Origin of the sequence: Pantoea sp. V106_11, assembly GCF_029967885.1 — a bacterium.
In the GTDB taxonomy this organism is placed as follows: Bacteria; Pseudomonadota; Gammaproteobacteria; order Enterobacterales; family Enterobacteriaceae; genus Pantoea; species Pantoea ananatis.
Genome location: NZ_JASCAK010000026.1, coordinates 115344 through 173014 on the forward strand (window position 1 = coordinate 115344; position 57671 = coordinate 173014).

General features: G+C 51.9%; 43 protein-coding genes and 1 tRNA gene (1 of these 44 only partly in view). 30 read left to right on the plus strand and 14 right to left on the minus strand.

What is annotated here, in order from left to right:
• Positions 1 to 257 precede the first annotated feature (257 nt).
• Positions 258 to 875 carry a superoxide dismutase [Mn] gene (gene sodA / locus QLG08_RS09615; RefSeq protein ID WP_014607023.1) on the plus strand — a complete coding sequence of 206 codons (618 nt, stop codon included), beginning with the start codon at positions 258 to 260 and terminating at the stop codon, positions 873 to 875.
• Between the two features lie 314 nt (positions 876 to 1189).
• Positions 1190 to 2152: a VirK/YbjX family protein gene (locus QLG08_RS09620; RefSeq protein WP_022623756.1), complete on the plus strand. Its 963-nt coding sequence runs from the start codon at positions 1190 to 1192 to the stop codon at positions 2150 to 2152.
• A 7-nt stretch (positions 2153 to 2159) separates the two neighbouring features.
• Here QLG08_RS09620 and QLG08_RS09625 read toward each other — a convergent pair whose 3' ends face one another.
• From QLG08_RS09625 to QLG08_RS09645, 5 genes are all read right to left on the minus strand, one after another.
• Positions 2160 to 2522 (minus strand): YibL family ribosome-associated protein, encoded by a 363-nt coding sequence (locus QLG08_RS09625; RefSeq protein ID WP_014607021.1) that lies wholly within the window; start codon positions 2520 to 2522, stop codon positions 2160 to 2162.
• 102 nt (positions 2523 to 2624) lie between these two features.
• Positions 2625 to 3227 (minus strand): mannitol operon repressor MtlR, encoded by a 603-nt coding sequence (gene mtlR / locus QLG08_RS09630; protein ID WP_014594981.1) that lies wholly within the window; start codon positions 3225 to 3227, stop codon positions 2625 to 2627.
• 7 nt (positions 3228 to 3234) lie between these two features.
• Entirely contained in the window at positions 3235 to 4383 is a 1149-nt protein-coding gene (mtlD, locus tag QLG08_RS09635; protein ID WP_019106242.1) for a mannitol-1-phosphate 5-dehydrogenase, read from the minus strand.
• A 93-nt stretch (positions 4384 to 4476) separates the two neighbouring features.
• Positions 4477 to 6411, minus strand: a complete 1935-nt coding sequence (locus QLG08_RS09640) for a PTS mannitol transporter subunit IICBA (RefSeq protein WP_014607019.1) — start codon at positions 6409 to 6411, stop codon at positions 4477 to 4479.
• A 435-nt stretch (positions 6412 to 6846) separates the two neighbouring features.
• Positions 6847 to 7563 (minus strand): DUF3053 domain-containing protein, encoded by a 717-nt coding sequence (locus tag QLG08_RS09645; protein WP_019106243.1) that lies wholly within the window; start codon positions 7561 to 7563, stop codon positions 6847 to 6849.
• Between the two features lie 1017 nt (positions 7564 to 8580).
• On the opposite strand from QLG08_RS09645, the gene QLG08_RS09650 reads away from it, so the two are divergent.
• Positions 8581 to 8874: an HTH-type transcriptional regulator gene (locus QLG08_RS09650; protein ID WP_014607017.1), complete on the plus strand. Its 294-nt coding sequence runs from the start codon at positions 8581 to 8583 to the stop codon at positions 8872 to 8874.
• Positions 8875 to 8988: 114 nt separating this feature from the next.
• Here QLG08_RS09650 and tnaB read toward each other — a convergent pair whose 3' ends face one another.
• The 3 genes from tnaB to QLG08_RS09665 all read right to left on the minus strand — a co-directional run bounded on the left by tnaB (position 8989) and on the right by QLG08_RS09665 (position 13179).
• Entirely contained in the window at positions 8989 to 10236 is a 1248-nt protein-coding gene (tnaB, locus tag QLG08_RS09655; protein ID WP_014594984.1) for a low affinity tryptophan permease TnaB, read from the minus strand.
• 112 nt (positions 10237 to 10348) lie between these two features.
• Positions 10349 to 11767: a tryptophanase gene (tnaA, locus tag QLG08_RS09660; protein WP_029569321.1), complete on the minus strand. Its 1419-nt coding sequence runs from the start codon at positions 11765 to 11767 to the stop codon at positions 10349 to 10351.
• 818 nt (positions 11768 to 12585) lie between these two features.
• Positions 12586 to 13179 carry an HD domain-containing protein gene (locus QLG08_RS09665; RefSeq protein ID WP_013024024.1) on the minus strand — a complete coding sequence of 198 codons (594 nt, stop codon included), beginning with the start codon at positions 13177 to 13179 and terminating at the stop codon, positions 12586 to 12588.
• Between the two features lie 59 nt (positions 13180 to 13238).
• On the opposite strand from QLG08_RS09665, the gene QLG08_RS09670 reads away from it, so the two are divergent.
• The 19 genes from QLG08_RS09670 to QLG08_RS09760 all read left to right on the plus strand — a co-directional run bounded on the left by QLG08_RS09670 (position 13239) and on the right by QLG08_RS09760 (position 40954).
• Positions 13239 to 13703, plus strand: coding sequence for a MarR family transcriptional regulator (locus QLG08_RS09670; RefSeq protein ID WP_015701311.1), 465 nt, complete (start codon positions 13239 to 13241; stop codon positions 13701 to 13703).
• Positions 13704 to 13796: 93 nt separating this feature from the next.
• Complete coding sequence (locus QLG08_RS09675) at positions 13797 to 14225, plus strand: organic hydroperoxide resistance protein (protein ID WP_013024026.1); 429 nt, start codon at positions 13797 to 13799, stop codon at positions 14223 to 14225.
• A gap of 260 nt (positions 14226 to 14485) precedes the next feature.
• Positions 14486 to 16177 (plus strand): kdo(2)-lipid A phosphoethanolamine 7''-transferase, encoded by a 1692-nt coding sequence (gene eptB, locus QLG08_RS09680; protein WP_014607014.1) that lies wholly within the window; start codon positions 14486 to 14488, stop codon positions 16175 to 16177.
• A 124-nt stretch (positions 16178 to 16301) separates the two neighbouring features.
• A tRNA-Pro gene (locus tag QLG08_RS09685) sits at positions 16302 to 16378 on the plus strand.
• Positions 16379 to 17258: 880 nt separating this feature from the next.
• A complete protein-coding gene (dppA, locus tag QLG08_RS09690; RefSeq protein ID WP_014594987.1) occupies positions 17259 to 18869 on the plus strand; it encodes a dipeptide ABC transporter periplasmic-binding protein DppA in 1611 nt (536 codons plus the stop codon).
• Positions 18870 to 19072: 203 nt separating this feature from the next.
• A complete protein-coding gene (gene dppB, locus QLG08_RS09695) occupies positions 19073 to 20092 on the plus strand; it encodes a dipeptide ABC transporter permease DppB (protein ID WP_014607013.1) in 1020 nt (339 codons plus the stop codon).
• A gap of 9 nt (positions 20093 to 20101) precedes the next feature.
• A complete protein-coding gene (dppC, locus tag QLG08_RS09700; protein ID WP_013024030.1) occupies positions 20102 to 21004 on the plus strand; it encodes a dipeptide ABC transporter permease DppC in 903 nt (300 codons plus the stop codon).
• Positions 21005 to 21016: 12 nt separating this feature from the next.
• The gene (gene dppD / locus QLG08_RS09705; RefSeq protein WP_013024031.1) at positions 21017 to 22003 is read left to right on the plus strand and encodes a dipeptide ABC transporter ATP-binding protein; all 987 of its coding nucleotides are present in this window, start codon (positions 21017 to 21019) and stop codon (positions 22001 to 22003) included.
• The gene (gene dppF / locus QLG08_RS09710; protein WP_014607012.1) at positions 21993 to 23021 is read left to right on the plus strand and encodes a dipeptide ABC transporter ATP-binding subunit DppF; all 1029 of its coding nucleotides are present in this window, start codon (positions 21993 to 21995) and stop codon (positions 23019 to 23021) included. The genes dppD and dppF overlap by 11 nt, the downstream gene beginning before the upstream one ends.
• Positions 23022 to 23853: 832 nt before the next feature.
• Entirely contained in the window at positions 23854 to 24441 is a 588-nt protein-coding gene (gene bcsO, locus QLG08_RS09715) for a cellulose biosynthesis protein BcsO (RefSeq protein WP_112900565.1), read from the plus strand.
• Positions 24432 to 25235 (plus strand): cellulose biosynthesis protein BcsQ, encoded by an 804-nt coding sequence (gene bcsQ, locus QLG08_RS09720; RefSeq protein WP_013024034.1) that lies wholly within the window; start codon positions 24432 to 24434, stop codon positions 25233 to 25235. Before bcsO ends, bcsQ begins: the two co-directional genes overlap by 10 nt.
• Before the next feature lie 54 nt (positions 25236 to 25289).
• Positions 25290 to 27395: a UDP-forming cellulose synthase catalytic subunit gene (gene bcsA, locus QLG08_RS09725; protein ID WP_014607010.1), complete on the plus strand. Its 2106-nt coding sequence runs from the start codon at positions 25290 to 25292 to the stop codon at positions 27393 to 27395.
• The gene (bcsB, locus tag QLG08_RS09730) at positions 27392 to 30199 is read left to right on the plus strand and encodes a cellulose biosynthesis cyclic di-GMP-binding regulatory protein BcsB (protein ID WP_238492871.1); all 2808 of its coding nucleotides are present in this window, start codon (positions 27392 to 27394) and stop codon (positions 30197 to 30199) included. Before bcsA ends, bcsB begins: the two co-directional genes overlap by 4 nt.
• A gap of 11 nt (positions 30200 to 30210) precedes the next feature.
• Positions 30211 to 34017: a cellulose biosynthesis protein BcsC gene (locus QLG08_RS09735; protein WP_014594992.1), complete on the plus strand. Its 3807-nt coding sequence runs from the start codon at positions 30211 to 30213 to the stop codon at positions 34015 to 34017.
• Entirely contained in the window at positions 34017 to 34463 is a 447-nt protein-coding gene (bcsD, locus tag QLG08_RS09740) for a cellulose biosynthesis protein BcsD (protein ID WP_013024038.1), read from the plus strand. Before QLG08_RS09735 ends, bcsD begins: the two co-directional genes overlap by 1 nt.
• Positions 34464 to 34472: 9 nt before the next feature.
• Entirely contained in the window at positions 34473 to 35477 is a 1005-nt protein-coding gene (locus QLG08_RS09745; protein WP_014607007.1) for a glycosyl hydrolase family 8, read from the plus strand.
• A gap of 205 nt (positions 35478 to 35682) precedes the next feature.
• A complete protein-coding gene (gene hmsP / locus QLG08_RS09750) occupies positions 35683 to 37692 on the plus strand; it encodes a biofilm formation regulator HmsP (RefSeq protein WP_112900562.1) in 2010 nt (669 codons plus the stop codon).
• 218 nt (positions 37693 to 37910) lie between these two features.
• Positions 37911 to 39200, plus strand: a complete 1290-nt coding sequence (locus tag QLG08_RS09755) for a dicarboxylate/amino acid:cation symporter (RefSeq protein WP_170934936.1) — start codon at positions 37911 to 37913, stop codon at positions 39198 to 39200.
• Positions 39201 to 39445: 245 nt separating this feature from the next.
• Complete coding sequence (locus QLG08_RS09760) at positions 39446 to 40954, plus strand: pitrilysin family protein (protein ID WP_013024042.1); 1509 nt, start codon at positions 39446 to 39448, stop codon at positions 40952 to 40954.
• Between the two features lie 4 nt (positions 40955 to 40958).
• On the opposite strand, the gene QLG08_RS09765 is transcribed toward QLG08_RS09760, so the two are convergent.
• The 3 genes from QLG08_RS09765 to QLG08_RS09775 all read right to left on the minus strand — a co-directional run bounded on the left by QLG08_RS09765 (position 40959) and on the right by QLG08_RS09775 (position 43687).
• Positions 40959 to 41831, minus strand: coding sequence for an alpha/beta hydrolase (locus QLG08_RS09765; RefSeq protein WP_014607005.1), 873 nt, complete (start codon positions 41829 to 41831; stop codon positions 40959 to 40961).
• A gap of 357 nt (positions 41832 to 42188) precedes the next feature.
• Positions 42189 to 42578 (minus strand): hypothetical protein, encoded by a 390-nt coding sequence (locus tag QLG08_RS09770; RefSeq protein ID WP_238492872.1) that lies wholly within the window; start codon positions 42576 to 42578, stop codon positions 42189 to 42191.
• Positions 42579 to 42754: 176 nt separating this feature from the next.
• The gene (locus QLG08_RS09775) at positions 42755 to 43687 is read right to left on the minus strand and encodes a sugar kinase (RefSeq protein ID WP_014594997.1); all 933 of its coding nucleotides are present in this window, start codon (positions 43685 to 43687) and stop codon (positions 42755 to 42757) included.
• A 268-nt stretch (positions 43688 to 43955) separates the two neighbouring features.
• Between QLG08_RS09775 and pdeH the strand changes: the two genes are divergently transcribed.
• Both pdeH and QLG08_RS09785 read left to right on the plus strand, forming a co-directional pair.
• Complete coding sequence (gene pdeH / locus QLG08_RS09780; RefSeq protein ID WP_105092029.1) at positions 43956 to 44729, plus strand: cyclic-guanylate-specific phosphodiesterase; 774 nt, start codon at positions 43956 to 43958, stop codon at positions 44727 to 44729.
• A 63-nt stretch (positions 44730 to 44792) separates the two neighbouring features.
• The gene (locus tag QLG08_RS09785) at positions 44793 to 46850 is read left to right on the plus strand and encodes an AsmA family protein (RefSeq protein WP_105092028.1); all 2058 of its coding nucleotides are present in this window, start codon (positions 44793 to 44795) and stop codon (positions 46848 to 46850) included.
• Here QLG08_RS09785 and ppiC read toward each other — a convergent pair whose 3' ends face one another.
• The gene (ppiC, locus tag QLG08_RS09790; RefSeq protein WP_013024048.1) at positions 46851 to 47132 is read right to left on the minus strand and encodes a peptidylprolyl isomerase PpiC; all 282 of its coding nucleotides are present in this window, start codon (positions 47130 to 47132) and stop codon (positions 46851 to 46853) included.
• A gap of 147 nt (positions 47133 to 47279) precedes the next feature.
• On the opposite strand from ppiC, the gene rep reads away from it, so the two are divergent.
• Complete coding sequence (rep, locus tag QLG08_RS09795; RefSeq protein WP_029569329.1) at positions 47280 to 49301, plus strand: DNA helicase Rep; 2022 nt, start codon at positions 47280 to 47282, stop codon at positions 49299 to 49301.
• A 16-nt stretch (positions 49302 to 49317) separates the two neighbouring features.
• Here the strand turns inward: rep and gppA are convergent, their stop codons facing one another.
• A complete protein-coding gene (gene gppA / locus QLG08_RS09800) occupies positions 49318 to 50802 on the minus strand; it encodes a guanosine-5'-triphosphate,3'-diphosphate diphosphatase (protein WP_014594999.1) in 1485 nt (494 codons plus the stop codon).
• A gap of 7 nt (positions 50803 to 50809) precedes the next feature.
• Positions 50810 to 52102, minus strand: a complete 1293-nt coding sequence (rhlB, locus tag QLG08_RS09805; RefSeq protein WP_013024051.1) for an ATP-dependent RNA helicase RhlB — start codon at positions 52100 to 52102, stop codon at positions 50810 to 50812.
• A 117-nt stretch (positions 52103 to 52219) separates the two neighbouring features.
• On the opposite strand from rhlB, the gene trxA reads away from it, so the two are divergent.
• The 5 genes from trxA to wecB form a co-directional block, all read left to right on the plus strand.
• Positions 52220 to 52552 (plus strand): thioredoxin TrxA, encoded by a 333-nt coding sequence (trxA, locus tag QLG08_RS09810; RefSeq protein WP_006121430.1) that lies wholly within the window; start codon positions 52220 to 52222, stop codon positions 52550 to 52552.
• Between the two features lie 341 nt (positions 52553 to 52893).
• The gene (gene rho / locus QLG08_RS09815; protein WP_006121431.1) at positions 52894 to 54153 is read left to right on the plus strand and encodes a transcription termination factor Rho; all 1260 of its coding nucleotides are present in this window, start codon (positions 52894 to 52896) and stop codon (positions 54151 to 54153) included.
• Between the two features lie 277 nt (positions 54154 to 54430).
• A complete protein-coding gene (gene wecA, locus QLG08_RS09820; protein ID WP_028725424.1) occupies positions 54431 to 55516 on the plus strand; it encodes a UDP-N-acetylglucosamine--undecaprenyl-phosphate N-acetylglucosaminephosphotransferase in 1086 nt (361 codons plus the stop codon).
• 27 nt (positions 55517 to 55543) lie between these two features.
• Complete coding sequence (gene wzzE / locus QLG08_RS09825) at positions 55544 to 56593, plus strand: ECA polysaccharide chain length modulation protein (protein ID WP_210453362.1); 1050 nt, start codon at positions 55544 to 55546, stop codon at positions 56591 to 56593.
• Between the two features lie 10 nt (positions 56594 to 56603).
• Positions 56604 to 57671 carry the 5' portion of a UDP-N-acetylglucosamine 2-epimerase (non-hydrolyzing) gene (gene wecB, locus QLG08_RS09830; RefSeq protein ID WP_161611028.1) on the plus strand. 63 nt of this gene lie beyond the right edge of the window, so 1068 of the gene's 1131 nt are visible here — the first part of the coding sequence; the start codon lies at positions 56604 to 56606; its stop codon lies off the right edge, out of view.

Sequence of the window (57671 nt, forward strand, 5' to 3'; positions counted from 1 at the left end):
GAGCAGCGCGAATGAGTGCCTGCAGAAGCGGTTATCAGGCCGTCACGGGCTCGCTGACTGCGCCTGCGCGAAGCCCGTTTTGCGGTCAGCATCAAACGAAAAATGCGCAGTCTTTGCATGTTTTTTCAAAACCTTATGTTTAATAGGGCATTGATTACGCTTTTACCGATCATGAATTTAACTATAATGATAAGACTGCTTACGCGGCACGTGCCGACATTGTCGTGCTGCTCAAACACTAAATGGAGAGGAAGAACATGAGTTATTCACTGCCATCCCTGCCTTACGCCTACGACGCACTGGAACCGCACTTTGACAAGCAGACGATGGAAATCCATCACACCAAACATCATCAGACCTATGTCAACAACGCCAATGCGGCGCTGGAAGGCACTGAATTTGCTGATCTGCCCGTTGATGAACTGATCACTAAGCTGGATCAGCTGCCAGCAGACAAAAAAGGCCCGCTGCGCAACAACGCAGGTGGTCATGCTAACCACAGTCTGTTCTGGAAAGGCCTGAAAACCGGCACGACCCTTCAGGGCGAACTGAAGGCGGCTATTGAGAAAGATTTTGGTAGCGTTGAGAAATTCCAGGAAGAGTTTGAGAAAGCGGCGACCACCCGTTTCGGTTCAGGTTGGGCCTGGCTGGTTAAAAAAGGCGACAAACTGGCCGTGGTTTCCACTGCTAACCAGGATAACCCACTGATGGGCGAGGCCGTCGCTGGCGTTTCTGGCTATCCGATCATTGGTTTGGATGTGTGGGAACACGCCTACTACCTGAAGTATCAGAACAAGCGTCCGGACTACATCAAAGCGTTCTGGAACGTGGTTAACTGGGACGAAGCGGCAGCCCGCTTTGCATCGGCTAAGTAAGCGATAACCCAAGAGACCTGACCGGCAGAACCTGTTCTGCCGGTTTTTTTTCGCCTGAACATCAGGTTTTCGTCCTTTTCCGGTCTGAATGTTGCCATTGCCATTGCCATTGCCATTGCCATTGCGATAGCTGATGCTGCGCTGCCCGCACCGCTTCCCACCTTTAAAGCCCGACGTTCGAAGTCAGTTAAACCAGAATTAAACGAAGCGTCATTTTATCCCGGTAAGTTTTTAACAATTTGAGTCATTAACCTGTCGTTGATGTCGCTCGTTTTATCATCAGCGCCACTATCAAACTAATAAGAACTTATGCCATGTCTATTTATACTACACACGAGCCGGTTGCTGATTCGTATGCCTCTCTGTTTTTTCAATTGGTCAGCGGAAAGTACGTGCCAAATAAACGTTGGCTAAGCCGTCAATTCCGTTTTAAATTTGCCTTAAGGACGCTGATTGCGCCCGTGACCACATTGCGCTATTTACAGCAGCTCTCAGAGTTACCCCGGTTTTCGCAATTAATGCGTGTGCAGGGAGTCTTACCCGCGAAGTTACATCGCCCTTATCTGCGTGCCGGAATGGGTGTAGCTGCACGCGCCCAGGCTATTCTCGACCATTATCATTTAATGAACAGCCTGGATAATCTTCAACTTCGCCAGGTTTTACAAAGTGGCGAAGAGAGCGTGCTGGCCAGGCTGAAGGGTAAAAATGATGAAGATTTTGTTATTGCCTGTAGCTCAGGTTATTACGATCGTGAAGGTGAAATAACCTTAGTCTTGCGTTATCAGGGAGAAGGCTTAGCCTCACTTTCATTCACGATCTTGAACGAGGATAACGCGCGCACACTCTTAATCGGTGGCTTACAGGGACCGCGTAAAAGTATCAGTAATGATGTTATTCGTGATGCAACCAAAGCGGCACATGGTTTATTTCCTAAACGCTTATTGATGGAAGTCGTCTTTATTTTATCTCAGCAATGTGGTGTCAGGAAAATAGCAGCGGTAGGGGATGAAACGCATGTTTTTCGCAGCCTGCGTTATCGCCAGAGTAAAGAGGATAAATTCCATGCCAGCTACAGCGATTTCTGGCTGACGATCAACGGAAAGGAGCGTGCTGACGGCGTCTTTATGCTGCCGCTGGCGCTGCCGCGTAAAACGCTGGAAGAGATTGCCAGTAAGAAGCGCGCGGAATACCGCCGTCGTTATACGCTGCTGGATACGCTGGCAGAGCAGGTTGGGACTGCTACTGGCCAGCAAAACAGCGATCGGGCCGCTGCCTGAAACATGATCAAAAGGCGTTTTTAGCAAATCCGGTCATAACGCTAAGCCCCATTTCTCGTCCCAGCGCGGTCATTGGATGCACCACCACCAGGCCGCGCACGCTTTTCTTCAATGCGCCTAAATTTGCCTGCTCTTTTTTCGTAATTTCGCGGCTGAACGGCAATTTTTGCAGTTTTTGCGCTTCCTGGCTCAGCTTAACGTCACGCTGACTGCGAAGGCGCTCAATTTCCGTTACCAGCGTTTCTTTCTCTTTCAGCAACGCGCCCAGCTTTTCAGCATCACCGGATTCGAGTAACTGAGGCTCTTTACGATTCAGCGCGTCAAGTTGATCGCTGAGACGTTTAATTTCGTTTTTTTCTTGCTCTTTCATGACAACAACTCGTTGAGGAAAACAGGCTAAGGATACACCAAATTTTACGTAGATTCTCGGTGGTTAGCGTGAAAAGGGGAGCCTCGAGGCTCCCGGCGGGATTTAGCTGACTGACTTTTTAAACGCCTGTTTCATACTAATGCGGGAAATCAGTTCGGTGAGTGACAGGACCATAGTGGAGCGTACCATCTGCAGATAACGTTGCTGCTGCATCGCCTGTAGTGCTGCATCTTCAGCATGAAATGTGGGAACGGGGGGCCAGGCCGCCACGCAGTGCAATTCACCAAAGGGTCCCAGAATTTCATCATCAGTAAAACGGTAATCGCCCGCGTCATGATTGAGTTCTTCACGCAGCGCCAGCAGTAACTCACAGTCTTCATATTCATGCCGACTAATCACGCCAAGGCCATAGATCAGCTTGAGCCTGACGGAGAGCTCACCTAACGGACCGTCGCCCAGCAGCAAGGGCTCTACGGCGTATTTCACCGCGTAGTCATCTTTACGGAATACCTGCAGCACCAGCACATTGACGGCTTCAGCTAACAACTCGACAGCGGCGAACAAAAAGCTTCTCACCGAGCGTCCAGCGTTCAGGCGTTCAAGCACCCGGTTTTCAAAAGCCTGCTTTTCTTCCATTCTTGCCTGCATCAGTGTAGTGCTGCTGTCGGGGGCCCGTTTATTGCCCCCGATCTGGGTCGCTAACATGGGGCTATTATGCCATGGCGTGCCAGGCACTCACGGCCTCTTTTATTATTTCACTCTCAGCATCCAGTCCTGAAACCTGCGCTAAGGTTGCCTGCGGACCTTTTTCCGCCAGCAGCGCGGCTAACTCCTGCGCCTGGGGATCCTGATCGCTATGATAATGCATTGCAGCAGCAATGCCCTGAACCAGGTTGGCATGCGGCAGGCCATATTCCAGCGTGCCGAGTGTCGGTTTAATCAGGCGGTCGCCTGCGCTCAGCTTGCGGATTGGCTGACGACCTACGCGTTCAACGTCATCTTTCAGATAGGGATTTTCAAAGCGGCTAAGAATTTTTTGAATATAAGCAGCATGCTTGTCTGCTTCGAAGCCGTAGCGTCTAATCAGTACCGCGCCACTTTCTTCCATCGCACCCTGGACGACCGCGCGAATATTCTCATCGAGAATGGCATCGCGAATAGTCTGGTGCCCCGCCTGTTGCCCCAGATAGGCTGTAATTGCGTGGCCGGTATTCAGGGTGAAAAGTTTACGTTCCACAAAGGCCATCAGGTTATCGGTCAGTTCCATGCCCGGAATGGTGGGCAATTCGCCTTTAAACTGGGTTTTGTCCACAATCCATTCGCTGAAGGTTTCCACCGTGACTTCCAGCGGATCCTGAGTGCCTGCTTCAGAAGGGGGAACAATACGGTCTACCGCTGAATCCACAAAGCCAACGTGTTGTTCGAGCCAGACATGATATTCAGAAGGCAGCGCCTGTAGCACGTGCTGCTTAAGCTGGCTGGTTCCACGCACCATATTTTCACAGGCGATAATATTTAACGGCCGAACATTGCCGTTATCACTGCGTTTGGCCAGACCTTTTGCCACGCTGGCAGCGATGCGCTCAAGGATTTGCGGACCAACGGCAGTGGTAACGAGATCGACATCCGCGATCAGTCCAGTAATGTCGTCGCTGGTGCTGTTCACGGCGCTGACGCCCTTAACCACTTCAACTTTGGCCTGTTCACCTACCACATGCACGGGATATTCATGACGTGCATTAAGGGCATCCAGCACTGCCTGATTCACATCTGCAAAAATCAGCTCAATACCGGCATCTGCCAGCAGTTTGCCGATAAAGCCACGACCGATGTTGCCTGCTCCAAAATGTAACGCTTTCATAAAATTGACCCATATCAAATAACGATGGGGCGGGCATGTCCGCCCCCAAAAAATGGGACGGGCACAACCGCCCCAGGGAAATGTCGGACCCGATTATGCTACAGCGGGTTTGCCTGATAACAGATCCAGAACATCCTGTACGCTTTCTGTACGTGCCAGTTGTTCAATGACCTGCTCATCATCGAGCGCGTTCGTCAGGCTGGTAATCACCTGAATGTGCTCGTTATTGCGGGCAGCTATACCAATCACCAAACGTGCGACTTCATCAGGTTCCTCGCCAAACTGAACGCCGGCAGGGTACTGGCAGAAAACCACACCCGTTTTCAGTACACGGTCTTTCGCTTCAACGGTACCGTGCGGCACAGCAATCGACTCGCCAAGATAGGTTGGCGTCAGCTTTTCGCGCGCCAGCATGGCATCAATGTATTCGGGTTCTACGTAGCCGCCTTTGACTAACTGCTCACCGGCAAAGCGAATCGCCTGCTCTTTATTGCTGGCACTCAGCCCCAGGAAAACGTTGCTCTGGCCGAGTTTAAACAGGTTGGCATGGCTGTCATCGTAGCTGTCACCCAGCGTCTTCTGTACGGCTTCGCGGTTAGCTTCACTGCGATTAGCCGCCACCAGGCGCTCGGTCAGCGTGCTATAAAGTGCACTGTCCAGGAAGTTATTTAAGGAAATGTGCTGGGCATGAGGCGCCTGACGGATGGCTCGTTCAGTAAGATCTCGATGGGTAATCACCAGATCAACGTCACCCGGTAAGGCATTAATCGCGCTGTTGGTGACCGACACGTTACTCAGACCTGCATCATGGACCTTCTTACGCAGGACACCAGCGCCCATGGCGCTTGAGCCCATACCTGCATCGCAGGCCACAATGATTTTACGCACATGGTCCAGATCTACGCTCATCGCGTCGCTCGCAACCGGCGCACCTGTCAGACTCTGACCTTTTGACTGCGCTTTCATATCACGCATACGCTGCGTCGCCGCTTCGATATCGTCATCTTCTTTCACTTTGCTGGTCTTCAACAAAATGGCAGAAATCACAAACGACACCGCAAATGCAGCAAAGATGGCGGCGATATTGGCAAAGTAAGCTCCTTTTGGCGTCATGGCCAATACGGCCAGGATAGAACCTGGTGAAGCAGGCGATACCAGACCACCGTGCAGTACGGTCAGCGTAAAGACACCGGTCATTCCGCCAAGGATGACGGCCAGCAGCAGGCGTGGTGCCATCAGCACGTAAGGGAAGTAGATCTCGTGAATGCCGCCCAGGAAGTGGATGATCGCCGCACCGCCAGCAGACTGTTTAGCACTGCCGCGACCAAAAAACATATAGGCCATCAGCACGCCCATCCCCGGACCCGGGTTGGCTTCGATCAGAAAGAAAATTGATTTCCCTGCTTCACTTGCCTGCTGAATACCCAGAGGTGAGAAAATCCCGTGGTTAATCGCGTTGTTCAGGAACAGGATTTTTGCAGGTTCAACGAAGATTGACGTCAATGGCAGCAGGTTGTTCTGCACCATCAGGTTAACGCCCGTGGCAAGAATGTGTGACAGACCTTCAACCAGCGGACCAATCGCCATAAAAGCCAGCATGGCCAACAGCATACCGATAATACCGGCAGAGAAGTTGTTCACCAGCATCTCAAAGCCGCTTTTAATTTTACCGTCAACCATACGGTCAAAGGATTTGATCGCCCAGCCGCCAAGTGGGCCCGCAATCATTGAGCCGAGGAACATCGGCATATCAGCACCGACAATTACCCCCATCGTAGTGATTGCGCCAACCACCCCACCGCGATCGCCACCGACCAGGCGTCCACCGGTATAACCGATCAGGAGTGGCAGCAGGTAAGTGATCATTGGGGCGACCAGTTTCGCCAGCGTTTCGTTAGGGATCCATCCTGTTGGAATAAACAGCGCGGTGATAATACCCCAGGCGATAAATGCGCCAATGTTAGGCATCACCATATTACTCAAAAAGCGACCAAAGCTTTGTACTTTGACCTTTACTGATGAGGACATAAGCCCACCCCTTGTTGAGACGCGCTGCAACAGGAGCGCGCGTTTGTTTTTGTTTAGCCACTACGGCGATTAGCCGTCAGTATTACTGTATGCAGGCGGACTTTATCACGCGAATAGTGGACTGCGTAGTGCACGAGGCTTAGTGTGATTTAGGTCACATTTATGTCGGGGGGATGGGGGGGTATTAAGTGACTTTTATCACAGAAATGAGCCATTACGGCGAGAAGACGACGGATTTTTAGCCATCGAAATCGATTTATAGTGATTGCGATCACATTTATGGCGTTGAGCTTTGTTTGATAAATGAGACTAAGATCACAATTTAATTTAATGAAAAACGGGCCGGATCACATTTTGATCAGGCCCGTTTGAATGCGGAATCATGATTTCACGTGGCTCAGGTTAGGCGGTGAATGACACGTCCCTGCACGCAGATTATTGCAAATTACCCTGTACTGCATTTTTAGCCTGGCTCAGCGCTTGCACATTAGCTGATAAGCTCGTCATTAAGTCATTATATTGCGTCGCCTGTTCCTGAGTTGGGAACTGAACGCCACCGTTATTGAAACTGACGCGTGTACCCTGAGCCTGCAAAAACTCACCTGTCTTTACAGCATCCTGGCTAAGTGCCTGCAGTTTGGGTAGCAATGGGATCAACTGGCCAGCAGGCTGCGTCACCACTTTGTCATACGCGGTATCGAAGACTTTTTTCAGGTCGTCGTTTTGCTTAAGCGCGCTTTTACTTTTATCTGCCTGCATTTTTGCGGTTTCCAGTTGCTGGGTAGCCACCGTCAACGCGCTGTTGGCCTGGGCCAGTGAGTCGTGGCGGCTCAGATAGTCCTGCGGCACATGAATAGCAGAAAGTTCATCCACCACCGGACGCATCCCCTGATCCACAGCTTTGTTCGCCTGCTGCGAGAAGCCATAAAGAATGGCGTAATCACCGGTGAAAGGGCCAAAACTTTGTTTCTGATTTTCACTCAGGCTGGGTAGATGTTCACCGCTACGCATAACGGTATTTTGCAGAAAATCGATAAACGCTTTGCGCTGTTCGCCCTCTTTATCACCACATGCGGTAAGTTGCAGCACAAGAAGCACGCCAGTCAGCAAAATGCCGCTGCGTGCCAGGATACGGGAAATGCCTGAAGCCATGGGTTCAACTCCTGTCGGTAAAACTGGCTGATGTCCGGATAAGCAGTGGCCTAAAGAATAGAACAAAGGATAACGGCCACACAATGCGAAAGCGCGATGTAAGGCCATAACCTGTAAGAAAGTTTGCCTTAAGCGTGTTTAAGATGATGTTACAGGCTTATGGTGTCAGAAAAGAAGGCCAGCGCATCCGCGACTCGGGCTTTTTTGCACCGATAACGAGCCCGCGCGAAGGGAAGCTAACGGATCCGTAAGTATAGGTCATAAATAATTAATTCCATCTTATGTTTCGAGCGACACAGATGTTCCATCTGAATCGTTAACGTTAAACGTCCATTAACGAGTTGCCCTAAAATTGTTCGTCTGCATTAAAGTGGTGCAAACGCCTGCATGAACGCAATCACTGGCACGAATCGCACAAATTATCGTGTTCACTATAATTAAAACGTCATGTTGTCCTTCGATGATAAAGCTGAGTCCCTTTTCAGCGCTTCCGGCGCCACCTACGTCAGGGCTGGCAAGTGTTTTTTTATTTTGGAAGCAAGAAAGGCGTGATGGCTGACAGCACTCTCCAGCCAGTATGTGTTCAAAAAATGAAAGTCTGGCGCATATTTTGCAACCAACTTACAGAGCCGGTGCGGTTATCCTGGCCAGTTCATCACCTGATTGCCGGCCATAAAGAAAACGCGACCAGCGCTGTTGACAGACGCTGTGGTAACAAAACCAATCGCTTCAAAAGGTTAAGTTGCTTAACCATTTTTCAGAATTGTAAAGTTAAAAAAAATGTCTAATTTGCGCTGCAAATTGTCAGGTATCTATCCATACTTAGTCTCCCGGCATTTGTGGCATTGTGTTGACATGTTTAACAGCAATGCAGGTCAGGCTGTGTCCCATAAGGGTTTTCTTACAATAAAAACAAACTCTTAAGGGATGCAGCTTGCTTAATCCGGTTTCTGAGCCTGATTTCAGGTTCTTGTACCTTCTTTCACGTGATTCATAGTGAGTTTTAAGGAGTTCTCTATGGAGTTAAAAGACCCAATGTTTGAATTGCTCAGCAGCCTTGAGCAGATTGTTTTGACACGTGATAACAGCCCTGTAGCGCTGCAAACTCAGCGTCAGCCAGCCGTGCCAGAGCCACAGCGTTTACGCGAAATGGCAGGAATGCAGGTAGATGAGTTTGCCAGGATTATGGGCGTTAGCGTTTCTTCGGTTAAAAGCTGGGAAGCCCAGCGTACGCGTCCTTCCGCAACTGCACAAAAATTGATGAAATTACTTCACGCCAATCCTTACCTTGGGCGTCAGTTACTCGATTAAGTCACTAAGTCGTATCCTGGTTTTTGTTGGCGCCGGTCACGTGAGTGACCGGCCGTTCAATACCTCTCCCTGATGACAGGCTTCGTTAAACCCGTTTCCAGTCCGTCCTGTCGGTCAGCTAAACTTTGGCAAGATGTTAAGAACATTGCCAAACCAGCAGATGATGACGATAACACCAAATAAAATGACCACAGCCGGAATAACCTTTCCGCCCCAGACAGTGAATGTTTTATCGGGAAAGCGTTTTCTCGATTTTAATGCCAGCAGGGCAGGGACGATAACTGCCCAGATTGTTGCGCACAATCCTGCGCCACCGATACCGTAAATAAAACCATTCGGGAAGAGCAAATATAAGATGCCGGGAGGTAGAAAGGTTAACAGCACCGTTTTAAATCGTCCAAAGTGGGAATTATCGATTTTAAACAGATCCGCCAGATAGTCGAACAACCCCAACGTGACCCCAAAGAAAGAGCTGGCCACGGCGAGATTAGAAAAAACCAGTAAGAAAAATTCAATGACGCCGCCAGGATGCGTTCCCATAAAAGACTTCACCAGCGCGTCAACATTTCCGCCCGAAGAAATGATTTCTTTGAATTTTTCACGCGGGATATTCCCCATGGTGCAATACAGCCAAAAAAGATAGATAAACAGCGCCAGCAGTGAACCAAGAACAATGCTTTTAACCAGCTTATCTTTTCGTTTTCCATAACAAATGATCAGGCTGGGGATATTACCGTGAAAGCCAAAAGAGGCAAGGCAAACCGGAACGGCCATAAATATATAGGGAAAATAACGATTGCTTTCACTGATACCGCTAACATCGCTAAGGATTGAAAAATCAACTTTGAAAAATAAAGAGCCAAAAACAATGACGAAGGCTAAGATTTTAATACCCAAAAAGAGCGAGGTGATTCTGCTGGCTGCCAGAGAGCTAATCCATAACACGCTGGCAACGAAAACCGCTGTACCGATGCCGATAACACGTGAAGGTATCGTCATGCTGGAATGCATGGACAGGGTTTCGCTAATAATCGCGCCGTTAGCGGAGATATAAGCGTAAGTCAGTATATACAACACAAAAGCAACGGTAATACCGCTTATTACATTCCATCTTTTGCCCAGCAGATCTTTGGTCAATGTATTGAAGCTTGAGCCTGTTGGATAGTTCAGGTTAGCTTCCAGTAACAGCAGACCGGAATGAAGCATGGAAAACCAGGCGATGATCAAAATGAAAGCGCCCCAGAAGAACCACGCGCCCGCAAGATCGACAGGGAGTGCAAACATCCCCCCACCGATTACGGTTCCAGCGATAACCATCACGCCCCAAAAGGCGGAGTGTTTCTGATCTGTATTTTCTTCCATGGTGTCCTCTCAACAATATTCTTCGCTTTTATCGTTGTTATAATTTTTATGCCTGACAGGCAGGGTAATGGAGCCGCCGTGGCCAAAACAGCTGCTCACTGTACAGGTATGACTATGAAATCTCTTTAAGTTTTGCGGTGAAATGGCGCAAAACCTTAGGCTCATAGGTAAAGGCTAATCCTTTTATGTTGCTCGCATTCTCTTTCACATGCTCAAAAGCTTCGATGATGAAGTCCATATGCGTTTGTGTGTAGGTGGCTCTGGGAACGGTTAACCGCAACAGTTCGGCCGGACAGGGCAGTTGTTCTCCTGATTTAGGATCGCGGCCCAGCAAAAACGAGCCGATCTCGACTGCCCGGATACCGGCCACTTTATATAACTCGCAGGCGAGTGCCTGAGCCGGGAACTGATGCGCCGGAATGTGCGGCAATAATTTTCCGGCATCGACAAAGGCAGCATGGCCACCGGCTTGCTGGCAGGTCACACCAATCGATTCAAGGCCATCAACCAGGTATTGAATTTGACTGATACGATAAGCCAGCCAGTCTTGATTCATGCCGTCATAAAGGCCTACCGCCAGGCGTTCCATTGCGCCGCCTTCTAACCCACCATAGGTGGGGAATCCTTCCTGAACAACGCAAAGTGTTCTGCAGTCGGTGTACACATCAAAGAAGCTGTCATCTTTGAAAGACAACAAGCCACCCATGGGGACCATCGCATCTTTTTTTGCCGACATGGCCAGCATGTCAGCATATTTATAGCTTTCCCGGGTAATCGCTTCGATTGTCCAGTTTTTGTACGCTTTTTCCCGCTGCTGAATAAAGTACGCGTTTTCAGCAAAGCGGGCTGAATCCATGACCACCGGAATGTCATATTTTTTTGCAATCTGGTACATGGCTTTTAAGTTTGCCAGCGACACGGGCTGCCCGCCGGCGGAATTGCAGGTAATAGTGGCAACAATATAGGGCACATTCTCCGCGCCGACATCCTGGATGCCTTTCTCCAGGCGCTCAAGATCAAAGTCGCCTTTGAAGTCATGGCGAACCGCCGTATCGAAAGCCTCTTTGATATAAACATTCCGCACGGTACAGCCATTTATCTGGCTGTGGCCCTGTGTGGTATCAAAAAAGTAGTTCGAGAAGGCCACCATTTTTGTTCTGTCCAGACCTTTTTCTTGCTCCCGTTTTTTTATTAATACCGGAATATAAATTTGTTCTGCGCCACGGCCCTGATGTGTTGGAATAGTATAGGCATAACCAAAAATAGCTTTTACCGCTTCCGCTAACGCGTAATAACTGCGGCTGCCACTGTAAGATTCATCGCCTCGCATCATAGCAGCCTGCATATTTTGCGTAACGGCGCCGGTTCCGCTATCGGTGAGAAGATCAATAAAAACATCTTCGCTATCCAGCAAGAATGGATTCATTCCGGCTTTTATCATCGCTGCATCACGATGCTCTCGTGTAGTGCGTTTGACGGGTTCAATAACACGAATACGGAATGGCTCAGGTAAGTGTCTAAAGTTATTCATCATCATGTCCTTTTATTCAGACGTGCCGATGCCGTAGGTTTTTTAATGAGTGAATTAAAAACCCGGGCAAATGTTTTATACTATTTCAGCCGATAAGAAACGTGACTGCATTGTATGTTGCATCGCGTTTTCAATAGCCAGTTTTGCGCAAGTAAACGGATCGCACCCATAATGCAGGGTTTTTAAAGTCTGAATGAGTGAAAATGCGCCCGATAAATTACGACCTTGTCAGTCGAAAGAGATGGGCGATTGTAAAAAGAAGACGTTAAGGCAGGTGATTGACAATAACATTATCAATATTAAACCATTTGGATATTACGCTGCTGCTGTTTAAGATGATCATAATATTTCAACTCTCATTAAACATAGTGCCACCCTATTATATTAATTCTTTATGTCTAGCATTACGTTTAGTTATCGTGACTGATATCACATGAAACCTTCTTTCTGTCTTAATAGTTATTTATTTTTTATTTTAAAAATACATTTTTTTGACAGCTTCCCTGCTTGCTAATTACTTTTTAAAAACTCGATTTTTTCTACACATTCATATGCCCTCTCTGATCGCTGTAAAAGAGAAAGCCGTGCTGATCGTAATCGATTGGGGATCCCCAGGTCGGGCTTATCGTTTCCTGTAAGCCTGTAAGCCTGTAAGCCTGTAAGCCTGTAAGCCTGTAAGCCTGTAAGCCTGTAAGCCTGTAAACCTGTAAACCTGTAAACCTGTAAACCTGTAAACCTGTAAGCCATATAATCGGTTCCTGATGACTGGCTTACCCTGTGCAGTTTACTTCAAAGGCGACCGCATGCAGCGGCGGGTTTTAGCTCAACCCACCGTATTTCGCGGCTTGCTTCACAAACCACTTTTCGGGCACGTTATAGGGAGCCTCAGCCAGTTGCGCAATGCCATTTTCAATATTGGCAGAAGCCTGACGCCAGAGTTCTGTGTTGCCCTGTCTGAGTAATTGAATTTGCACCCTTTTTTCAATCAGATAAACACGGGCGAAATGGGGATCGAAACGAACAATTGAACGTGTATTGTCAATAATGTCAGCCAGCTTTATCGTTTGTGCCTCTGGGCTGGCCTGAGCCGTATGGCGAAAATCGGCCACTTTACGTGCCGCACGGTTCTTTGCACTCTGTGGTGCCGTGTTGGTCAGCATCTCAACCAGCTTCGCGACCTCGTCACCAAAATGCGTCTGGATATCATTGAGGGTGGTCGCCGTATCTTCCACGGTATCATGCAGCCAGGCGGCGGCCAGCATCACAGGATTATCTGTAATGCTTCTGACCAGTTCCACAACGGCAGCGGGATGCACGATGTAGGGCTCATCGGTATATTTGCGTCGTTGACCCGTTTCGGCATGGGCTTGTGTGGCATAGCGACGCGCCCGTTCTTCCAGAGAATCCTGCATGCACAACCTCACTTCATAAATTGCTTGCAATTAACTAGCGCGCTATTTATATTGCGTCTATGAACAGTAATCAAGATGACAAAAAAGTGAAAGCTGCGCCACTGTTGCTCGATCAGCAACTTTGTTTTGCACTTTATTCCGCCAACCTGGCGATGCATAAAGTATACCGTAAGTTGCTCACACAGATGGATATTACCTATCCGCAATATCTGGTGATGCTGGTACTGTGGCAACAGGATTCACTGACCGTATCAGAAATTGGTGAACGCCTCTTTCTGGATTCTGCAACGCTGACGCCGCTGCTGAAACGGCTGGAAAATGCGGGCTTACTTAATCGCCAGCGTTCCCGTCAGGATGAACGTCAGGTCGTCGTGAGTTTAACGGATGCAGGGCGTTCGCTGCGCCAGCAGGCTGAAAGCATTCCTGATGAGATTCAGTGTGCATCTGACTGCAGCGAAGATGAAATGAATTCGCTCAAACTGCAGTTGAACCAGTTACGTGACAAACTCATGGTGCCGCGCTAAATTTTTAATCTGGATGTAGAAACGAGTCAAACTTCGCAGCTCGGTGCTTATTGATAAGTCGCGAGCGATTAAATAGTGTAATGGAGAACAGATATGTCTTTAGAACAAGTGGTTTATCGTGCAAAAGCTAAGGCTACCGGTGGTCGTGATGGTCGTGCAACTTCATCTGACGGCGTTCTGGATGTGAAACTGGGTGTACCGAAAGAGATGGGCGGTGCAGGTGGCGAAGTCACTAACCCGGAGCAGCTTTTTGCCGCGGGATACTCAGCTTGCTTCCTGGGGGCAATGAAGTTCGTTGCTGGCCGTGACAAAATTGCGATGCCAAAAGATGCATGGATTGAAGGTGAAGTGGGTATTGGCCCTATCCCCAATGGTTTCGGTATTGAAGCAACGCTGAATATTCACCTGCCTGAAATGGACGAAGCCGAAGCGCAGAAACTGGTTGATGCGGCTCATATCGTTTGTCCCTATTCAAATGCCACACGCAACAACATTGATGTCACGCTGAATATCATTCGCTAAACGTTTAAGGGCCTGAATACAGGCCCTTTTTTCTCTCTTCGCCTTTCTGAGTGACGTTTTTGAAACGTCCTGTCCGGGATTATTTTCTGGTCTAATTTGTTGCCGCATGGTTAACTGTGCCACTTCGCATTATGACGTCTAAAAACGTTCAGAATACTCTTCTTATTTATCCGGCCCGCTTAATTCGCGAACTCTGCCGAAATATGGCAGTCAGATTAACGTTTAGTTAAGCGCTTCGCTCCGGGGAAACACCATTTTTCATGAATTACATAAAATCATTAACACAGCAAAAGCTGTCGCTCTTGCTGGCTCTGTATCTCGGTATCTTTTTGAATTTACCAATCTTTTATCGCCGATTTGATGGCTTTCTGACCCGATCAACCGTGACAAACTGGCTGACCGCGTTTACCGAGGTCGTCGCTATCGTGGTGCTGACGTTTTTCCTAATGCGGTTGTTATCGCTAGGCGGAAAATGGTTCTACCGGATTCTGGCCACCCTGATTGTTCTGATCTCTGTTGCTGCTGGCTATTATATGGCCTTTTTCAATGTGGTCATTGGCTACGGAATCGTCGCCTCAGTCATGACGACAGATACCGATTTGTCAAAAGAGGTGGTGGGTTATCACTTTATCCTGTGGATGGTGCTGGTCAGCGCGCTGCCACTGTTCATGATTTGGCGCAACAACCTTAGTATGACGCTCAATGAGCAGTTACGTACGCCAGGACAGCGCCTGAAACCCACTTTGATTATGCTGGCCTGCGTTGCGCTCGTGTGGTTACCCATCCGTTACTTCGACAAGTTGCAAAAGGCGAATGAGGAAGTGACCAACGTCGATCTGCCAAGCTATGGCGGAATTGTCGCGCACTCATATCTCCCCTCTAACTGGCTGGCCGCGCTGGGTTTGTTTACCTGGACCAAGATTGACGAGACGCTGGAAAATCAGGAACTCCTGGATCCTGCCCAGAAATATACTTATGTTGCTCCTCCGGGGTTAGATGATACCTATGTGGTGTTTGTTATTGGCGAAACCACTCGCTGGGATCATATGGGCTTGCTGGGCTATGAGCGAAACACCACCCCTAAACTCTCTAAAGAGAAAAATCTGGTCGCATTTCGTGGCGAATCTTGTGATACCGCGACCAAGTTGTCTTTGCGTTGTATGTTTGTGCGCGAAGGCGGCACTATGGACAATCCCGGGCGAACACTGAAAGAGCAAAATGTGTTCGCAGTGATGAAAGAACTGGGCTTCACTTCTGAGCTGTTTGCGATGCAAAGTGAGGTTTGGTTCTACGATAACATCAACGCCAATAATTTCTCTTTCCGCGAGCAGATTGGTTCTGAGCCACGTAACCAGGGTAAATCAGTAGATGATATGCTGCTGGTGCCTGAGTTACAGGCCTCACTGCAGCGCTACCCGAAGGGTAAGCATCTGGTTGTCCTGCACACCAAGGGCTCACATTATCTCTACTCACAGCGCTATCCGCGCAGTTTTGCACGCTATCAGCCAGAATGCATGGGCGTGGATGAAACCTGTAGCAAAGCGCAACTGATCAACGCTTACGATAATTCCGTCCTTTATGTGGACAGCATGCTGGACAGCGTTCTGGATCAGCTGCGTGATAAAAAAGCGATCGTGTTTTATGCATCCGACCATGGCGAATCGATCAGCGACAATATGCATCTGCATGGTACGCCGCGTGAAATGGCACCGCCGGAGCAGTTCCGTGTTCCTATGATGGTCTGGGCGTCAGATAAATATCTGGCTGACCCGACAAACCGTGAAAACTTCGAACGCCTGCAGGCGCAACAGCGCGTCGGCAAAACCCATCGTCATGTCGAGCTGTTTGATACCATTATGGGCTGCCTGGGTTACACCTCGCCAAATGGCGGGATTAAGCAGGCTAATAACTGGTGTCAGGCACCTGCCGGGACAGCGTCAAAAGCGCTATAGCGGTAAGGCAATTTTTCGCGGCAAGGCATAAAACTCGCTGGCCGCCTGCTTTCCAGGCGATTGGGCGGGAAAGCGCAAAAAGCGGTTGACGCTTCCTGGGGGGAGCAGTAACATGCGCCCCCATCGGCGAGTAGCGCAGCTTGGTAGCGCAACTGGTTTGGGACCAGTGGGTCGGAGGTTCGAATCCTCTCTCGCCGACCATATTTAAGAAACCTGTCTGCAAAGACAGGTTTTTTTTCGCCTGAATGAAAGAGGATGAGAACCTCCGAAGGAGGGTTGCGCCGAGCGCAGCGAGACAACGTTGCGAACGCAACGGTCCAAGGAGAGCCGGGCCTGTCGCAATCGATTCAGGCAGACAATTTGACCGGCGCAATTCGTATAAAAGGAGGCCGTTTCTCACAGGCATAAATAACACCTCTGCCAGACGCTATTGCCCCGCCTCGGTTATTAGAATATCTAATGTCACACTTTTTTCGGGACCGCCATAATTCCTCCTTGAAATCAATTTCTGCTCCAGACAGCCTGTTTTATTGTCTCATCGCTATGCAGGCCTTCTCATCAGAGGGTTACAGAGGGATAAAAGATAAGTTTTGGTTATGCCACAAAATGGCAAATTGGTCATTTTCAACCCAAAGTTAACAGCATTTTTCGCTGTGTGAACGTCATAACGCACAGTAAATCGTTCAGATATCCAACATTTGGCGCTAAATGATGTCTGTTTTTTTTTAGCGCAAATCACTGCTCATTTATGACCTGTGTAGCAGAATACATGGCATATAAACCCATGCCGCTGTGCATTATATGGCATTGCGTCTGTATGGGTTTTTTTTATCGTTGCTTGCTATTCCTCACACTCTGTGTAAATAAGTAACCGTTGTATTGACGTTCTTTGCAACTGTTGACAAATTGATGCGTCAATAACAGTGCAGATACAGATTTTTCTGATGGGTGCTTATCAATTAGGATTATCCAAACAAACTATCTCACTCTTATCACACCCGCAGGGTGGACCGCCTGAACCGCATAAAAAAACCAGAGGTCGGGCAATGCACACAACAACACATCACAATGGAGCAAAAGCATGATCAACTCCCTGGCCAAATCCAGGATGCTGAAGGTCGGTCTGAGCCTCGTCGCCATGACCGTAGCCGCAGGTGTTCAGGCAAAAACCCTGGTTTATTGTTCGGAAGGTTCTCCGGAAGGGTTTAACCCGCAGCTCTTTACCTCGGGTACAACCTATGATGCCAGTTCTGTACCTATCTATAATCGCTTGGTTGAGTTCAAAACCGGTACGACCGAACTGGTGCCGGGCCTGGCCGAAAAGTGGGACGTCAGTGCTGATGGTAAAACCTATACCTTCCATTTACGCAACGGCGTGAAATGGCAGACGACGAAAGATTTCAAACCTACGCGTGAGTTAAACGCTGATGACGTGGTGTTCTCTTTTGAGCGTCAGTTAGATAAAAACAACAAGTACCACAACGTCTCTGGCGGCAGCTATGAGTACTTTGAAGGTATGGATATGCCAAAGCTGATCAGCAAAATCGAAAAAGTGGACGATCATACCGTACGCTTCGTGCTGACGCGTCCTGAAGCGCCTTTCCTGGCTGACCTGGGGATGGATTTTGCTTCCATCATGTCTAAAGAATATGCCGACAACATGCTGAAAGCCGGTACGCCAGAGAAAGTTGACCTGAACCCGGTTGGCACGGGCCCATTTGTGCTCCAGCAGTACCAGAAAGACTCGCGTATTCTGTATAAAGCTAACCCGGATTACTGGGGAACCAAGCCAAAAATCGATCGGCTGGTTTTCTCAATCACTCCAGATGCCTCAGTGCGCTACGCCAAGTTGCAGAAAGGCGAATGTCAGATCATGCCTTATCCGAACCCGGCTGATATCGCCAGCATGAAAAAAGACAGCAAAATTAATCTGATGGAACAGCCTGGTCTGAACGTCGGTTATCTGTCGTTTAATACTGAGAAGAAGCCGCTGGATAACGTGAAAGTGCGTCAGGCACTGACTATGGCGGTTAACAAACAAGCCATCATTGATGCGGTATATCAGGGCGCGGGCCAGCCAGCGAAAAACCTGATCCCACCGACAATGTGGGGCTACAACAACGACGTTAAAGATTACGCCTACGATCCGGAGAAAGCTAAAGCCCTGCTGAAAGAAGCTGGTATGGCTGACGGTTTCTCAATCGACCTGTGGGCGATGCCGGTTCAGCGTCCTTATAACCCGAACGCACGCCGCATGGCTGAGATGATTCAGTCTGACTGGGCCAAAATCGGCGTTAAAGCCAAAATCGTGACCTATGAGTGGGGCGAGTACCTGAAACGCGCCAAAGCGGGCGAACACCAAACCGTGATGATGGGCTGGACCGGTGATAATGGGGATCCAGATAACTTCTTCGCGACGTTGTTCAGCTGTGCGGCGGCCAAAGACGGTTCTAACTACTCCCGCTGGTGTTACAAGCCGTTTGAAGATCTGATCCAGCCAGCCCGTGCAGAATCCGATCACAACAAGCGTATTGAATATTACAAGCAAGCTCAGGTAGTGATGCACGATCAGGCGCCTGCACTGATCATTGCGCACTCAACCGTTTATGAGCCTGTGAGTAAGAAAGTCACCGGCTATGTGGTTGATCCATTAGGTAAACATCACTTCGAAACCGTCGATATTCAGGAATAACCTTTCGGATTATTGCAGTAAGGGCCGGTTTTTCCGGCCCTCAGGCGATCGCCACCGATCGCCTGTTGCCTGCTCTTTTTTTCCGGCTAATTACTTTTATTAAAGAAGCGCTTCTTGCGTCGCGTCCGGCTGTCGCCGGGTGCGGTTAATGAGCAATGTTATCTCTGGCCAGGGCCAGGGGAAAACGACTGAGAATTACGCCTATGCTGCAGTTCATACTCCGGCGTCTGGGGCTTGTCATCCCAACGTTCATCGGTATTACATTATTGACCTTCGCGTTTGTGCACATGATTCCGGGCGATCCGGTGCTTATCATGGCAGGCGAGCGCGGTATTTCCCCTGAGCGCCATGCTGAATTGATGGCGATGATGGGGCTCGATCAACCGCTGTGGAAGCAGTATCTGCACTATATCTATGGCGTTCTGCATGGGGATTTAGGCATTTCACTGAAAAGCCGCATTCCTGTGTGGACCGAATTTGTTCCGCGCTTTAAAGCTACGCTGGAACTGGGCATCTGCGCCATGATGTTTGCCGTATGCGTAGGGATCCCGGTCGGCGTCATGGCTGCGGTGAAACGTGGCTCGGTGTTTGATCATACCGCGGTGGGCATTTCACTGACCGGCTACTCAATGCCGATTTTCTGGTGGGGCATCATGCTGATTATGCTGGTATCTGTTCAGCTTAATCTCACGCCCGTTTCCGGACGTGTTGCAGATACCGTGTTCCTGGATGACAGCCATCCGCTCACCGGTTTCATGCTGATCGATACGTTAATCTGGGGTGAGCCTGGCGACTTCAAAGATGCGGTCATGCATATGATTCTGCCCGCTATCGTGCTGGGTACGATTCCGCTGGCGGTCATCGTACGTATGACGCGTTCTTCCATGCTGGAAGTGCTGGGGGAAGACTATATCCGTACGGCGCGTGCGAAAGGCCTGACGCGTATGCGCGTCATTGTCATTCACGCGCTGCGTAATGCGATGTTGCCGGTTGTCACCGTTATCGGCCTGCAGGTCGGTACGCTGCTGGCAGGCGCAATCCTGACTGAAACCATTTTTTCCTGGCCGGGCCTTGGCCGTTGGTTAATCGAAGCGCTGCAACGCCGTGACTATCCCGTTGTGCAGGGCGGTGTGTTACTGACGGCTATTCTGATCATCCTGGTCAACCTGCTGGTTGATCTGCTGTATGGCGTGGTGAATCCGCGCATACGCCACAAGAAATAAGGGGGCATCATGTCTGTTGTTGATCCCGCAAGCGTAAATGTTGCACCCAAGCCGATGACCCCGATTCAGGAATTCTGGCACTATTTTAAACGTAATAAAGGCGCAGTAACGGGCCTGGTTTATATCGTGTTAATGCTGTTGATCGCCATCTTTGCTGACGTCCTGGCACCGCACGGGCCGGCGGAGCAGTTCCGTGACGCTCTGCTGCATCCGCCTGTCTGGCAGGAAGGCGGAAGCTGGAGCTATATCCTTGGCACTGACGACGTGGGTCGCGATATTTTGTCGCGTCTGATGTATGGCGCCCGCCTGTCATTGCTGGTTGGCTGTATGGTGGTCGTACTGTCGCTGATTTTTGGCGTCATTTTTGGTTTGCTGGCCGGGTATATCGGCGGTGCGGTAGATGCCACCATTATGCGCCTGGTCGATATTATGCTGGCGTTGCCCAGCCTGCTGTTGGCGCTGGTGCTGGTCGCCATTTTTGGCCCGTCGATTGTTAATGCGTCCATTGCGCTAACGTTTGTCGCGCTTCCCCACTATATCCGTCTGACGCGCGCAGCGGTGCTGGTTGAAGTGAACCGGGACTATGTGACGGCTTCCGGTGTAGCGGGGGCAGGCATGTTGCGTCAGATGTTCGTCAACATTTTACCTAACTGTCTGGCACCGTTGATCGTTCAGGCTTCATTAGGCTTTTCCAACGCCATTCTCGATATGGCGGCGTTGGGCTTTCTCGGAATGGGTGCGCAGCCGCCAACGCCGGAGTGGGGCACCATGCTCTCCGACGTCTTACAGTATGCGCAAAGTGCCTGGTGGGTGGTGACGTTCCCTGGATTAGTCATTCTGCTTACCGTGCTGGCATTTAACCTGATGGGCGATGGTTTGCGTGATGCCCTCGACCCGAAACTCAAGCAGTAAAGAGGCACCGAGATGGCATTATTAAATGTAGATAAATTATCGGTGCATTTCGGCGACGATAAGGCACCGTTCCGCGCAGTTGATCGCATTAGCTACCAGGTTGAGCAAGGCCAGGTGGTGGGCATTGTTGGCGAATCCGGCTCGGGTAAATCCGTGAGTTCTCTGGCCATCATGGGATTGATCGATTTTCCCGGAAAAGTCATGGCGGAAAAACTCGAGTTCAATCAACGCGATCTGAAGCGGATTTCTGAAAAAGAACGTCGTCAGTTAGTGGGCGCCGAAGTTGCAATGATTTTTCAGGACCCGATGACCAGCCTGAATCCCTGCTATACCGTGGGCTACCAGATCATGGAAGCCATCAAGGTGCATCAGGGCGGTAATAAAAGCACCCGCCGCCAGCGGGCAATTGACCTCCTGAATCAGGTGGGGATTCCCGACCCCGCTTCGCGTCTGGATGTTTATCCTCATCAGCTTTCGGGCGGGATGAGCCAGCGCGTGATGATCGCCATGGCTATCGCCTGTCGTCCAAAGCTGCTGATTGCTGACGAACCCACAACCGCGCTGGACGTCACAATTCAGGCACAGATCATTGAGTTGTTGCTGGATCTGCAAAGGCAGGAAAACATGGCGCTGATCCTGATTACTCACGATCTGGCGCTGGTAGCGGAAGCCGCACACCACATTATTGTGATGTACGCCGGGCAGGTTGTGGAAAGTGGCAAAGCGACGGATATCTTTAAAGCGCCGCGTCATCCTTACACCCAGGCACTGCTCAGGGCGTTACCGGAATTCGCGGCGGACAAAGCACGGCTGGCCTCATTACCCGGTGTCGTGCCTGGAAAATACGATCGTCCGTCAGGCTGCCTGCTTAATCCGCGCTGCCCTTATGCCAATGACCGCTGCCGTAAAGAAGAACCTGAACTGCGGACGATTCCGGGACGTCAGTCCAAATGTCACTATCCGCTGGACGATGCCGGGAGACCAACTTATGAGTCCTGATAATACAAAGCACGAGTATCTGCTGCAGGCTATCGACCTGAAAAAACACTATCCGGTGAAGAAAGGATTGTTTGGTCAGGAACGCCTGGTTAAAGCGCTGGATGGCGTCTCTTTTAATCTGGAGCGCGGTAAAACGCTGGCGGTTGTCGGAGAGTCTGGCTGCGGTAAATCCACACTGGGCCGTTTACTCACCATGATTGAAACGCCAACAGAAGGACAGCTTTACTGGCACGGTCAGGATTTGTTAAAACACGATCCCCACGCCCAGAAGCTGCGCCGGCAGAAAATTCAGATCGTCTTTCAGAATCCGTATGGTTCTCTGAATCCACGCAAAAAAGTCAGCCAGATCCTGGAAGAGCCGCTGGTTATCAATACTTCGCTCAGTAAAGCGGAACGTCGCGAGAAAACGCTGGAGATGATGGCCAAGGTAGGATTGAAAACCGAGCATTACGATCGTTATCCCCATATGTTTTCGGGTGGCCAACGTCAGCGTATTGCCATTGCCCGTGGCCTGATGCTTGAGCCAGACGTGCTGATTGCTGACGAGCCGGTTTCAGCACTGGACGTGTCCGTACGGGCACAGGTGCTTAATCTGATGATGGATCTGCAGCAAGAGATGGGGCTGTCCTATGTGTTCATTTCTCACGATTTATCCGTGGTCGAGCATATCGCAGATGACGTGATGGTGATGTACCTGGGGCGCTGCGTGGAAAAGGGCAGCAAAGAGGCGATTTTTGCCAATCCACGTCATCCTTACACCCAGGCGCTACTTTCTGCCACGCCGCGGCTCAATCCTGATGAGCGTCGTGAACGTATTAAGCTGACCGGGGAACTCCCCAGCCCGCTGAATCCACCGCCCGGTTGCGCATTCAATGCCCGCTGCCGGCGTCGTTTTGGCACCTGTGTCCAGCTGCAGCCCCAACTCAAGCAGTATGGCGACCAACAGATAGCCTGCTTCGCGGTTGACCAGGATGAAAACCAGCTAACGGCATCAGTTGAGTCTGCCAGCCAGCCTTAATCAGTGACAGGCGGAATCCTCGTGGGGTTAACCACAGGGATTCCGCCATCACCGCCGTACGTTCATTTCGTTATTCTGTCTGTTTAACAACACAACGTTTTCATTCGCCTTCGCCTGTGAAAGTCCAGCAACGTGCGATGTGCGTTCCAGATTCCGTGCCACATCCTGCCGGTGAAACGTCCTGCCTGGGCGCTGCTGCTGCGCGTCCGAAGCCTGTTCATCAGCGTTCGCACCGGCACAATCATTAGCGGGTCGTCATAAGGGAAAACGAGAGGTCTTCACCCTAATTGATACATTAGCGACATGAACAGGGGCGTTTTCAGTGCCAGCGTTCTACTGTAGCAGGATGAAGTCGCTTTATTTTTTTACCCCGTGGATGGATTAAACAAACCGACCCCTGAGATAAATGTCCTAAAAGATAATGATTTCAACAGCGATCGGTTTTTTAATTAGCGATAATTAGCAGGGTAATACTTTACCAGCCGTAATTTGAAAACACGGAATCTGTCCAGGGAAAAGGCACACCAGCCGGTAAAATGCCGAACCGAACGAAATTTTTTTTGCCTAAAAATACAAAGGGTTGGAACAGCGGCTATCCTGATGTAAGCGATCGCTAAGATGTTAATCACCTGTGAAAATATTTAACTTAAGATGGTCTCAACAATTTTTACGGATATATGTGAAATAGTACTCATTTTTTGCTAAAGAGTAGTGATTAGTATTAAGCTTTCTTATTGAATTCGTCGGTTTTGTAATCAGAATTATCTCACTGTGTTTAAATTATTATGATATATTCCTGGAAAAATCCCCCCTTAGTTGTAGGCCAGGGTCTATGAAAAATTACGACGACTTGCAGCGTTTTAAGGAAAAGACAAAAACGCTCGACATCGCCTTTCAGGATATGTCAGGCCAATCGCAGGAAGCGGCGGATAAAAGCAAATGGTCTCTCATTCGTCAACTGGCGAGCGAAGACCAGCACATGCCTTTTAGTGGGGGACAACGTATTGATCTGCCTCAGCCCCAGCCGATTCAGGGTGACGAATTCAGCATGCCTGAGGTGACGGAGCGTTCTCAGCCTGTCACGCCGCCTGCTGCTGTGTCTTCGCATTCTATTATGGATAGCCTGACCAATAGCGAACCCGATGTTGACGTTGTGGCGCCCGTTGCCCCTTCTTCTGCCTCACCTCTCTTCCCGGCTCCCTCCGCGCAGTCTGTTGCACAGGATGCGGTGAGGGTTTCGCCCGTAACTGAGAAAGAAACGTGGATACCACAGGTAACGGCGCAGCCGAATACTGGCGTTCCTGCCACAGATCATAGCCGTTTTAGCGGGCTCTTCCGCGCGCGCAGCAGTGGGTCAGAAAATTTACCAAAAGAAACGTTATTAAAACCGCTACTGGAGAAGATTGCCTTATGCCGTTAGTTTGTGTGTGCTCGCCCAAAGGTGGGGTGGGGAAAACGACGTTGGCAGCGAATCTGGCCTGGAGTCTGGCCCGTTCAGGTAGCAAAGTGTTAGCAATCGATTTTGATGTTCAGAACGCCCTTCGCCTTCATTTTGGCGTGCCGCTGCACGATGGACGCGGCTTTGTTGCGCGCTCGGAGGAACAGGCGGACTGGAGCCAGTCTATTCTGACTACCGGCGGAAATATTTTTGTCCTGCCCTACGGCAACGTGACCGAATCCCAGCGCGAACGGTTTGAAGAAAACCTGACCAAAGATCCTCACTTCATTAAGCGCGGCCTCGACACGTTACTGAACTATCCCGGTCTGGTCATGGTCGCGGATTTTCCGCCGGGCCCCGGCCCTGCGCTTAAAGCGATAAAGACCTTAGCCGATATGCATCTGGTCGTGATGTTGGCCGATACCGCCTCAGTATCGTTATTACCGCATATTGAAGAAAATCGCCTGATTGGTCAGCCGCTGAACAGTAAACACGGACATTATTTTGTTCTGAATCAGTGCGACAATCGCCGGAATATTAATCGTGACGTGACGGCTTTTATTCAGCAACGTCTTGGCGATAATCTTTTGGGCCAGATTCATCGCGATGAAAGTGTGGGTGAAGCGAATGCCTCACAGCAATCTGTTTATGATTTCAGCCCGTCATCCGCCGCTGCCTTTGATATTGAACTGATCGCTAAACGCGTCGCCAGTATTCTGAATGTCAATGTAGGGAATGGCGAAGTTCAGGCACAGATTCACACCAGCAACTATTAAATGTAATGACCTGGCCAGGCCAGGTTTAAAAAAACAGCTCTTTCAGGGTGGAACATGGGTAAAATCGGGTTTTACCTGCTGCTGCTGGTGCTTGCACCTGTTGCTGCGGTGATCATTATCACGCCAATGGATAGCCAAAAGCAGTATATTTTTGGCTTGATAAGCATCGGTATGGTGTTTTTATTGGGGGTCAGTAAAAGCCGTAAAATAACGGTCGTAATGGTTATTCTTTCCGCCCTGATGTCGTCCCGATATATATGGTGGCGAACAACGGAAACCCTGTATTTTAATTCTGAAATCGAAGCGATACTTGGCATCGGCTTATATATTGCTGAGCTGTACGTCTGGCTGATTTTAATCCTGGGTTTCCTGCAGACCACATGGCCATTAAAACGTACTATTGAACCCTTGCCAGAAGACACCCACTTATGGCCAACGGTCGATGTCTATATCCCGACATATAATGAAAGCCTCGACGTGGTGCGCGACACGGTTTTGGCTGCCCAGTGCATCGACTATCCACGCGATAAAATTAAGGTTTACCTGCTTGATGATGGTAAACGCAGAGAATTTGCCGTTTTCGCTGCCGATGTGGGAGTGGGCTATATCACTCGTGATGATAACAGCCATGCTAAAGCGGGTAATCTTAATCACGCGATGAAGATTACCAAAGGGGAGCTGATTTGCGTCTTTGACTGTGACCACGTCGCCACCCGGACTTTCCTGCAGGCAACGGTGGGGCCGTTTTTGAAAGATCCTAAGCTAGCACTGTTGCAGACGCCACACTACTTTTACTCGCCGGATCCGTTTGAGCGTAACCTGAGTGCCGCTCGCAGTATTCCTAATGAGGGATCGCTGTTCTATGGCCCGGTTCAGCAGGGTAACGATAACTGGAACGCGACCTTCTTCTGTGGTTCCTGTGCCGTAATTCGTCGTTCAGCCCTGGAAGAGATCGGCGGCTTCGCAGTAGAAACGGTTACCGAAGATGCGCACACCGCGCTGAAAATGCAGCGTCTGGGTTGGGGATCCGCGTTTCTGGCGATTCCGCTGGCTGCTGGCCTGGCGACAGAGCGCCTCGGGCTGCACGTTATTCAACGTACGCGCTGGGCCCGTGGTATGACGCAGATTTTTCGCGTGGATAACCCGCTGTTCGGCCGTGGCTTGAAATGGCAACAGCGGTTGTGCTACCTGAATGCCATGTTGCATTTCCAGTTTGGTCTGCCGCGAGTGGTCTTCCTGACCGCGCCGCTTGCCTATCTGCTGTTTAATCTGAATATCATCCATTCGTCGGCGTCGCTGATTTTCGCCTACGTTTTGCCGCATCTTGTCCTCTCCTTGTATGTTAACTCACGCATGAATGGCCGTTTCCGCTACACCTTCTGGGGTGAAATCTATGAAACGGTCATGTGCTTTCATCTGGTCATCCCGACTATCCTCACGTTGCTTTCACCCAAACACGGAAAATTTAACGTGACGGATAAGGGCGGCGTACTGGACCAGGGATTCTTTGATTTCCATATCGTTCGTCCTCACGTCATCGTTGCCTTTCTGCTCAGCATCGGCATTGTGGCGGGCATCGTGCGCGCCACCATGCATGACTATTTTGGCGTGGATCCCTACGTGATTGCGCTCAACGTCGGGTGGGCAGTCTTTAGCTTAATCATTTTGATGGCAGCCATTGCCGTGGCACGCGAAACCAAGCAGGTACGAAAAACGATTCGTATCGAGGTACAGATTCCGGCCATTATCCACTATGCCAGCGGCATCTCATCCCGCACGATGACCAGCGATCTGTCGATGGGCGGCGCGAATCTGGATGCGCCAGATAATCGTCATGAGCACGATACGATTGAAGAGATCGATCTGATACTGAAATCAGGCACCATTACTATCCCGGCGACCAAAATATCGGGCGATGAAGAAAGCATTCGTCTGAGCTTTGGTGCCATGCCGTTGGCACGTCGCCGCGAACTGGTGCGCGTGGTACTGGCGCGTGCCGATGCGTGGATCCAGCCTGAATATAAGCAGGACAATCCGTTAACCTCTCTGGGCACCATCATTCGAACGGTTTTTGAACTGTTCTGGCTGACCTGGCGAGATCGTCGTGAGAAGCGTAAGAGCGGCCCAGACGTTGCGACGAAAGAGGACAGCGCAGTATGAGGATCTTGATACAGTCGATGCTGGCCGGTTCTCTCTCGGCGGTGCTGTGGGTCATTCCGGCCTCGGCTGAAACGCCCCTCGCAGATAACAGTATGGTGCCAAACAGCAGCGCGGCTCCAAACAGCAGTACGGTACCGAATAACAGTGCGGCTCCGAGCGACAGTGCGGTACCAAATAACAGTGCGGCTCCGACCGACAGTGCGGTGCCAAATAACAGTTCGGTACCGAATAACAGTGTGGCGCCAAATAACAGCGCGGCCCCGGGCAGCGACCCTGCACTTAGCAGCCAGATCACGCCTGCGGACAGCAGTGCGGCGGATAACCGCTCGGCATCGAGTGTTGCGACTGGCGCGCCTGAGAACAGTACGGTATCTGCCAGCCCGACGGCGCCCGTTAAGGGTGCCGCCGTTGCCGATTCGGCCACACAGATCGGAGAAAAGGTTCCCGCAACGGCGGATGCACAGCCTGCCGGCAGCGCTTCGCCCGTCACTCAGGACAGCAGCGCGTTATCCAGCGTGCCACCGCCAGCCGGCCTCGGTAATGCGGAAACGGGTCTGGAGGCCGCCGCAGGCGAAACGCCCTACAGACCAGGCCAGGCCGCTTCCTCCGTCGACACAACCTCAATGGTCAGCAGCATGCTCAACCAGCCGGTGAGCAGCACGCTAAACGTGGCACAGATGGGACAACGTCAGGGCATTACGCTGACTGGCGGACAACTGCAGTCAGGCATCATTTTTACCCTACCGGGCGACGAGGTGGTGACCAACGCGCGTCTCAACCTGTCCCTGCGCGTTTCCCAGGCGCTCGCCGCGCGCAATACCTCATTGCAGCTGATGTTAAACGGACAGCCGCTTGGCACGCTGCCGCTGGGGTCGGGTGACAGCGATGAAAGCGATTATCAGCTGGACATTCCGGCAGCGATGATTGTGTCCAGTAACAATTTGAGTTTCAAAATTAACGACGCGGACAAGCTGCTGTGTGAAAAAGACAGCGCAGAGCAGTACCAGGTCACTATTCTGCCTAAAACGATGCTGAGCCTTGAAGGCCAGCAGTTAAATATTGGCACCAGCCTGCGTAATTTCCCGCGTCCATTTATCGATCCTCAGCGTATGACTGCGGCTGACGTGACGTTTAGCTTTGCCGACAATGTCACGCCGGATACGGTGACTGCGGCGGTGCTGGTGGCCTCCTGGTTGGGTATTCAGAGTGATTATCGTGGCATCCATTTTCCTGTCGTGCGCGGTAATCTGCCGGAAAAAAACGGCATCCTGTTTGGTCATCCTGGTGACAGGATCGGTACGCTAACCTTCCCAGCCAGTCGTGGTCCATCCCTGCAGATGGTCGATAATCCGGGTAATCCGGTTTATAAGCTCCTGCTGGTCAGTGGCGAAGATGAAAGTCAGCTGCGCCAGGCCGCTTATCGTCTGACCACCCAGCCACTGGCGACCGATAGCAACAGCATGCAGGTCAAACCGCAGTCCATTGTCCTGCGCAGTCCTTACGATGCGCCGCACTGGATCAATACGACGCATCCCGTGCGACTGAGTGAACTGCTGCGTAAAGATCAAAGCCTGACGGCGACCGGCATCTGGCACGATGCTATGCGGGTGAATTTCCGCGCTGCACCCGACCTGTTCCTCTGGGATGGCGATACGGTCCCACTCTATTTGCACTACCGTTTCCCGTCGGAAAACTGGATTGACGAAAAAAACTCGCTGCTTAACGTCACGTTGAACGGCACGTTTTTGCGCAATCTGACGGTGAATAAAGTGGGCTTACTTGAAAGCGCCTGGCATCGCTTAGGGGGAGATGCGCGTCAGGAACATTACCAGATTAACCTTGATCCCTATTTGATTTATGGCGACAACCAGTTGGCGCTTTATTTTAACATCAAGCCTAAAGCCGATGCGCCCTGCGGCGTTTTGCTGAACAACAATATCAAAAGTCGAATCGAAGACGATTCCTGGATTGATCTCAGCCACACGCGGCATTTCAGTATGCTGCCCAATCTCTCCTATTTTGTGGGTGCCTCTTTCCCGTTTTCCCGGCTGGCTGACTTTTCGCAAACCACGCTGCTGTTGCCTGAAAATCCAAGCGATGCGGAGATCTCAACACTGTTAAACCTGTCTGCCAGGGCAGGAAATGCTACCGGCGTGGCGCTGGCACAAAATCAGGTTCTGTTTGGTCTGCCAGTCGGCGGCAATAACCTGGCTCGCGTTCAGCAAAGTGACATACTGGCAGTGAGCACGACAGGCAACAGTGCGTTTAACCAGGCGATGCTGGCGAACTCCCCGTACGAGGCCAACGGCAGTGCGTTAGGGGTTAAAGAGCCGTCTGCGCTCGAAAAATTACGTAGCTGGCTGGTGGGCGACTGGTATCGCCAGCCGCTGGATGCCGATCGCTACTTCTCTTCGAATGAGTCCTGGCGTGGGTTTCTGAGCTACCGCTCAATGTGGAATCCGGATCGTCTGGTGGTCATGGCAGTGGCGACCAGCGACGATCAACTGCTGCGCCTGCACGGTGATTTAGGCTCGGCCCGCATCAACGCGGCGGTACGCGGTGATACGGCGATTATCACCGATGAGAACGGTATCCGGAGTTTCCGGGTGGGGCCACAGTTCCCTAGCGGCGAGATGCCGTGGTACATGATGGTGGTGTGGTACGCGAATCAGCATTCGGTATTAATGGCGCTGGCTGCACTGCTGTTCTCCGCCATCGTGGGGAGTGCCGCGTGGGTGATGCTGAAACGACATGCGTCGCGGCGTCTACAGTCAAAACACAATCGCGATGCCGGTAAGAAGTAAGGGTCATCATAATGAATAAAAACCAAATCAGTGCCGGTATCTGTCGTGCGTTGTTACTGGGCGGGGCGCTCTCGCTGTCTTTGCCATTGCAGGCGGCGGAGAGCAGCAACCCGGCCTTGCAGGCGCTCTTTGATCAGGCGGCCTACTGGCATCAAAAGGCTCATGACGACCTGGCGAAAGCGTCACTGCAAAAAGTGCTCATGGTTGAGCCGAACAATACTCAGGCGCTTTATCTGCTGGCGCTCTATTCGCAACAAAGCGGTGACAACGCAGGAGCGATGCAGTATCGCACGCGTCTCAGTCAGGTTTCACCTGACAATCCGCACCTTGCTGAACTGGATAATGCCCGTCAGTTGCAGACGATTCCCCAGGCGCAACTCTCGCTGGCCCGTCAGCAGGCCAGAAGTGGAAATATTGCGGCGGCCTTGCAGACCTGGCGCAATACCTTTAGCGGCAACGAACCGCCCGCCAGCGTGGCTGCCGAATATTATCTGACCATGGCCGGCGATCGCACGCTGCTGCCACAGGCGATTGAAGCGTTGCGCGAGTTTTCAGCCCAGCATCCTCAGGATACGGGGGCCAAACTGGCGTTGGGCAAGGCGCTGACTTATCAGGACTCGACCCGACGTGAAGGCATTGACTTGCTGAGTACGCTGGCAAGTGGCAATCAGGATGCCGATCGTTCTCTTCGTCAGGCGCTGTTGTGGCTGGGTCCACAGGCATCGGATGCCTCGCTTTACCAGACCTGGCAGCAGCGACATCCCCAGGATAATGCGGTAATGGACTATTACCGCAAGAACGTGGGCGGAGCCGAAAAAGGCGCGGGATTTAGCGCGCTTAACAGCGGCGACGTGAACACGGCAGAAAGCAATTTCGGCAAAGTGTTACAGGCTAACCCGCAGGATGCGGATGCGCTGGCCGGGATGGGATACGTCGCGCAGCGAGAAGGCCGTTATCAGGACGCAGCGGATTATCTGCAGCGCGCGGCGCAACTGGGTGGCGATCAAAGCGCCGATCGCCAGAAGCAGGCTGCTGATGCGCGTTTTTATGCGCAGTTAGCCAGCGCCCAGCAGGCCTTTAAAAATGGCGACAGCGCGCAGGCACTGGCGCTGAGCGAACCGCTGACGCATGCCGAAGGTGAGAAGGGCGTTGCGGCCGGCTTATTCCGTGCCGATATTTTGCGCCGCAGTAATCAGCCCGATCAGGCAGAGCAGGCTTACCGCGCGATTCTGAAAACCGATCCCGATAACCGGAGCGCACGCGAAGGATTGTTCTACGTGCTGCGTCAGCAGAACCGCAGCGCTGAAGCCAATACGTTACTGGCCTCATTGCCGGAAAGCGTCAGGCAAAGTGTGGCGCCGCGAGGCAGCAGCGTTGATCCGATTCGCCAGCAGGCGAAACGTCAGGTCGCGGCAGGCAATATCAATGCCGCGATTGCCACCCTGCAGCAAGGTATCCAGCGTTATCCGCAGGATGGCTGGTTACGCCTCGACCTCGCCCGCCTTTATCGCCAGCAAGGGAATACCCTGCTGGCGGCAGGCGTCATGCAGCCGGTGATGCGGAGTGGTGCCAGCACCACGGAACGCTATGCGGGCGCTATCAACGCCAGTGAAAGTGGAGCCTGGCAGCAGGCAAGTTCCCTGTTGGCGGGTATCCCTGCCCGCGAGCAAAACCGTGATATGCGGGAACTGGCGCAGCGTGTGAATTTCAATTTGCAAATGGCCACGGCCGACCAGTATCTGGCGCAAGGATCGAATGCCGCAGCGGCAAACACGCTGAAAGCGCTGGCGGTGAATCCGCCTGATAATCCTGTTGATGCCGGGAACCTGGCACAAAAGCTGGCCAAGGCCGGCGATATCAACAGTGCGGTGGCGGTGGTTCGCGGAAATATGCAGCGCGGTGTTCAGGGGAATGCCGGAGATTATGCCGCTCAGATAGCCGTACTGAATCAGGCCGGGCTGGACAATGAGGCACAACGTTTTCTTAGCCTGCCCGAACTGCAGACACGCAGTACACCAAAGCAGCTGGCAGAGATACGTGAAGGTTACCTGATTAACGACGTTGATCGGCTGCGACAGCAGAAGCAGTATGCAGCTGCCTACGATAAGCTGATTGGTGCACTGCAGCGCGATCCGCAGAACCGTGATTTGATGTTCGCCATGGCCCGTCTGTATCAGGACGGCAAAATGAATAAAGACGCGGGCGTCGTCTACGACTATTTGATGACCCAGGATACGCCATCCCAGGATGCGCGCGTTGGCGCAATCAATGTCGCGCTGGCACAAAATAACGTGCAGCGTGCCAATGAGCTGGCAAAAGGACTGACGTCTAGCCAGACGCCACAGCGTCAGTTGCTCCTGGCGCAGGTCGCCGAGGCCAATGGCGATCACATGCAGGCCATGCGCTATCTACGCTCGGCGCGCGGTCAGATTATTGGTTTGCAAGGCGCACAGCCGGGTGCCACGCCGACCATTGGCGGACTGGCCCTGGCCGACAATCCCTTTATCAATCGCAGTACCTCGCCCGTGGGGCGCACGCCGTCCAGCTATGGCACCGTGCTGCCGTGGCAGGTTGCGCCGGTATCCGCAGAGGGCGCGCAGGAGGGCACCCTGGCCAGTGCCAACACGGTTTCCTCTCAGCAGGCTCAGACGCTGCACGATGTTGACGCCATGATGGAGACGTTGCAGGAAAAGACCGGCACCTGGGCGCAGGGCACCGTGCAGGTGCGCGGGCGTGACGGTGAGTCAGGGTTGAGTCAGTTAACGGAAGCCAAAGCACCGCTGACCTTCTCTACCGTGCCCTTTGGCGATGCGCGTTTCAACTTTACCATGACACCCGTTTCACTCACGGCGGGTAGCGGTGCAGGCGATGCCTGGCGTCGCTTTGGCACGAATGCGCTGGAGCAGGGCAAAGTGGTCGCGGCCGGTCTTGCCAAAGTTGACGATGTCCCGACTGCCACAACTGATTCGCAAAGCGCATCCGGTGTGGAGCTGAATCTTGCCCTTCAGGGCGACAGCTATAAAGTCGATCTGGGCAGCACGCCACTGGGCCAGGATCTCAATACGCTGGTGGGAGGGGTGCAATGGTCGCCGAAACTCACGGATTTCCTGACGCTGATTCTGACCGGTGAGCGCCGGGCTATTACCGACAGCCTGCTGTCTTACGTTGGCGCGGAAGACAAATCCAGCGGCAAACGTTGGGGTAATGTCACCAAAAACGGCGGCAATGCGCTTCTGAGTTATGACAACGGCGATGCCGGATTATTTGTCGGGGCAGGCGCTTACAGCTACGTGGGGAATAACGTGGCCAGTAACAATAACCTGCAAGCCAATGCGGGTGTTTATGTCCGTCCTTTCTATGCTGACGATCGTGAACTAAAGGTCGGCATGAGCCTGTCCTGGATGAATTTCTCGAAAAACCTCAGCTACTTTAGCTATGGTCAGGGCGGTTATTTCAGCCCGCAGGACTATGCGTCGATTTCTTTCCCAGTCGACTTCTCACGCACGTTTGACGATCTTAAAGTTAACATTGGCGGCGCAGTGGGTTACCAGAGCTACAGTCAGGATAAGAGTGCTTATTTCCCGGGCGATGCGGGCCGTCAGGCGCAGCTGGAGCAGCTGGCTGCCAATGGCAATGTGAAAAGCGCCTTCTATGAAGGCAACAGTAAAAACGGTGTAGGTTATAACCTGCATGCGGGCGCGGATTACAAAATTGATAAAGATGTCACGATTGGCGGACAGCTGGGTTATGACACCTTTGGTGACTATAACGAGAGCACGGCGCAGCTCTATTTCCGTTATTTATTCGGAGAGAAGTAATGAGTGAAGCATTTAGCGGGATGACCCACCCGTATCAGCCTGGCTGGTTTGATCTGGTCAGCGTTATGGTCGAAGGAATGATCGCCAACGCAGGCCAGGAGCAGGCGGAGGCGTTTCTGCACAGCATGGGCGAATCGCTGGCGACACGCTATCCTTTACCTGAATCGCGTACGGTGCAGGATTTCGAACGAGAAGTGAACCTGCAGCTGGCCCGGTTCAGTTGGGGATTTGTGCAGTTACAGCCGCAGGAAAACGCCCTGTTGATTAAGCATCATGCTCTGCCTGTCGGCGACAGCACACAGTCGGTCGCTCACTGGCAGGCGGCATTGAGCGCCATCCTGGCGGGGATGTTTTCTGGCTGGCTTCAGGGCCAGGGCGGCAGTAAAACCGTACCGGTTGTGCTGGAGCTGAACGATGGTCATACCATGCATTTTCGATATCAATAAGGTGCTCTGATGAGAGTTAAGCCAGTGTGGTCCGGTATTCTGGTCTTGTTTATGATGTTTTTCAGCACCCAGGCGATGGCAAGTGGTTGGGATACCTATAAAAGCCGCTTTCTTCAGTCAGACGGACGCATTATTGATACGGCAAATAATAATGTCAGTCACACGGAAGGCCAGGGTTACGGCATGTTGCTGGCGGTTGCTTATAACGATCGCGCGACCTTCGATAAACTCTGGAAGTGGACGCGCACGAACCTGCGCAATCCGCAAAACGATCTGTTCTACTGGCGCTACATTCCTGATGCACAGGATCCTGTCGCGGATAAAAATAACGCGTCCGATGGCGATGTGCTGATTGCATGGGCGTTGCAACGGGCTGCGCAAAAATGGAATGCAAGCGATTATCAGCAGGAATCGGACCGCATTCAGCGTGCGATAGTCAAACTCGATGTGACGAACTTCGGTGGCTACACCGTAATGATGCCGGGCGCGCAGGGATTCAATAAGAACAGCTATGTGGTTTTGAATCCCTCTTATTTCCTGTTTGTCGCCTGGCAGGAGTTCGGCCAGCGCAGCCATTTGCAGGTCTGGAACAAGCTGATTGACGGCGGGATGGCGCTGCTGGGCAAGATGCATTTTGGCAACAGCGATCTGCCGCTTGACTGGGTCGCGCTGAACGCCGACGGCTCCGTCGCGCCCGCGGTGGGTTATTCAAATCGCTTTAGTTACGATGCCATCCGCGTGCCGCTGAATATCTGGTGGTACGATCCGCAAAGCCTGGCGCTGGGGCCTTTCCAGCGACTCTGGCAGGGCTATGGTCGTATGAATACGCCGGCCTGGTTTGATGTGCTGGCCAATACGGCGGCGCCTTACCATCTGGAAGGCGGCTTGCTGGCGGTACGTGATTTGGTGCTCAACGAAACAGGCTACCTGAGTGACAAACTGTCTCCTGAGCAGAACTACTTTTCTGCCAGCCTGCAGTTACTGACCTGGATGGCTTATCAGGAAAAGCGTTGATCGTGGCCTGAACACAGACGGCAGCATTCCTTCACGGTTCCACATTGAGGGGATGCTGCTGAGGCAACTCTCTTTTTGTTACTTCCTCCTTTCTGAATCGTCTGCTTCCGCCCCCTTAAGCCACAAAATAACACTGCAATAGGATATACTTGACGCGCTTTTCCAGACGGATATCTACGCTCTTAGCGAGCCGGGAGTAAAATTTTTGCGCGTAAGCCGATCACTGACGATAAAACAGATGGCAGCCGTTTCTCTGATTGCGACGGTCACCATCAGCATTTTTATCGTTATTCAACTGTTCCATTTTGTGCAGCAGCGCAGGATCGACTACGCCCAGCAAATGGAGAATATCGCGCATACCGTGCGTCAGCCGCTGTCTGAAGCCGTCCTGAAAGCCGATATTCCCCAGGCCGAACGCATTCTTCACTCTCTTAAGCCGGCAGGCATCTTATCGCGCGCGGATGTGGTGTTGCCCAATGCTTTTCAGGCGCTCCACGCGAATTTTGAAAACGAAAAGCCGATTCCCAGGCTGGTGGCCCGTCTGTTTGAGCTGCCGGTGCAAATCACGCTACCGCTCTATTCGGTGGAACATACTGGCTTACCTAAGCCGCTGGCCTATCTGGTGTTACAGGCCAATTCAACGCGTGTTTATCAGTTTATCCTGAGCACGCTCTCGACGATGATCATCACCTACCTACTGCTGGCGCTGATACTGTCGGTCTCGATCAGCTGGTGCATCAACCGGTTAGTGGTGCATCCACTGCGGCGAATTTCGCGTGAGATCCAGGAGTTGCCGCCCCAGTCAATCCTGACGCACAAACTCACCCTGCCTGCCGATCATCGCGACGATGAAATTGGTATGTTGATTCGCAGTTATAACCGCAATCAACACGTGCTGGAGTCCATCCACGATGAGATGAGCCGGTTAACGACGCACTTTGCCGTTACCGATCTGCCTAACCGGGCATTGTTTTTAGCACTGTTGGACCAGTTTATCTCTTCCCGGAGACAGCCTTTTAGTTTGATGGTCATTCGCATTGAAACGCTGCAGGAAGCCAATGGCGTATTAAGCGACGATCAGCGCGATACGCTGATGTTGACGCTGGTCGAGAAAATTCGCAGCACCATTGATGACCACACTGTCTTAGCGCAGACCACAACCAGCGATTTCGTTCTGTTGATGAAATCGGCCAATAACCCGTTTCGCGCCCTGCGTCTGGCCCGTAATCTGATGATTCGCCTAAACCAGCCCGTCAATCTGCATCAATTGCAGCTACGGCCTAACGCCAGCATCGGCCTGGCATTAGGTGAAGAGGGCGAGTCGATGGGCGCCGGTGAGATGCTGGACAGAGCGACCTCGGCCATGATGTCAGCACGCCGTCAGGGCAAAAATCAGATCCTGTTTTTTGATGCCGCGTTAACCGAGCGTGCGCAAAAACGATTGACCCAGGAACATGATATTTTACAAGGCCTGCACGACGAACAGTTTGCCCTTTATCTGCAGCCTCAAATCGATATGCAGACCGGCAGGTTAGCCGGTGCGGAAGCGCTGTTACGCATGCGTCAGGCCGACGGCAGCTATGGCTTACCCGAAGAATTCATTGCCAGTGCTGAAGAGATCGGGGTGATTTCCGCCATTGGCCGTTGGGTCGTTGAGGAAGCCTGTCGCATTCTGGCGGGCTGGCAGCGTCACGGCGTAACGGTGCCGCTGAGTATCAATATTTCTGCCGTACAGTTACGCGATGCCAGCATCGTCAGCCATTTGCACGCTCTGCTTGAGCGGCATCGCATTGCGCCCGGTTCTCTGGTGCTGGAGATTACCGAAACCGCGCAGATTGGCGATGCCGAGCAGGCTATTTCTCTGCTGAGAATGTTGCAAAAAACCGGTGTTGCCGTCGCGCTTGATGACTTTGGGATGGGCTATTCCAACCTGAACTATCTGCACCAGTTTAAGTCATTGCCAGTCAATAAGCTTAAAATGGACCGCAGCTTCGTGGCCGCCTTACCTGAAGATGACACCATGGTGCGCATCGTTGCGGCCATTGCGGATATTATCGATCTGGATGTGATTGCTGAAGGGGTGGAAACCTGTGAGCAGCGTGACTGGCTGCTTGCGCGTGGTATCACGATTGGTCAGGGTTATCTCTACTCTGAAGCCCTGCCGCTGGCTCAGTTCAATGCGCAATGGGTTCCCTCACCTCAACCGGAGGATTAACCCTCTGATTCCTTGATTTTGCAAGAATTTTAGTTACAAAACCCCTTGCTGAAGCGTTTCAGTTCAGAATTACGCTTGTATCATTTCCCCTGACTTTGCAGCCCTGTATTAATCACGTAAACAGAGTGTTATTTTCTGTCCACTGTCTGGCCCGGCCTGCCTCGCCAGCCAGTCACAATAAAAAATCCGACAACATTACCCTATTCGTTAGTGGATACCTGTTTATGAAACTATTTAAAAGCCTTTATTTCCAGGTTCTGGTCGCCATTGCTATCGGCGTACTTATGGGCCATTTCTATCCAGATTTAGGTACCCAAATGAAGCCGTTAGGGGATGGCTTCGTTAAATTGATCAAAATGATCATCGCGCCTGTGATTTTCTGTACGGTGGTGACCGGTATCGCCGGGATGGAAAGCATGAAAGCCGTCGGCCGCACGGGTGCGGTTGCGCTGCTCTATTTTGAAATCGTCAGTACTATTGCGCTGATTATCGGTCTGATCGTGGTTAACGTTGTACAGCCTGGTGTGGGCATGAACGTTGATCCCGCGACGCTGGATGCGAAAGCTGTGGCCATTTATGCCCAGCAGGCCGAGCAGCAAGGCATCGTTGCCTTCCTACTGGATGTGATTCCGGGCAGCGTGATTGGTGCTTTTGCCAGCGGTAACATTTTGCAGGTCCTGTTATTTGCCGTCCTGTTCGGTTTTGCGCTGCATCGTCTGGGCAACACGGGCACGTTAATTTTCAACGTGATCGAAAGCTTCTCCAAAGTGATTTTTGGCATCATCAACATGATCATGCGCCTTGCGCCTATCGGGGCATTTGGTGCCATGGCCTTTACCATCGGTAAATATGGTGTAGGTTCACTGGTCCAGCTTGGACAGCTGATTATCTGCTTCTATATCACCTGTATTCTGTTTGTGGTGGTGGTGCTGGGACTCATCGCTCGCGTCTTCGGTGGCTTCAGCATCTTTAAATTCATTGCCTATATCAAAGAAGAGCTGCTGATTGTACTGGGCACCTCTTCATCGGAATCTGCACTGCCACGTATGCTGGATAAGATGGAACGGCTGGGTTGTAAGAAGTCCGTGGTGGGGTTGGTGATTCCAACAGGATATTCCTTTAACCTGGACGGAACCTCAATCTACCTGACGATGGCGGCTGTCTTTATCGCCCAGGCCACCAATGCCCACATGGATATCTTCCATCAAATTACGCTGCTGGTCGTGCTGCTGCTGTCTTCCAAGGGCGCAGCCGGGGTAACGGGCAGTGGGTTTATTGTGCTGGCGGCAACGCTTTCAGCAGTAGGACATTTACCGGTTGCTGGCCTGGCGCTGATTTTAGGTATTGACCGCTTTATGTCCGAAGCGCGTGCGCTGACCAATCTGGTCGGTAACGGCGTCGCCACGGTGGTGGTGGCAAAATGGGTTGATCAGCTGGATAAAAAACAGCTGGGTGACACGCTGGCGGGCAAAAATAAGGCAGAAAATCCCTCAGAATCTGCGATTTAACCTTTGAATGTGATTTAATCCTCTCAAATGCCCGCTGTCACTTGCCCTGACAGCGGGCATTTGGATAATAAACCCCACTTGTTTTTTTCAACGTTTTTCACTTCGTTGCGTGACATCCCGGTCTTCCTGTGGTCAAACCTGTTGTTAATGATCGGCAGCGCGAATCGGCCATGTCCGGTTTGCTTATAAACGCGGCTAAACGCGCCAGTGATAACGATTTTTGAATTGTTTGAGTAGGGGTTCACATGCAGGGCACCAGAATTCGGCTTTTGGTTGGTGGATTAGTACTGGCAGCGACCAGTTACGGTGCGCCGGCAGAAACGCTGCAACCTGATCCAGCCTGGCAACAGGGAAGACTGGACAACGGATTTAACTGGCAACTGTTGGCAACACCGCAACGGCCAAGCGATCGCATTGAGTTACGCATGGTGGTTAATACCGGTTCACTGGTGGAAAGCGCCCAGCAAACCGGTTTTAGCCACCTTTTGTCACGCCTGGCGCTGGTACACAATACCGCCCTGGATACGAATCAGCAGCGCGCATTATGGCAGCAGAGTATCGATCCACAGCGGCCTCTGCCGCCGGTTATTTCATCGTATGATTACACGCAATACAATTTAAGCCTGCCCAATAACCGCCCTGAGTTACTGAAAGAAGCCCTGAACTGGCTGGCGGCCACGGCGGGTGATATGGCGATTACCAATCAGGTTGTCGATACAGCCCTGTCCGCTTCCGATCCGGTAAGAACCTGGCCTGCGGATACTCAGGATGTCTGGTGGCGCTATCGGCTGAAAGGATCGGCGTTGCTAGCGCACGATCCGGCTGAGAAGCCGCGTGCCCCCGTTGACGTCGCGCAGCTGAAAAGTTTCTACCAGCAGTGGTATACACCAGATGCCATGACACTTTATGTCGTCGGCAATGTCGACAGCCGTAACCTTTCCGAACAAATCAACAAAGCGTTTTCACCGCTGGAAGGCAAGCGCAGCGCCCCTGCATCCATGCCCACCTTGTCTCCTTTACCGCATGATCCGGTTAATCTGGTCAGCGGCACGTTAGCGCAGGATCGCCTGTCCCTTGTCTGGGATACGCCGTGGCAGCCCATCCGGGACTCACAGAACTTGCAGCGTTACTGGCGTAGCGATCTGGCGCGCGAAGCGCTGTTCTGGCACGTGCAGCGCGCGATGAGCAATAAAAAAGTTCAGGGTGTGCAGGTGGGATTTGACTGTCGGGTGCTTTACCAGCGTGCGCAGTGTTCCATTAATATGGATACGCGCAATGACAGCCTGGAACAGAATATGAACCTGGTTGCCCGCGAGCTGGCTGCCGTGCGCGATAACGGTTTGCCACAGGAAGAGTTTGATGCCCTGATGGCCCAAAAACTTCTGGAGCTGAATAAGCTGTTCACAACCTACGCGCGCACAGATACTGACGTGCTGATTAGCCAGCGTTTACGATCGCAGCGCAATTCAGTGGTAGATATTGCCCCGGAGCAGTATCAAAAGCTGCGGCAGGATTTTCTCTCCGGCCTGACGCGCGATCAGCTCAATCAGGAGTTGCGGCAGCAACTTAGTCAGGAGTTAATGATGGTACTGATTCAACCGGAAGGTGAATCAGAAACCAACGTTAAGAGCCTTAAAACGGGCTGGGATAAGCTGATGACGTTGCCTGCGACAGCATCTGCACCAGCGGCAGGCGGGGACGTCAGCCAGCCGGACAGTAACGCTGCCGGTGATGCAGCGCCACCGACCTCCTGATCCATCAGGTTTTTGCCCTGAGCCATTCGGTCACTAACATTGGCCAACTGGCGAGGGGCAAATCCGCGACGCCACGGATGCCAAAACCGTGCCCGCCTTTCTGGTAAAAATGCACTTCGACGGGAACATTGTGTTCCCGTAATGCGCTGAAAAACACCATGCTGTTATTCACCGGGACGGCATCATCATCGGCGGCATGAATCAGCAAGGTCGGCGGCACCTGGTTGTGCACCCGGGTTTCGAGTGAATAGGCATCAATCGCTTTCTGGTCAGGCCATGCGCCTAATAAACGGGTGCGCGAGCCTTCATGGGCCAGGCCATCACGCATACTGATCACAGGATAAACCAGCACCATAGCGTCCGGACGAGGCGAAAAATTCTCTGCGTTGTCCTGAACGGGATAAATCTTCTCCGCAAACCGCGTGCCGAGACTTGCGGCAACGTGGCCGCCAGCCGAAAAACCCATCATAACAATGTATTTGCCGTTCAGCCCACGCTGCGCCCGCTCACGCAGGACGCGCACGGCTCGCTGCGCATCGGCGAGTGGAGCATCTGGTCCTTCATGATGTCCGTCATAGGGCAGGCGATAGGTCATGACGGCCAGGGTGTAACCCATAGAGGTGAAAAAGGTTGCCAGCGCGCTGCCTTCACGGTCAATCATGATGCGATGGTAGCCACCGCCGGGCGCGACCAGGAGCGTAATCCCGTTGGATTCCACAGGATGCCAGATAGCCATTTCCGGGCAGCGAACGCCGGTTGCCACGCGATCGTAGGGTTCGTACTCTTTTGCCGTATCGACGATTTGTGGCTGAGCGCGAGAATCGCTGGCACCGGGCGCATCACCATTAGGCCAGATATTAATGATTTCAGTATTCATAGCTGTGTCCTGATGCGAGAGATGTTGTCGTTGTTTTGTTCGCGGCCGTGAAAACAGCATCCTGCTGTCGCTGTTTAAAAGATGGCCTGTTTTGGCCTAATCGTCCAACTCAAAACCGCTAAAATGCCGAGATTCAGACTATGCCTGGCATGCTGAACATGGTGCTAAGCCGATAATTTTAAAGGAATAAAAATGAATTAAGATTAGCCAGCATTAACGGACGAGGGCAGGATAAAGCAGGAAGAAAACGGGTTGGCTGACTTAAGTAAAATGAATGGATTTTCCTTTTGCCATGACGGAAACGGAGGACATATTTATCGTGTTTTTATTTAAAGAAAGTGATGTGTTGCTGCGCGGTTAATCGCTGTGCAAGCGGGAAGTCTGGCACGGGCTGCGCCGCGCCAGAACGCGATGGCTATGGGCTTTCATCGATAATGAGCATATCCCGATCGTCAAACTTCCAGAATGATGCCCAGGCAATCTCCCAGTAATCGCCGTCGGGATCGCGGAAATAGCCGCTGTAGCCGCCCCAGTGGACTTTTTGTGGCGGCTTGACCTGGTTCCGCCGTGATGTTGTACCAAAGCCATGAGATCATCGACCTCCTGCTCTGACTTAACATTTATGGCAAAAGTAATCCCGTTGAACCCGCCGTAAGCCAGCGCAGGCGGATGGCTTTCATTGATATCTTTTGCCAGATTTTGCAGCGGATAAGGCTCAAGCCTGGTGCCGGCATGATTGAAAAACACAATGGGCGGATTCTGCTCAGTCACCTGCGTTTTAAAACCGATGCCTTTATAAAAGGCCAGGGATTTTCCCTATAACGCCCGCCCAGGCAGACCAGATTGATGCGATTCATACTGACTCTGTTTACAGTCAGGCATGGCCAGGATACTCGTCTCACCCTGGCCACGCGACAGAGCAATTATGCAGGCATATCTTCCTGCGGAATAATCGCCCCACGAAACTGAATAACCGTGCTGGCAGTGAGATGACCACGCTGGGCGGCCTCCTCGACCGAGGCGCCAACCAGACGCTTAGCCAGATAGCCCGCACTGAACGAATCGCCCGCCGCCGTGGTGTCAATGATCTTTTCTTTAGCCAGCATGATTGACGGAACCTCTCTAACAGGCTGGTCTTCCGCGGCAATCAGGCAGGATTCCGCACCGCGCTTGATGACGATCTCGCTAACGCCTGCCTGACGTGCCCGGGCAATGACGTCTTCGACAGGCTGCACGCCCCATAACAGATGCTCGTCATCCAGCGTCAGGAAGGCAATATCCGTGTTGTCGAGCATCTTTTGATAGGCCTGGCGAGTGCTGGCATTGTCTTTCCAAAGGCGAGGCCGGTAATTATTATCGAAAATCACCTTGCCTCCGTTTTTGCGGCAGTTTGCCAGCAGCTGCATGAGCTTTGCACGGCTGGCGTCAGTCAGGATAGCAAGACTGATACCGCTGAGATAAAGGTAGTCGTAATGTTCCAGCTGCTGGCAAATGTCTTCTGCCAGAGGGCCATTTAGCCAGTAGCGTGCCGCCGCGTCATTGCGCCAGTACCAGAATGTGCGCTCGCCCTGGTCGTCTGTCTGGATCATGTACAGACCGGGCATTTTATCCTCAAGGCGTTGGATCAGGTCGGTATGCACGTTTTCCTGCTGCCAGCGGGCGATCATCTGTGCGCTAAAGGGATCGTTTCCCAGCGCCGTCACGTAATCCACCCGGATTTTGTGTTGATCGACCTGTCGGGCAAGGTAAACGGCCGTATTGAGCGTATCACCGCCAAAGCCGCGTTTAATGTTGTCGCCTTTTTCGGACAGTTCAATCATGCATTCACCGATAACGGCGATTTTTTTATGCGTCATGGTTTAAGGCCTGTAGTTTACATTTGCTTCAGTCTCGCGTTTGTTAGCGTCATCGTCAACTTTTTAAAACAGCGTTTTAATTTAATTTAGGGTGAGGTAAAGCGATAATTAACCCGATAAAGCGGCTTGTTTCGGCGATTGTCGCACTAAAAGAGGCGTAGACTCGTTGCTTCAACGTGGCCGGGTTTTCACTAAGTTGTCGAATGTTAAACGATAAACGCTGCCAGGCCGCCAGATGAAGGCGCTTACTATCAACCAGGAAAAGACCATGGTTATGGAGAATTTTAGTCAATGGCTACCTTCTTCAATTGACATCAATCCGCAGCAAAAAAAACGTCTCATCTGGCAACAGTGTCAACGCAGCTATACCTTTCAGCCCATCTATAAGGTTTCGGGGCAACTGCTGGCGATTGAACTGCTGACGGCCATCACACATCCGTCTGAACCAGAGAAGAAACTGTCTCCTGAAGCCTATTTTTCTGAGCTGGAAATAGCACAACGCCTTGTTATTGTTCAGGAGCAGTTAGAATTACTCACCCAGTGGGAATCGTTCTTTGGTCGCAATAACGTCATGGCATCAGTGAATATTGACGGCCCTTCGTTGTCGTTGATACAAAACCATGTACCGATTCGCAGTCTGATTACCCGTTTACCCTGGGTTCGCTTTGAGCTGACCGAGCACCACGTCCTGCCTCAGGAGGAGATGGTCGCGCAAATGCCTGAACTGGGGCCGTTGTGGCTGGATGATTTCGGTTCGGGCATGGCGAACTTCTCTGCACTGACCGAGCTTAAATACGACTACATTAAGCTGTCACGTGAACTTTTTATTCTCTTACGTGCGTCAGATGAAGGCCGGATACTTTTTCCCATGCTGTTGTCGCTGATAAATCGTTACTGCAACGGCGTGATTGTTGAAGGCGTTGAGACGCAACAGGAGTGGGATCAGGTTAAATCGTCCCCGGCGATGGCGGCTCAAGGGTATTTTTTTTCTCGTCCTGCTCCCTTTTCCGAACTGGAAAGCCTTCCTGTCCAGCTTGATTGATCCCTTCCCGCGCGCTCTCGACTATCTTTAACGGAGACCGTGAAAGAGCAGGGAGGAAGCCTAATGTCACGCGCCGGAAAAATTGTAAGCTGGATTGGCGGGATTGTTGTATTGCTGATCGTCGTTGTAGTGATAGTCATTGCAACATTCGACTGGAATCGCCTGAAACCCACTATTAATCAGAAAGTGTCTGCGGAACTTAACCGTCCCTTTGCCATTCGGGGGGATTTGGGCGTCGCATGGCAGCGTAACCCTGAAGAACCCGGATGGCGCGGCTGGTTACCCTGGCCTCATCTGCACGCCGAAGACATTATGTTGGGCAATCCCCCTGATATTCCTGACGTGACCATGATCCACCTGCAACGCGTGGACGCCACACTTGCCCCGCTGGCCCTACTGCACAAAGAAGTCTTTATCCCGTGGATAAAACTGCAGCAGCCTGATGCCCGCCTGATTCAGACCGCCGATAAGAAAAACAACTGGACCTTTACCCTCGCTGACAGCGACAGCAAAGATGACAATGCGCCACCTTCAGCCTGGTCATTTCGTCTCGATAATATTCTGTTCGATCAGGGCACCATTCTCTACCGCGATGCCGTTAACCAGGGCGATGTCACGCTGAAGGTTAACCCGCTCGGCAAGCCTGTGCCCTATTCACAAATCGCGGGCGGAGACGATAAACAACAAGGCGCGGATGATTTTGTCTTTGGCTGGCAGGCAAGCGGCAGCTACCACAATGAAAAACTCACGGGGCAGGGCAAGATTGGCGGCATGTTATCCCTGCGTAGTCAGACCACAGCGTTCCCGATTCAGGCAGACGTTCGGAACGGTAGCACGCGCGTACAGCTGACCGGCGGCGTTCAGGATCCCCTGAATCTGGGCGGGCTGGACGTGCGTCTACGTTTTTCTGGCGATACGTTGGCAAACCTCTATGGTCTGACCGGCGTTCTGTTACCGGATACCCCGCCTTATGAAACTGATGGCCGCCTGATTGCCAAATTTACCGGCAAAGACGGCGCCGTTTTTCGTTACCAGGGCTTTAATGGTCATATTGGCGACAGCGATATTCATGGCTCTCTGACCTACAGCCAGGGCAAGCCACGGCCAAAACTGGTCGGTGAACTCAGATCGGATCAGTTACGTATGGCGGATCTGGGCCCGTTGATCGGCGTTAACTCGGGCAAGGGCAGCGAGAAAACCGAACAGGCCAAGGCAAAACGCGGTGAAAAAACCGTACAGCCTGCGGATCGCGTTCTGCCTCACGACAGGTTCGACACCAAAAGCTGGGACGTTATGGATGCGGATGTGAAGTTTAGCGGCAAGCGCATCGAACACAGCAGTTCACTACCGTTGAGCGATCTTTACACCCATTTGCAGCTCGATAACGGAAACCTGCTGCTTGATCCACTGCGTTTCGGTATGGCGGGCGGTAATCTGAACAGCACCATCCGCCTGGAAGGGAATCGCTCACCGATGCGGGGCCGGGCCGATATTCATGCCCGTAAACTTCGCCTGCGCCAGCTGTTCCCCGATGTACAGGCGATGCAAAACAGCCTTGGGCAGCTGAACGGCGATGCCAGCCTGACCGGCACCGGCAACTCCGTTGCTGACCTGCTGGCAACCAGCAACGGTCAGTTGAAACTGCTGATGAACGACGGACTGATCAGCCGCAACCTGATGGAAATTGCCGGACTCAACGTCGGCAACTATCTGGTCGGTAAGCTGTTTGGTGATGATGAAGTTCGTATTAACTGTGCGGCCACCGATCTTAAACTGCAAAACGGTCTGGCCACGCCAAACCTGTTCGTGTTTGATACGGAAAATGCCGTCATTAACGTGTCAGGCAACGCGAACTTTGCCAACGAGCGGCTGGATCTTTCAGTCAATCCAGAAAGTAAAGGCATCCGAATCGTGACCCTGCGCTCGCCCTTGTATGTTCGGGGCACCTTCAAGCATCCGGACGCTGGCGTGAAAACCGGTCCCTTACTGGCACGCGGGGCGGCGGCGGTGGCATTAGGTGCTGTGGTCGGGCCTGCGGCAGCGCTGTTGGCGCTGATTTCACCCAGTGATACTGACGAGAATCAGTGCAGCCGGGTCCTGCAGCAAATGAAGAAGAAGTGATCAGTTGCGATAGAGCACTTTGATAATGTGATAACCAAAAGCGGTTTTCACCGGCCCGAAAGGTTGTAGCAACGGGCAGGTGAATACCGCTTTATCAAAAGCCGCGACCATTTTTCCCCGACGAAACTCGCCTAAATCTCCCCCGTTCCGACCAGAAGGGCACACAGAATGCTTGCGGGCAAGCTGCTGGAAGTTTTCGCCTTTTTGCAGTTTTTCCAGCAGGGCGATAGCCTGCGCCTCGTGTTTCACCAGAATATGTAAAGCTGCGGCAGTTTTCGCCATGATAATGTCTCTGTTGTGTATAATCGTCCCCCATTATAAACCTGTCTTTTCAAATCGCAGATGCGTTTACCGCACCTGTTCACTGAGCCTGTACATGCCGGCTTGCGGTTTGAAATCGGTATCTTATTTCAACAGAGCGATGTCCCGATGCGTTTAAACTCCAGCCAACAACGAGCCGTCGAATTTGTTACCGGTCCCTGTCTGGTGCTGGCAGGCGCTGGCTCGGGAAAAACCCGCGTAATCACCAACAAAATCGCGCATCTGATTCGTGAGTGTGGCTATCAGGCCCGCCATATCGCCGCCGTGACCTTCACCAATAAAGCCTCACGCGAAATGAAAGAGCGCGTGGCGCAAACGCTGGGGCGCAAAGAGGCGCGCGGCCTGATGATCTCCACGTTTCACACGCTGGGTCTGGAAATCATCAAGCGCGAATATGTGGCGCTGGGCATGAAGTCCAACTTTTCCCTGTTCGACGATCAGGATCAGTTGGCGTTACTCAAAGACCTCACCAGCGAGTGGCTGGAAGAGGACAAGACGTTACTGCAGCAGCTCATTTCTACCATTTCGAACTGGAAAAACGATCTGGTTGATCCGCCGCAGGCGGCCGCGCTGGCCCGCTCGGAGCGGGATAACGTGTTTGCCCATTGCTATGCCCTGTATGACCGGCATCTCAAATCCTGTAACGTGCTGGATTTTGACGACCTCATTCTGTTGCCTACGCTTCTGCTACAGCGTAATCAGGACGTCCGCGAGCGCTGGCAACAACGTATTCGCTACCTGCTGGTGGATGAATATCAGGACACAAACACCAGTCAGTACGAACTGGTGAAGCTGTTGGTCGGCACCCGTGCGCGTTTTACCGTTGTAGGAGATGACGATCAGTCGATTTACTCCTGGCGCGGTGCCCGGCCACAGAATCTGGTCCTGCTTAATGAGGATTTTCCGGCGCTGGAGGTGGTCAAGCTTGAGCAAAACTACCGCTCTTCACAGCGTATTCTCAAAGCCGCGAATATTTTGATCGCCAATAATCCCCATGTGTTTGAGAAGCGTCTTTTTTCTGAACTGGGTCTGGGCAGTGAACTCAAGGTGCTGAGTGCCAATAGCGAAGAACATGAGGCCGAACGGGTAACGGGCGAACTCATTGCCCATCACTTTATCAATAAAACGCAGTATAAAGATTACGCGATACTGTACCGCGGTAATCATCAGTCCCGCGTGTTCGAAAAATTCTTGATGCAGAACCGCATTCCCTATCGCATTTCAGGCGGGACCTCGTTTTTCTCTCGTCCTGAGATCAAAGACCTGCTGGCTTATCTGCGGGTGCTGACCAATCCCGATGATGACAGCGCTTTCTTGCGTATTGTGAATACGCCACGGCGCGAGATTGGTCCGGCAACGCTGCAAAAACTCGGTGAGTGGGCCAATATCCGCAATAAAAGCCTGTTTAACGCCAGCTTTGATGTGGGCCTTGGGCAAACGCTGACGGGGCGCGGCCTTGAACATCTGCAGCGCTTCACCCACTGGCTCAACGACATTATCCAGCTCAGTGAGCGTGAACCGGTTAATGCCGTGCGCGATCTGATTCGCGGCATCGATTACGAAAGCTGGCTGTTTGAGACATCGGGCAGCCCCAAAGCCGCTGAAATGCGGATGAAAAACGTCAATACGCTGTTTCAGTGGATGACGGAAATGCTGGAGGGTAGCGATCTGGATGAGCCGATGACGCTGGCGCAGGTTGTCACCCGCTTTACGCTGCGCGACATGATGGAGCGCGGTGAGAGCGACGAAGAGCTTGATCAGGTACAGCTGATGACGCTTCATGCCTCAAAAGGGCTGGAGTTCCCCTACGTGTTTCTGGTCGGCATGGAAGAAGGGCTGTTGCCGCATCAGAGCAGTATCGATGAGAACAACATTGAGGAAGAGCGCCGTCTGGCCTACGTTGGCATTACCCGCGCGCAGAAAGAGCTGACGTTTACCTTGTGTCGGGAGCGCCGTCAGTATGGTGAGCTCATCCGCCCTGAACCCAGCCGCTTTCTGCTGGAGCTGCCGCAGGACGACGTAGTGTGGGAAACCGAGCGCAAAGTGGTCAGTGCAGAAGAGCGCATGAAAACCGGCCAGAGTCGGGTGGCCGGATTACGTGCAATGCTGGAAAAGGCGAAAAAGAGCTAATCCGTCGCAGACGGGATCAGGAAAGCGTTAACGACCAGTGAACATAGGACTGATAGTGGCTTTCCTGTTCGAGCAGCTCGGCCCGCAGAGGATGTGCTTCCAGCCAGCCCGCCGGTAACGTAACGTGCAGTGCTTCATCATCCGCCTGCATACGAACGGCGGGTAACGTGTCATCACGACGCCGAGTCGAGAAGATAATGGACAGCCGTAGCAGACGGCACAAACGCTCGGCCAGCCTCGGCGGCAGGGCGTTTTGTTGCGTGAGTAGCGCAAGGTCGATGCTGCCACTTTGATTTTGCAGTAAACAGGCCAGCAATTTTTTCTGCGCTGGGGTGAAACCCGGAAGATCAAGGTGGCGGACCAGATAGGCCGCGTGCTGCGGTGCCTGACGGAAATCGACGCTCAGCCCGATTTCATGAATCGCACAGGCGCTTAGCAGAAGCTCCCGACAGCGCTGATCCAGTTTCCAGTGAACACTGACCTGGCGAAAAAAACTTTCCGCTAGCTGCCGGACCCTGTCTGCCTGGCAGACATCAATATTGAACCGGCGCTGCACATTTTGCAGCGTGCGGCTGCGAATATCGCGATCGACTGGCAGGTGCAGCATTCCGTACACCAGCCCTTCGCGCAGCGCGCCGCCGGCCAGCGTCATGCTGTCAATATTGAGTTCCTGAAAGATGGCGATAAGAATGGACAAACCGCTTGGAAACACTAACGCCCGCTCCAGCGTCAGGCCTTCGATTTCAAGCTCTTCAAGTTTGCCGCACTGAATGGCCCGCTGTTTTAACTGCTGTAGCTTACTCAGGGTGATGCGCTCATCCATGCCTTGAGCGACCATGATTTCCTGCAGGGCCTGAACGGTTCCGGACGCACCAACGCACACCTGCCAGCTCTGTTTGCGCAGTTCTCCGGCAACAGGTTTCAGCATCGCTTTGGCAGCCTCTTCAGCCTGGTCAAAATTCTCTTTAGCCAGGTGGCGATCGCCAAAGAATCGCTCCAGCCAGGTGACACAGCCCATCTGCAGGCTAAACAACACGTTGGCATGGGAGCCATCGCCGGTGGCTAACTCTGTGCTGCCACCGCCGATATCCACGACCAGGCGTTGATCGGAACCCCCGGTAGTATGTGCTACGCCTTGATAAATCAGACGCGCTTCTTCTTCGCCGCTAATCACATTGATGGTGCAACCCAGAATCTGTTGCGCCTTATCAAGAAACGCCTGCGCATTAGCAGCAATGCGTAACGTGGCGGTTGCCACTACCCGAATTTGATCGGGAGGAATATCCTGAAGCTGTTCAGAGAAAAGCCGCAGACATTGCCAGCCCCGGGCCATGGCTTCGGCGGACAGGCAATTGGATTTATCCAGGCCTGCTGCCAGGCGCACCTTGCGCTTGATTTTGGCGATGGTCTGGATACTTCCTGACACTTCGCTGACGACCAGCATATGAAAGCTGTTAGAGCCTAAATCAATTGCAGCATAGAGAGTCGATGCGCTTAGCATGGTCAACTTAACCCGAACGTTTACGGTTGCTATGACGGGGTGCACCGCGACGGCCGGTATTGTTGCCTCCGCGACGCTGACCGTTGCCTGAGCGATTGCGCGTCAGACGTTTCGGTGGCGGTAATTCAGTTAACAGCGCGTCGCTGTTGTATTTACTCACCGGAATGCTGTGACCAATGTACTCTTCAATACCGGGCAGGTTTAATGCGTACTCTTCACAGGCCAGGCTGATGGAGTGACCGCTTGCGCCTGCACGTCCCGTACGGCCAATGCGGTGAACATAGTCTTCGCGATCGTCCGGCAGGTCATAGTTAAATACGTGCGTCACCGCAGGAATATGCAGGCCACGAGCCGCAACGTCGGTCGCGACCAGAATATCAATATCGCCTTTGGTAAAGTCATCCAGGATACGTAAACGCTTCTTCTGTGCCACGTCACCCGTCAGCAGGCCGACCCGGTGACCGTCTGCAGCCAGATGGCCCCAAATGTCTTCACAGCGATGCTTGGTATTCGCAAAAATGATTGCTCTGTCAGGCCACTCTTCTTCTACCAGCGTCTGTAACAGGCGCATTTTCTCTTCATTCGAAGGGTAGAAAAGCTCTTCTTTAATGCGATGACCGGTTTTTTGCTCAGGTTCAACTTCAACGTATTCGGCGCTGTTCATGTGCTCGAATGCCAGCTCACGCACGCGGTAAGAGAGCGTGGCGGAGAACAGCATGCTCAGGCGTTGCGTGGCCGCAGGCATGCGACGGAACAACCAGCGGATATCTTTTATAAAGCCGAGATCGAACATGCGATCGGCTTCGTCCAGTACCATGACCTGAATGGCACCGAGATTGACGTGATTCTGCTTGGCGTAATCGATTAAACGGCCGGTGGTACCCACCAGAATGTCGACACCGTTTTCCAGTACTTTTAACTGTTTGTCGTAGCCATCGCCACCGTAAGCCAGACCTAATTTAAGGCCGGTTGATGCCGCCAGTGGTTCAGCATCGGCGTGAATTTGCACCGCAAGTTCACGGGTTGGGGCCAGAATTAAAGCGCGAGGTTGGTTAACCTGGCGGCCCTCTGGAGCAGGGTGAGAGAGAAGATGATGAAACGTTGACGTTAAAAACGCCATCGTTTTGCCGGTACCGGTTTGCGCCTGACCTGCGACATCACGCCCTGAAAGCGTAAACGGCAGTGCTAACGCCTGGATAGGCGTGCAGTTATGAAACCCTTTTTTATCAAGGGCTTCCACCACCAGAGGGTGCAGGGCGAAGTCGGAAAACTTCTGTTCAGTTAAGTGTGTTTTGCTCATAGTGTGGTAGAATATCAGCTTACTATCGCTTTACGAAAGCGTATCCGATGAAATAAAGTCAACCAACATTGGTTTATATTACGCCAATTCGCCAGGCACAATCTTGTGGAGTAAAACATGAGCAGCGATAAAATCGTTCATCTGACCGATGACAGTTTCGACACCGACGTGCTAAAAGCCGACGGCGTTATACTGGTAGATTTCTGGGCTGAATGGTGTGGTCCTTGTAAAATGATCGCGCCAATCCTTGATGAAGTTGCAGAAGAGTATGATGGCAAACTGACCATCGCTAAGCTGAATATTGACGATAACCCAGGCACTGCGCCTAAATACGGCATTCGCGGCATCCCGACGCTGCTGCTGTTCAAAAACGGTGAAGTCGCTGCGACAAAAGTGGGCGCATTGTCCAAAGGTCAGTTAAAAGAGTTCCTGAACGCCAACCTGGCGTAATCGGGCCGGGCGTCCGGCAGTGGTTAAATTTTTGCCTGCTGCTGGACGTTCGCTTTTAAGCGTGCTAACTTATTTTCACTGCACTATGAACATACCTTGTAGTTAGCATTCAAAGTTTTCTCTTGTTAGACCCTGTCATACTGTACCTACCAGCGGTTTAGCAATCTAACGACTAGCTCTACTCTGACTAAGTCGACCGTCTCCTCGCTCCCAGTCATTATTCAAGACGATGATCGTTGAGAAGAGTTGAAAAAGTCATTAACAGAACAGGCATGGACTAACTGCCATACCATTCACGACAAACATTTCGAGTATTACCCCGAGTTTAAGAACCCATCAATATGAATCTTACCGAATTAAAGAATACGCCGGTTTCTGAGCTGATTACCCTCGGCGAGAATATGGGGCTGGAAAATCAGGCTCGTATGCGCAAGCAGGACATTATTTTCTCAATCCTGAAGCAGCACGCGAAAAGCGGCGAGGACATCTTCGGTGATGGTGTGCTGGAGATATTGCAGGATGGATTTGGATTCCTCCGCTCTGGAGACAGCTCCTACCTCGCCGGTCCTGATGACATCTACGTTTCTCCCAGCCAAATTCGCCGCTTTAACCTCCGCACTGGTGACACCATCGCCGGCAAAATCCGTCCACCAAAAGAAGGTGAGCGCTACTTTGCCCTGCTGAAAGTTAACGAAGTTAACTACGACAAACCAGAAAACTCGCGTAACAAGATTCTGTTCGAAAACCTCACGCCGCTGCACGCTAACAGCCGTCTGCGTATGGAGCGGGGTAATGGCTCAACTGAAGACTTAACCGCTCGCGTACTGGACCTGGCGTCACCGATTGGTCGTGGTCAGCGTGGTCTGATTGTGGCACCGCCGAAAGCCGGTAAAACGATGCTGCTGCAGAATATCGCGCAGAGCATTGCTTACAACCATCCAGACTGTGTGCTGATGGTGCTGCTAATCGATGAGCGTCCGGAAGAAGTGACAGAGATGCAACGCCTGGTGAAAGGTGAAGTGATCGCGTCCACCTTCGATGAACCGGCTTCGCGTCACGTTCAGGTGGCCGAGATGGTGATCGAAAAGGCCAAGCGCCTGGTCGAGCACAAAAAAGACGTCATCATTTTACTCGACTCCATCACGCGTCTGGCCCGTGCCTACAACACCGTCGTTCCGGCCTCCGGTAAAGTACTGACCGGTGGTGTGGACGCCAACGCCCTGCATCGTCCTAAGCGTTTCTTCGGTGCGGCACGTAATGTGGAAGAGGGCGGGAGCCTGACCATCATTGCGACCGCTCTGGTGGATACCGGTTCGAAGATGGATGAAGTGATTTACGAAGAGTTTAAAGGCACCGGTAACATGGAGCTGCATCTCTCGCGTAAAATTGCCGAAAAACGTGTCTTCCCGGCGATTGACTACAACCGTTCAGGTACCCGTAAAGAAGAGCTGTTAACCTCTCAGGAAGAGCTGCAGAAAATGTGGATCCTGCGTAAGATTATCCATCCAATGGGTGAAATCGACGCGATGGAATTCCTGATTAACAAGTTGGCCATGACCAAAACCAACGACGAATTCTTCGATATGATGAAGCGTTCTTGATCCTTTAGAGCGTCATCTGACTATGATGGCGTTTTTTTCTTTAAATGGTCATAAAATAGCCCCGACGCCACGTTCTGACGTGGCGTTTTTTATTTTCGGGCTATAGGATTGAATGCTGGCAGACGTGATAATAATGACGGTGGCAGTGGTGGACGATTAACCGTTCGTGCACCTCTTCATGCCGAATTCGGAATCTGGAACGGTAACAGGCGCGATTTTTGACGTAATGTGAGTTCCAGGATGATAGCTGAGAGCGTTTAACGTGAATTTACTCACTATGAGTACTGAGCTTGGTTTAGTTTTTATCTTTTCCTTGGTATTTCTTTTCCTTGCTCGCAAAGTAGCAGAAAAAATTGGATTGGTAGACAAGCCAAACATGCGCAAGCGCCATCTTGGCGTTATTCCACTGGTTGGCGGAATATCCGTGTATGCAGGAATTTGCTTCGCCTTCTTCATCACTGACTACTACTTGCCGCACGCTAAGCTTTACCTGGGTTGTGCAGGCGTACTGGTGTTGGTTGGTGCACTTGACGATCGCTTTGATATCAGCGTGAAGATTCGGGCAACAGTACAGGGTATTGTGGCGCTGGTAATGATGTTTTGCGCCAAACTGTACCTGTTGAGTCTGGGATTCATCATTGGCCCGGTAGAACTGATAGTTGGGCCCTTTGGTTATGTGTTGACGCTTTTTGCCGTCTGGGCAGCGATTAATGCTTTTAACATGGTTGACGGTATTGATGGTCTGCTGGGTGGCCTTTCCATGGTGACGTTTGGCGCCATGGGGATCATTCTTTATCTTGATGGGCAGCACAGTCTCGCAATGTGGTGCTTTGCCATGATAGCTGCCACGATCCCCTATATTTTACTTAATCTTGGTTTTCTGGGACGCCGTTTTAAAGTATTCATGGGCGATGCAGGCAGTACCATGATTGGTTTTACGATTATCTGGATTTTGCTTGAAACCACGCAAGGCTTAAGCCATCCCATCACACCAGTCACAGCATTATGGCTGATTGCAATTCCTCTGATGGATATGGTCGCGATTATGTACCGTCGGTTACGCAAAGGAATGAGCCCTTTTTCTGCCGATCGCCAACATATACATCACTTAATCATGCGAGCGGGTTTTACTCCTCGTCAGGCTTTTGTACTGATTACCGCTGCTGCTGCTCTGCTGGCGGGCATAGGCGTGCTGGGTGAATACCTGGCCTTTATCCCTGAATGGGTGATGTTAGTCCTGTTCTTGATTGCCTTCATGGGCTACGGCTATTGTTTGAAACATGCATGGCGCGTCGCGAGAAAGATCCGACGCTTCAAACGACGCCTTAATAATCTCAGCAATGCCAGAAAAAATGTACCCTGATAAGACTTAACAAAGGATAACGCTCTGATGCGCGCTAACGTTGTGGAGAACGAACTGGATATTCGCGGCCTGGGCTGCAGCCTATGGCGTGGAAAGCGCTGGATAGTCGGCTGTGCAGTCGTGTTTGCATTGGTAGCCTGGATAGCGACGCTGCTGATGAAACAGGTGTGGAGCACGACCGCGATAACAGGGCGGCCTACGGTGAATATGCTGGGATCCTACTATTCCCAGCAACAGTTCCTGAACAATCTGGATATGCGCAATAACGCTTTAACGTTAAATACGGCGTCACCTACCGTGATGGACGAGGTGTATCAGGAGTTCCTGATGCAGCTCTCATCCTGGGATACCCGCCGGGAGTTTTGGCAGCAAACCGATTATTATAAAACGCGAAAAAGCGGCAATGCCCACAATGATGCTGCCTTGTTGGACGATATGATTGATAACATTCAGTTTACGCCAGCGGATAGCGCACGAAATATTTTCGACAGCGTCAAACTCAAGGCAGAAACTGCTGCGGATGCGAACAATTTGCTGCGCCAGTATATTGCCTATGCCAGTGAACGCGCTGCACGCCATCTCAATGCAGAGTTAACGGGGGCGTGGCAGGCACGGACCAGCCAGCTTAAGGCGCAGGTCAAACGTCAGGAAGACGTAGCGAATGCGGTATTCCTGCGACGGCAACATCGGCTGGAACAGGCGCTGAAAATTGCCAGCCAGCAGGGCATTAATGAAAAGCAGACGCGTGAGGTGAGTGAAAACCTGGCTGACAGCGATCTGTTTCTAATGGGCCAGCCTTTATTGCAGGGGCAGTTAGAAACCCTGAGAGCGACCGGGCCGAGCTTTGATATCAGCTACGACCAAAATAAAGCGATGCTGACCACACTGGATGCAGGCCCGACGCTTAACAGCAAATTCCAGACCTACCGTTATTTGCGTACGCCGGAAGAGCCGGTTTCACGCGACAGTCCCCGCCGGGCATTTATGATGGTGATGTGGGGCGCGGTAGGTGCGCTGGTTGGTGCGGGCGTGGCGCTAGCGCGTCGTCAGCGTCCGATGTCAGATACACAAGATTGAGAGAAACAGTGTGAAAGTTCTGACAGTTTTTGGCACCCGACCTGAAGCCATTAAGATGGCACCACTCGTGCAGGCACTGGCACAGGACCCTGCTTTTGAATCACGGCTGTGCGTCACTGCGCAACACCGTGAAATGCTTGATCAGGTGCTGAGCTTGTTTCAGCTGCAACCTGACTACGACCTCAACGTTATGCGACCCGAACAGGGATTAACGGAGATAACCTGCCGTATTTTACAAGGCATGCATACCGTACTGCTCGATTTTAAACCCGATATTGTACTGGTCCACGGGGATACGACGACCACGCTGGCGGCCAGCCTGGCGGCTTTCTATCAGCAAATCCCCGTCGGGCATGTTGAAGCAGGTTTACGCACGGGCGATCTGGCTTCGCCCTGGCCTGAAGAGGGGAATCGTAAGCTGACGGGACATCTTGCCCGTTTACACTTTACGCCCACACTGCGTTCCCGACAGAACCTGCTGGATGAAAACCTCGCCGACGACAGTATTGTTGTCACCGGTAATACGGTAATTGATGCCTTGCTATGGGTACGAGATCGGGTGCTGGACGATAATGATATAAACGCGCAGCTGGCTTCACGCTATCCCTTTCTTGACGACAGTAAAAAGCTGGTACTGGTGACGGGTCACCGTCGTGAAAGCTTCGGCGAAGGTTTTGAGCGCATCTGTAGCGCTCTGGCCCAGATTGCGCGCCAGCATCCTCATGCGCAAATCGTTTATCCGGTCCATCTCAATCCTAACGTACATGAACCCGTTAACCGCATTCTGCGCGGCATTGATAACATTGTGTTGATTGATCCTCAGGAGTATCTGCCTTTTGTCTGGTTGATGAACCGGGCGTGGCTGATTCTCACCGATTCTGGCGGTATTCAGGAAGAAGCGCCTTCACTGGGTAAACCCGTTTTGGTGATGCGTGAAACCACCGAGCGTCCAGAGGCCGTCGAAGCCGGAACGGTGAAGCTGGTTGGTACGGACACGGCAAGAATTGTTAATGAGGTCAGTACATTACTTAACGATGATGAGGCCTGGCAGACCATGAGCCGTGCCCATAACCCTTAT

What these genes read in the sequence shown, in the direction of transcription:
- sodA (WP_014607023.1), top strand. Translation starts at nt 258, where the DNA reads ATGAGTTATTCACTGCCATCCCTGCCTTACGCCTACGACGCACTGGAA.
- QLG08_RS09620 (WP_022623756.1), top strand. Translation starts at nt 1,190, where the DNA reads ATGTCTATTTATACTACACACGAGCCGGTTGCTGATTCGTATGCCTCT.
- QLG08_RS09625 (WP_014607021.1), bottom strand. Translation starts at nt 2,522, where the DNA reads ATGAAAGAGCAAGAAAAAAACGAAATTAAACGTCTCAGCGATCAACTT.
- mtlR (WP_014594981.1), bottom strand. Translation starts at nt 3,227, where the DNA reads ATGTTAGCGACCCAGATCGGGGGCAATAAACGGGCCCCCGACAGCAGC.
- mtlD (WP_019106242.1), bottom strand. Translation starts at nt 4,383, where the DNA reads ATGAAAGCGTTACATTTTGGAGCAGGCAACATCGGTCGTGGCTTTATC.
- QLG08_RS09640 (WP_014607019.1), bottom strand. Translation starts at nt 6,411, where the DNA reads ATGTCCTCATCAGTAAAGGTCAAAGTACAAAGCTTTGGTCGCTTTTTG.
- QLG08_RS09645 (WP_019106243.1), bottom strand. Translation starts at nt 7,563, where the DNA reads ATGGCTTCAGGCATTTCCCGTATCCTGGCACGCAGCGGCATTTTGCTG.
- QLG08_RS09650 (WP_014607017.1), top strand. Translation starts at nt 8,581, where the DNA reads ATGGAGTTAAAAGACCCAATGTTTGAATTGCTCAGCAGCCTTGAGCAG.
- tnaB (WP_014594984.1), bottom strand. Translation starts at nt 10,236, where the DNA reads ATGGAAGAAAATACAGATCAGAAACACTCCGCCTTTTGGGGCGTGATG.
- tnaA (WP_029569321.1), bottom strand. Translation starts at nt 11,767, where the DNA reads ATGAATAACTTTAGACACTTACCTGAGCCATTCCGTATTCGTGTTATT.
- QLG08_RS09665 (WP_013024024.1), bottom strand. Translation starts at nt 13,179, where the DNA reads ATGCAGGATTCTCTGGAAGAACGGGCGCGTCGCTATGCCACACAAGCC.
- QLG08_RS09670 (WP_015701311.1), top strand. Translation starts at nt 13,239, where the DNA reads ATGAACAGTAATCAAGATGACAAAAAAGTGAAAGCTGCGCCACTGTTG.
- QLG08_RS09675 (WP_013024026.1), top strand. Translation starts at nt 13,797, where the DNA reads ATGTCTTTAGAACAAGTGGTTTATCGTGCAAAAGCTAAGGCTACCGGT.
- eptB (WP_014607014.1), top strand. Translation starts at nt 14,486, where the DNA reads ATGAATTACATAAAATCATTAACACAGCAAAAGCTGTCGCTCTTGCTG.
- dppA (WP_014594987.1), top strand. Translation starts at nt 17,259, where the DNA reads ATGATCAACTCCCTGGCCAAATCCAGGATGCTGAAGGTCGGTCTGAGC.
- dppB (WP_014607013.1), top strand. Translation starts at nt 19,073, where the DNA reads ATGCTGCAGTTCATACTCCGGCGTCTGGGGCTTGTCATCCCAACGTTC.
- dppC (WP_013024030.1), top strand. Translation starts at nt 20,102, where the DNA reads ATGTCTGTTGTTGATCCCGCAAGCGTAAATGTTGCACCCAAGCCGATG.
- dppD (WP_013024031.1), top strand. Translation starts at nt 21,017, where the DNA reads ATGGCATTATTAAATGTAGATAAATTATCGGTGCATTTCGGCGACGAT.
- dppF (WP_014607012.1), top strand. Translation starts at nt 21,993, where the DNA reads ATGAGTCCTGATAATACAAAGCACGAGTATCTGCTGCAGGCTATCGAC.
- bcsO (WP_112900565.1), top strand. Translation starts at nt 23,854, where the DNA reads ATGAAAAATTACGACGACTTGCAGCGTTTTAAGGAAAAGACAAAAACG.
- bcsQ (WP_013024034.1), top strand. Translation starts at nt 24,432, where the DNA reads ATGCCGTTAGTTTGTGTGTGCTCGCCCAAAGGTGGGGTGGGGAAAACG.
- bcsA (WP_014607010.1), top strand. Translation starts at nt 25,290, where the DNA reads ATGGGTAAAATCGGGTTTTACCTGCTGCTGCTGGTGCTTGCACCTGTT.
- bcsB (WP_238492871.1), top strand. Translation starts at nt 27,392, where the DNA reads ATGAGGATCTTGATACAGTCGATGCTGGCCGGTTCTCTCTCGGCGGTG.
- QLG08_RS09735 (WP_014594992.1), top strand. Translation starts at nt 30,211, where the DNA reads ATGAATAAAAACCAAATCAGTGCCGGTATCTGTCGTGCGTTGTTACTG.
- bcsD (WP_013024038.1), top strand. Translation starts at nt 34,017, where the DNA reads ATGAGTGAAGCATTTAGCGGGATGACCCACCCGTATCAGCCTGGCTGG.
- QLG08_RS09745 (WP_014607007.1), top strand. Translation starts at nt 34,473, where the DNA reads ATGAGAGTTAAGCCAGTGTGGTCCGGTATTCTGGTCTTGTTTATGATG.
- QLG08_RS09760 (WP_013024042.1), top strand. Translation starts at nt 39,446, where the DNA reads ATGCAGGGCACCAGAATTCGGCTTTTGGTTGGTGGATTAGTACTGGCA.
- QLG08_RS09765 (WP_014607005.1), bottom strand. Translation starts at nt 41,831, where the DNA reads ATGAATACTGAAATCATTAATATCTGGCCTAATGGTGATGCGCCCGGT.
- QLG08_RS09775 (WP_014594997.1), bottom strand. Translation starts at nt 43,687, where the DNA reads ATGACGCATAAAAAAATCGCCGTTATCGGTGAATGCATGATTGAACTG.
- pdeH (WP_105092029.1), top strand. Translation starts at nt 43,956, where the DNA reads ATGGTTATGGAGAATTTTAGTCAATGGCTACCTTCTTCAATTGACATC.
- QLG08_RS09785 (WP_105092028.1), top strand. Translation starts at nt 44,793, where the DNA reads ATGTCACGCGCCGGAAAAATTGTAAGCTGGATTGGCGGGATTGTTGTA.
- ppiC (WP_013024048.1), bottom strand. Translation starts at nt 47,132, where the DNA reads ATGGCGAAAACTGCCGCAGCTTTACATATTCTGGTGAAACACGAGGCG.
- rep (WP_029569329.1), top strand. Translation starts at nt 47,280, where the DNA reads ATGCGTTTAAACTCCAGCCAACAACGAGCCGTCGAATTTGTTACCGGT.
- gppA (WP_014594999.1), bottom strand. Translation starts at nt 50,802, where the DNA reads ATGCTAAGCGCATCGACTCTCTATGCTGCAATTGATTTAGGCTCTAAC.
- rhlB (WP_013024051.1), bottom strand. Translation starts at nt 52,102, where the DNA reads ATGAGCAAAACACACTTAACTGAACAGAAGTTTTCCGACTTCGCCCTG.
- trxA (WP_006121430.1), top strand. Translation starts at nt 52,220, where the DNA reads ATGAGCAGCGATAAAATCGTTCATCTGACCGATGACAGTTTCGACACC.
- rho (WP_006121431.1), top strand. Translation starts at nt 52,894, where the DNA reads ATGAATCTTACCGAATTAAAGAATACGCCGGTTTCTGAGCTGATTACC.
- wecA (WP_028725424.1), top strand. Translation starts at nt 54,431, where the DNA reads ATGAGTACTGAGCTTGGTTTAGTTTTTATCTTTTCCTTGGTATTTCTT.
- wzzE (WP_210453362.1), top strand. Translation starts at nt 55,544, where the DNA reads ATGCGCGCTAACGTTGTGGAGAACGAACTGGATATTCGCGGCCTGGGC.